The organism is Amycolatopsis sp. NPDC051371, from assembly GCF_040682155.1.
Classification (GTDB): domain Bacteria; phylum Actinomycetota; class Actinomycetes; order Mycobacteriales; family Pseudonocardiaceae; genus Amycolatopsis.
This window is the reverse complement of sequence record NZ_JBFBAG010000056.1, coordinates 1-56966: the sequence shown is the minus strand read 5'-3', so window position 1 is coordinate 56966 and position 56966 is coordinate 1. Positions and strand designations below refer to the sequence as shown.

51 protein-coding genes and 3 pseudogenes (1 of these 54 running past the window's edge) are annotated in these 56966 nt (G+C 70.4%); 18 read left to right on the top strand and 36 right to left on the bottom strand.

Annotation, left to right across the window (positions count from 1 at the left end; genetic code table 11):
- Positions 1–503, top strand: partial view of a cation:proton antiporter gene (locus AB0M59_RS45030; protein WP_364627996.1) — the final stretch only. The gene continues 853 nt to the left of window position 1, outside the view; only the last 503 of its 1356 coding nucleotides appear in the window; its start codon lies off the left edge, out of view; its stop codon occupies positions 501–503.
- On the opposite strand, the pseudogene AB0M59_RS45025 reads toward AB0M59_RS45030, so the two are convergent.
- From AB0M59_RS45025 to AB0M59_RS44995, 7 genes and pseudogenes are all read right to left on the bottom strand, one after another.
- Positions 500–1497, bottom strand: a pseudogene (locus tag AB0M59_RS45025) (IS481 family transposase). The gene AB0M59_RS45030 and the pseudogene AB0M59_RS45025 overlap by 4 nt on opposite strands.
- 187 nt (positions 1498–1684) lie before the next feature.
- Positions 1685–2230, bottom strand: a complete 546-nt coding sequence (locus AB0M59_RS45020) for a peroxidase-related enzyme (protein WP_364627995.1) — start codon at positions 2228–2230, stop codon at positions 1685–1687.
- The gene (locus tag AB0M59_RS45015; RefSeq protein ID WP_364627993.1) at positions 2202–2663 is read right to left on the bottom strand and encodes a DUF6187 family protein; all 462 of its coding nucleotides are present in this window, start codon (positions 2661–2663) and stop codon (positions 2202–2204) included. The genes AB0M59_RS45020 and AB0M59_RS45015 overlap by 29 nt, the downstream gene beginning before the upstream one ends.
- Entirely contained in the window at positions 2656–3993 is a 1338-nt protein-coding gene (locus tag AB0M59_RS45010) for an FAD-dependent oxidoreductase (RefSeq protein WP_364627991.1), read from the bottom strand. The genes AB0M59_RS45015 and AB0M59_RS45010 overlap by 8 nt, the downstream gene beginning before the upstream one ends.
- Positions 3994–4024: 31 nt before the next feature.
- Positions 4025–4510 carry a DUF6423 family protein gene (locus tag AB0M59_RS45005; RefSeq protein WP_364628020.1) on the bottom strand — a complete coding sequence of 162 codons (486 nt, stop codon included), beginning with the start codon at positions 4508–4510 and terminating at the stop codon, positions 4025–4027.
- Between the two features lie 254 nt (positions 4511–4764).
- Positions 4765–5118, bottom strand: a complete 354-nt coding sequence (locus AB0M59_RS45000) for a DUF6235 family protein (protein WP_364627989.1) — start codon at positions 5116–5118, stop codon at positions 4765–4767.
- A 109-nt stretch (positions 5119–5227) separates the two neighbouring features.
- Entirely contained in the window at positions 5228–5395 is a 168-nt protein-coding gene (locus tag AB0M59_RS44995; RefSeq protein WP_364627987.1) for a hypothetical protein, read from the bottom strand.
- Positions 5396–5577: 182 nt separating this feature from the next.
- Here AB0M59_RS44995 and AB0M59_RS44990 point away from each other — a divergent pair, with 182 nt between their 5' ends.
- The gene (locus AB0M59_RS44990; RefSeq protein ID WP_364627985.1) at positions 5578–5853 is read left to right on the top strand and encodes a hypothetical protein; all 276 of its coding nucleotides are present in this window, start codon (positions 5578–5580) and stop codon (positions 5851–5853) included.
- Between the two features lie 41 nt (positions 5854–5894).
- Here AB0M59_RS44990 and AB0M59_RS44985 read toward each other — a convergent pair whose 3' ends face one another.
- The 17 genes from AB0M59_RS44985 to AB0M59_RS44905 form a co-directional block, all read right to left on the bottom strand.
- Positions 5895–6113, bottom strand: a complete 219-nt coding sequence (locus AB0M59_RS44985) for an acyl-CoA carboxylase epsilon subunit (protein WP_364627983.1) — start codon at positions 6111–6113, stop codon at positions 5895–5897.
- Positions 6114–6161: 48 nt separating this feature from the next.
- Positions 6162–7847 (bottom strand): acyl-CoA carboxylase subunit beta, encoded by a 1686-nt coding sequence (locus tag AB0M59_RS44980; protein ID WP_364627981.1) that lies wholly within the window; start codon positions 7845–7847, stop codon positions 6162–6164.
- The gene (locus AB0M59_RS44975; RefSeq protein ID WP_364627980.1) at positions 7844–8047 is read right to left on the bottom strand and encodes a DUF6222 family protein; all 204 of its coding nucleotides are present in this window, start codon (positions 8045–8047) and stop codon (positions 7844–7846) included. Before AB0M59_RS44975 ends, AB0M59_RS44980 begins: the two co-directional genes overlap by 4 nt.
- 52 nt (positions 8048–8099) lie before the next feature.
- Positions 8100–9134, bottom strand: coding sequence for an NAD-dependent epimerase/dehydratase family protein (locus AB0M59_RS44970; RefSeq protein WP_364627979.1), 1035 nt, complete (start codon positions 9132–9134; stop codon positions 8100–8102).
- Between the two features lie 27 nt (positions 9135–9161).
- On the bottom strand, positions 9162–9734 hold the full coding sequence (locus AB0M59_RS44965) for a flavin reductase family protein (RefSeq protein WP_364627977.1): 573 nt from the start codon (positions 9732–9734) through the stop codon (positions 9162–9164).
- 1 nt (position 9735) lies between these two features.
- The gene (locus tag AB0M59_RS44960; protein WP_364627975.1) at positions 9736–10185 is read right to left on the bottom strand and encodes an acyl-CoA thioesterase; all 450 of its coding nucleotides are present in this window, start codon (positions 10183–10185) and stop codon (positions 9736–9738) included.
- Positions 10186–10187: 2 nt separating this feature from the next.
- The gene (locus AB0M59_RS44955) at positions 10188–16013 is read right to left on the bottom strand and encodes an SDR family NAD(P)-dependent oxidoreductase (protein WP_364627973.1); all 5826 of its coding nucleotides are present in this window, start codon (positions 16011–16013) and stop codon (positions 10188–10190) included.
- 252 nt (positions 16014–16265) lie between these two features.
- The gene (locus tag AB0M59_RS44950; RefSeq protein ID WP_364627971.1) at positions 16266–17060 is read right to left on the bottom strand and encodes a TIGR03084 family metal-binding protein; all 795 of its coding nucleotides are present in this window, start codon (positions 17058–17060) and stop codon (positions 16266–16268) included.
- 214 nt (positions 17061–17274) lie between these two features.
- Entirely contained in the window at positions 17275–18345 is a 1071-nt protein-coding gene (locus AB0M59_RS44945) for a carboxymuconolactone decarboxylase family protein (RefSeq protein WP_364627970.1), read from the bottom strand.
- Positions 18346–18416: 71 nt separating this feature from the next.
- Positions 18417–20069 carry a GMC family oxidoreductase gene (locus tag AB0M59_RS44940; RefSeq protein ID WP_364627968.1) on the bottom strand — a complete coding sequence of 551 codons (1653 nt, stop codon included), beginning with the start codon at positions 20067–20069 and terminating at the stop codon, positions 18417–18419.
- Entirely contained in the window at positions 20066–20635 is a 570-nt protein-coding gene (locus AB0M59_RS44935) for a DUF5987 family protein (RefSeq protein WP_364627967.1), read from the bottom strand. The genes AB0M59_RS44940 and AB0M59_RS44935 overlap by 4 nt, the downstream gene beginning before the upstream one ends.
- 35 nt (positions 20636–20670) lie before the next feature.
- A complete protein-coding gene (locus AB0M59_RS44930) occupies positions 20671–22056 on the bottom strand; it encodes a cytochrome P450 (RefSeq protein ID WP_364627965.1) in 1386 nt (461 codons plus the stop codon).
- Complete coding sequence (locus tag AB0M59_RS44925) at positions 22053–23063, bottom strand: enediyne biosynthesis protein (protein ID WP_364627964.1); 1011 nt, start codon at positions 23061–23063, stop codon at positions 22053–22055. The genes AB0M59_RS44930 and AB0M59_RS44925 overlap by 4 nt, the downstream gene beginning before the upstream one ends.
- Before the next feature lie 4 nt (positions 23064–23067).
- Positions 23068–25041: a CRTAC1 family protein gene (locus AB0M59_RS44920; RefSeq protein ID WP_364627962.1), complete on the bottom strand. Its 1974-nt coding sequence runs from the start codon at positions 25039–25041 to the stop codon at positions 23068–23070.
- The gene (locus AB0M59_RS44915) at positions 25038–26018 is read right to left on the bottom strand and encodes a DUF1702 family protein (protein WP_364627961.1); all 981 of its coding nucleotides are present in this window, start codon (positions 26016–26018) and stop codon (positions 25038–25040) included. Before AB0M59_RS44915 ends, AB0M59_RS44920 begins: the two co-directional genes overlap by 4 nt.
- Before the next feature lie 96 nt (positions 26019–26114).
- A complete protein-coding gene (locus AB0M59_RS44910; RefSeq protein ID WP_364627960.1) occupies positions 26115–27110 on the bottom strand; it encodes a DUF1702 family protein in 996 nt (331 codons plus the stop codon).
- A 30-nt stretch (positions 27111–27140) separates the two neighbouring features.
- The gene (locus AB0M59_RS44905; protein ID WP_364627958.1) at positions 27141–28058 is read right to left on the bottom strand and encodes an AraC family transcriptional regulator; all 918 of its coding nucleotides are present in this window, start codon (positions 28056–28058) and stop codon (positions 27141–27143) included.
- A gap of 588 nt (positions 28059–28646) precedes the next feature.
- Between AB0M59_RS44905 and AB0M59_RS44900 the strand changes: the two genes are divergently transcribed.
- Both AB0M59_RS44900 and AB0M59_RS44895 read left to right on the top strand, forming a co-directional pair.
- Complete coding sequence (locus AB0M59_RS44900) at positions 28647–29393, top strand: AfsR/SARP family transcriptional regulator (protein WP_364627957.1); 747 nt, start codon at positions 28647–28649, stop codon at positions 29391–29393.
- Between the two features lie 49 nt (positions 29394–29442).
- Positions 29443–30138: a helix-turn-helix domain-containing protein gene (locus tag AB0M59_RS44895; protein WP_364627955.1), complete on the top strand. Its 696-nt coding sequence runs from the start codon at positions 29443–29445 to the stop codon at positions 30136–30138.
- 48 nt (positions 30139–30186) lie between these two features.
- Here the strand turns inward: AB0M59_RS44895 and AB0M59_RS44890 are convergent.
- Positions 30187–31417: pseudogene (locus tag AB0M59_RS44890) on the bottom strand (DUF6596 domain-containing protein).
- 5 nt (positions 31418–31422) lie between these two features.
- Positions 31423–31812: a YciI family protein gene (locus AB0M59_RS44885; protein ID WP_364627953.1), complete on the bottom strand. Its 390-nt coding sequence runs from the start codon at positions 31810–31812 to the stop codon at positions 31423–31425.
- Positions 31813–31950: 138 nt separating this feature from the next.
- On the opposite strand from AB0M59_RS44885, the gene AB0M59_RS44880 reads away from it, so the two are divergent.
- On the top strand, positions 31951–32652 hold the full coding sequence (locus tag AB0M59_RS44880; protein WP_364627952.1) for a maleylpyruvate isomerase family mycothiol-dependent enzyme: 702 nt from the start codon (positions 31951–31953) through the stop codon (positions 32650–32652).
- A 3-nt stretch (positions 32653–32655) separates the two neighbouring features.
- Here AB0M59_RS44880 and AB0M59_RS44875 read toward each other — a convergent pair whose 3' ends face one another.
- Positions 32656–33276, bottom strand: coding sequence for an L-threonylcarbamoyladenylate synthase (locus tag AB0M59_RS44875; protein WP_364627950.1), 621 nt, complete (start codon positions 33274–33276; stop codon positions 32656–32658).
- A gap of 144 nt (positions 33277–33420) precedes the next feature.
- On the opposite strand from AB0M59_RS44875, the gene AB0M59_RS44870 reads away from it, so the two are divergent.
- The 3 genes and pseudogenes from AB0M59_RS44870 (at position 33421) to AB0M59_RS44860 (ending at position 37795) form a co-directional block, all read left to right on the top strand.
- Positions 33421–33933, top strand: coding sequence for a DUF899 family protein (locus tag AB0M59_RS44870; RefSeq protein WP_364627948.1), 513 nt, complete (start codon positions 33421–33423; stop codon positions 33931–33933).
- Positions 33934–34117: 184 nt separating this feature from the next.
- On the top strand, positions 34118–36484 hold the full coding sequence (locus AB0M59_RS44865) for a histidine kinase (protein ID WP_364627946.1): 2367 nt from the start codon (positions 34118–34120) through the stop codon (positions 36482–36484).
- A 246-nt stretch (positions 36485–36730) separates the two neighbouring features.
- Positions 36731–37795: pseudogene (locus AB0M59_RS44860) on the top strand (transposase).
- An 80-nt stretch (positions 37796–37875) separates the two neighbouring features.
- Here the strand turns inward: AB0M59_RS44860 and AB0M59_RS44855 are convergent.
- Entirely contained in the window at positions 37876–38481 is a 606-nt protein-coding gene (locus AB0M59_RS44855) for a response regulator transcription factor (RefSeq protein ID WP_364627945.1), read from the bottom strand.
- A gap of 326 nt (positions 38482–38807) precedes the next feature.
- Positions 38808–38999 carry a hypothetical protein gene (locus tag AB0M59_RS44850; RefSeq protein WP_364627943.1) on the bottom strand — a complete coding sequence of 64 codons (192 nt, stop codon included), beginning with the start codon at positions 38997–38999 and terminating at the stop codon, positions 38808–38810.
- A 455-nt stretch (positions 39000–39454) separates the two neighbouring features.
- Between AB0M59_RS44850 and AB0M59_RS44845 the strand changes: the two genes are divergently transcribed.
- Entirely contained in the window at positions 39455–40204 is a 750-nt protein-coding gene (locus tag AB0M59_RS44845) for an AraC family transcriptional regulator (protein ID WP_364627941.1), read from the top strand.
- A 232-nt stretch (positions 40205–40436) separates the two neighbouring features.
- Complete coding sequence (locus tag AB0M59_RS44840; RefSeq protein ID WP_364627939.1) at positions 40437–41042, top strand: response regulator transcription factor; 606 nt, start codon at positions 40437–40439, stop codon at positions 41040–41042.
- On the opposite strand, the gene AB0M59_RS44835 is transcribed toward AB0M59_RS44840, so the two are convergent.
- The 3 genes from AB0M59_RS44835 to AB0M59_RS44825 all read right to left on the bottom strand — a co-directional run bounded on the left by AB0M59_RS44835 (position 40984) and on the right by AB0M59_RS44825 (position 46215).
- Complete coding sequence (locus AB0M59_RS44835) at positions 40984–42159, bottom strand: histidine kinase (protein WP_364627937.1); 1176 nt, start codon at positions 42157–42159, stop codon at positions 40984–40986. The two genes, AB0M59_RS44840 and AB0M59_RS44835, sit on opposite strands and share 59 nt — an antisense overlap.
- 246 nt (positions 42160–42405) lie before the next feature.
- Positions 42406–43845 (bottom strand): SagB/ThcOx family dehydrogenase, encoded by a 1440-nt coding sequence (locus tag AB0M59_RS44830; RefSeq protein ID WP_364627935.1) that lies wholly within the window; start codon positions 43843–43845, stop codon positions 42406–42408.
- Between the two features lie 51 nt (positions 43846–43896).
- Positions 43897–46215, bottom strand: coding sequence for a TOMM precursor leader peptide-binding protein (locus tag AB0M59_RS44825; RefSeq protein ID WP_364627933.1), 2319 nt, complete (start codon positions 46213–46215; stop codon positions 43897–43899).
- A gap of 250 nt (positions 46216–46465) precedes the next feature.
- On the opposite strand from AB0M59_RS44825, the gene AB0M59_RS44820 reads away from it, so the two are divergent.
- From AB0M59_RS44820 to AB0M59_RS44810, 3 genes are all read left to right on the top strand, one after another.
- Positions 46466–47155 carry a winged helix-turn-helix transcriptional regulator gene (locus AB0M59_RS44820; RefSeq protein ID WP_364627932.1) on the top strand — a complete coding sequence of 230 codons (690 nt, stop codon included), beginning with the start codon at positions 46466–46468 and terminating at the stop codon, positions 47153–47155.
- Positions 47156–47337: 182 nt separating this feature from the next.
- Entirely contained in the window at positions 47338–47913 is a 576-nt protein-coding gene (locus AB0M59_RS44815; RefSeq protein WP_364627930.1) for a hypothetical protein, read from the top strand.
- Positions 47910–49238: a CopD family protein gene (locus tag AB0M59_RS44810; protein WP_364627928.1), complete on the top strand. Its 1329-nt coding sequence runs from the start codon at positions 47910–47912 to the stop codon at positions 49236–49238. The genes AB0M59_RS44815 and AB0M59_RS44810 overlap by 4 nt, the downstream gene beginning before the upstream one ends.
- Positions 49239–49242: 4 nt before the next feature.
- On the opposite strand, the gene AB0M59_RS44805 is transcribed toward AB0M59_RS44810, so the two are convergent.
- Positions 49243–49908 (bottom strand): maleylpyruvate isomerase family mycothiol-dependent enzyme, encoded by a 666-nt coding sequence (locus AB0M59_RS44805; RefSeq protein ID WP_364627926.1) that lies wholly within the window; start codon positions 49906–49908, stop codon positions 49243–49245.
- A 109-nt stretch (positions 49909–50017) separates the two neighbouring features.
- On the opposite strand from AB0M59_RS44805, the gene AB0M59_RS44800 reads away from it, so the two are divergent.
- From AB0M59_RS44800 to AB0M59_RS44785, 4 genes are all read left to right on the top strand, one after another.
- Entirely contained in the window at positions 50018–50737 is a 720-nt protein-coding gene (locus AB0M59_RS44800; protein WP_364627924.1) for an MgtC/SapB family protein, read from the top strand.
- A 120-nt stretch (positions 50738–50857) separates the two neighbouring features.
- The gene (locus AB0M59_RS44795; RefSeq protein ID WP_364627922.1) at positions 50858–51988 is read left to right on the top strand and encodes a M protein; all 1131 of its coding nucleotides are present in this window, start codon (positions 50858–50860) and stop codon (positions 51986–51988) included.
- A 39-nt stretch (positions 51989–52027) separates the two neighbouring features.
- The gene (locus tag AB0M59_RS44790) at positions 52028–52192 is read left to right on the top strand and encodes a hypothetical protein (RefSeq protein ID WP_364627920.1); all 165 of its coding nucleotides are present in this window, start codon (positions 52028–52030) and stop codon (positions 52190–52192) included.
- Positions 52189–52884 carry a CPBP family intramembrane glutamic endopeptidase gene (locus AB0M59_RS44785; protein WP_364627918.1) on the top strand — a complete coding sequence of 232 codons (696 nt, stop codon included), beginning with the start codon at positions 52189–52191 and terminating at the stop codon, positions 52882–52884. The genes AB0M59_RS44790 and AB0M59_RS44785 overlap by 4 nt, the downstream gene beginning before the upstream one ends.
- A 57-nt stretch (positions 52885–52941) precedes the next feature.
- Here AB0M59_RS44785 and AB0M59_RS44780 read toward each other — a convergent pair whose 3' ends face one another.
- From AB0M59_RS44780 to AB0M59_RS44770, 3 genes are read right to left on the bottom strand one after another with little or no spacing between them, the layout of a single operon-like run.
- Positions 52942–53223: a metal-sensitive transcriptional regulator gene (locus AB0M59_RS44780; protein WP_257920172.1), complete on the bottom strand. Its 282-nt coding sequence runs from the start codon at positions 53221–53223 to the stop codon at positions 52942–52944.
- 56 nt (positions 53224–53279) lie between these two features.
- Entirely contained in the window at positions 53280–55397 is a 2118-nt protein-coding gene (locus AB0M59_RS44775; protein WP_364627916.1) for a heavy metal translocating P-type ATPase, read from the bottom strand.
- Between the two features lie 5 nt (positions 55398–55402).
- Positions 55403–55609, bottom strand: coding sequence for a heavy-metal-associated domain-containing protein (locus tag AB0M59_RS44770; protein WP_364627914.1), 207 nt, complete (start codon positions 55607–55609; stop codon positions 55403–55405).
- Positions 55610–55684: 75 nt separating this feature from the next.
- On the opposite strand from AB0M59_RS44770, the gene cobF reads away from it, so the two are divergent.
- Positions 55685–56446: a precorrin-6A synthase (deacetylating) gene (gene cobF / locus AB0M59_RS44765; RefSeq protein ID WP_364627912.1), complete on the top strand. Its 762-nt coding sequence runs from the start codon at positions 55685–55687 to the stop codon at positions 56444–56446.
- Positions 56447–56966 lie beyond the last annotated feature (520 nt).

Here is a 56966-nt window from a genome sequence, read left to right as displayed (position 1 = left end):
TCATCGCGCGGTCGCGGGTGGCGCAGCCGAAGCTCGCCCCGCTGCGCACAGTGGTGCTTTCCGTGCTGGCACCGCTGTTCCTCGCCACAGCAGGGCTGCGGATGGACCTGACCGCGCTGTGGCACCCGACAACGGCACTGGCCGCGGTGGCGCTGCTGGCGCTGGCGATCATCGGCAAGTTCGCCGGCGCCTACGGCGGTGCGCGGATGAGCGGGCTCAGCCGCTGGGAAGGGCTGGCGCTGGGCGCGGGAATGAACTCCCGCGGCGTGATCGAAGTGATCGTGGCGCTGACCGGACTGCGGCTCGGGGTCCTGAACACCGCCACCTACACGATGGTCATCCTGGTGGCGATCGTGACGTCGGTGATGGCGCCGCCGCTGCTGCGGATCTCGATGCGCCGCGTGGCCCGCACCGAGGACGAACGGCTCCGGTTGCTCGACCACGAGGAGTGGCTGGGTCACCGGCTGCCCGAGCACGACGTCGTACGACGCGACGCGGCCTAGCTGTATTGACCCGTGAGGTTGAGGACGCGGCCGGCGGGCGGATTGCCGGCGAGTGCGGTGTGGCCGCGGTGGTGATTGTAGGTGTGCAGCCAGCCCGGGAAGGCGTCGCGGCGTTCGGTTTCGGTGCGGTAGGGCTGCTCGTAGGCCCATTCGTCGAGCAGGGTGCGGTTGAACCGCTCGACTTTGCCGTTGGTCTGCGGCCGGTAGGGACGGGTGTGTTTGTGGGTGATCTGCGCGTCGCGCAGCGTGTCGCGCCAGAGATAGGACTTGTAGCAGGAGCCGTTGTCGGTCAACACTGCTCGGATGGTGATCCCGCAGTCGGTGAAGAACTGCTGGGCCCGCTTCCAGAACGCGGCCGCGGTTTCCTTGGTCTCATCAGGCAGGATTTCGGTGTAGGCCAGGCGGGAGTGGTCGTCCACGGCGTTGTGCAGGTAGCTGTAGCCAGGTTCGGGCGCCCGTGGACCTTGCGGGGCCGGGCGGGGTCGCGGTGGGCCGAACTGTTGCGCCGACCGGTGGCGCGTCCGTGGACTTTGTGGCCTCCGCCGTCGGGGATGTTGCCCAGCTTCTTGATGTCGACGTGCACCAGGTCGCCGGGTGTGGGGTGTTCGTAGCGGCGGACCGGGCGGCCGGTGGCCCGATCGAGGTGGGTCAGCCGGGCCAGCCGGTAGCGGGTCAGGACCCGATGCACCGTGGAGGGGTTCAACCTGAGCAGGTAGGCGATGCGGGCCGGGCCCCAGCGGCGCAGGACGCGGACTTTGATGATCCGTCGCTCGGTGCGGGTGGGGGTCCGGTTCGGGCTGGTCACCGGCCGGGATGAGTGGTCGGTCATGGCGGCTTCACCGTGGGTGCGGTAGCGGTCGGCCCATCGGGCGGCGGTGGTGACTGAGACCTGGAACCGTTCTGCGGCTCGTCGCAGGGGCCATTGGTCGTCGACGATGCAGCGGGCCAGGCGCAGTCTGCCGGTCGGGGTCAGGGGTGCGTTAGCGTGGGTCACGAGGGCCTCCGTTGCTCGGTGTAGACGTCGCAATCCACACCGAACCCGGAGGCCCTCCCTCACGCCAAGATCATCCGATCACGTGTCGCCCTGTACCCAACCTCCATGGTCAATACACCTAGCCGCCGGGCTTCCGCCCAGGCCACCACCGCGCACCGCGGGGTGGCCGGCGGAACCGGGCAGCCCGTCAACCGGCCAGCAAGCTCGCCAGCCCGGCGTAGCCGCCTTCGGCCAGCCGTTCCCCCGATGTCGTCGCGTACGCCGCGTCGGCCTGGATACCCAGGCCGTCGACCATGCGGTTCATGAAGTTGAACAGCGCGCACACGAGGACGGCGTCATGCAGGGCCCGGTCGTCCCAGCCGGCGGCGAACACGGCGTCGGCGTCGGCCGCGGTCATCCGGGACGGTGTGCGCGTCAGCTTGCCCACGTAGGACAGCACCGGCTTCAGCCGGTCGTCGACCGGCGCCGCGTCCAGATCCGTCAGCGCCGCTTTCAGCACCCCTTCGGGCACACCGAAGGCCTCCGCCGTCACGGTGTGGATGCCATGGCAGTAATCGCAGTCGTTCAGCCCGGACACGTAGGCCGCGATCATCTCTCGCTCACCGGCGGTGAATGGCGAATCGCCGCGCAGCAGCGCTTCGTGGAACGCCAACAGGTGCCGCGCCGGTTCCGGGTAGGCCCGGAACACCTGAAGCAGCGCTGTCTCAGCGGGGAGCGACTTGAGATAGGACATCGGGGGCTTCCTTCCTTTCGGCGAGCCGGTCGATCTCGTCCCGGCGGATCCAGCAAGCCGTCAGATACGCCAGCACCGCCGCCCCAGTGGCCGGCACCGCGCCCGCGACGCGCGCGGCCGAGTTCACCCACTCCTGACGCAACGCCCCCGGGGAAGACCGCGCCGGCATGTCGGCGATCAGCGGCCGCAGTGTCCGCCATTGCGCCAGGCCGGCTTTCGCCAGCCCGGCCAGATCGGCACTGAACACCCCATGCCGCGCGTGGTCGACCGCCTGGGTGACCAGCGCCGGGTCGTCGGCGAGCCGGGCGAACCCGAGCCCGGCGACGAGGCGCTCGGGCTCGAGACCCAGCAGGATCACCCCGACCTCGGTCCCGGATGGCGCGTCGACGTCAGGCAGGGTGAAACGGGAGTCGTACGGCTCCTGATCAGACACCTGCGCCCACCTCGGCCCAAGCCGGCGAAACGACGGATTCTCCTTCACGCACACTCCGCGCGATCGCCTCGGCGACGCGGGCGGTGGCGACGCGGTGACCGTCGATGTTCCGGGCGGCCGGCCCCAGCACCATTCCCGCTGCCGCGCCGACCGCCGAGACCCGGGGCGCGTGGACGTAGGCCAGCGTGCGCTCCTCAAGAGCGGGCCAGCCGTCCCGTTCCCCCACAGCCTCTTCGGGCAGGAGCCCGCGGCCGGTCTCGGGCGTCGTACCCAGAGCGAGCACCGCGCAGTCGCCACCGATCCTGCGGCCGTCCGCCAGCCGGACCACGGCCGTGCCACCGGCGCCGGCTGCCACGGCGGTGACGGCCTCGCCGCGGTGCACGAACAGGCGTTTCTCGGCCTCGGCCCGTTCCAGTACGGGGCGGAACTCGAACATAATCGAAGCCCGCCGGAACTCGGCTGTCAGCCGCAGCCGGTCTCGCCAACCCACGTTGCCGATCCGCGCCCGCCCCTCGGGCCGGAAGAACTTCGAGTTGACGTCGGCGCATTGGTAGCGCTCGCCCGGCTCGCGGAGCACCCAGTGCACCTCGCGACCGGCGTCCAGCGCGTTGGAGATCAGGTGCGCCGCGGTGAGTCCCGCGCCCACGACCACCTGGCGGCCGGCTGCCGGCGGAACCCGCTCGTCCCAGTACGTCACTCCCGGCGGGGCTGCTCCACCACCCCACCACTGTTCAGGTGCCTCGCGCCGCTCCTCGCCCGGGCACAGCACGACGTGGCGGGCGGTGACGGTCCCCCGATCGGTCCGCACGACGACGTCGCCGTCTCCCGGCCGGACTTCGCTCACGGTGGCCCGCCACGTCTTCCCGGTCACCTCGTGGGTGGCGGCGACGTGATCGCAATACGCCTCGAAAACGTCCACAGGCACGACCGAGCGGTGCCCGGCCTGCGACATCCGGACCTCCCGGCGCTCGACCGGCGTCAACCTCGACCAGTGCAGCCGGGCGAAGTCCACCAGTTCGCAGTCGCGATACCCCTCGACGCCGGGGTGGTGCTCGTACGGTGACCGCAGCACGCGCTGCCCGAGCAGGTCGATCCGGCCGAAAAATCGTCGGCACGGCCGACCCTCGCGGTCGAGCACGACCACGTCCGGCACCCCGTGGTGCCAGAGCGCCGATGCCACCGCGAGGCCGGCCGGGCCCGCCCCCACCACGACGACGTCGGCCCGTGTGGGCACGCGGCCGGGCGGTGGAAGCTCCACCACCGGCAGGCGCGGCCAATCCCGGCCCCGGGGCGAGCACAGCAGGTGCGGTCCCGGTATGAACGTGCTCACCGGCTCCCCCGGCGTCCGGTCGCCATCCGGGTCAGCCGATCACGGTGACCGGGACGATCAGCTCCACCATCGGCCGCCGCGCCATCCCGTTCTGCACCAGCTCCTCCAGCGTCTGCTGGGACTGCTCCAGGCTGTCGGTAGCAACCGGGCTGTACCGCGAGTAGGAGTACGCCGGCCTGCGCCCGCCGGTTTCCATCTCGTACACCTTGAGCACGGCCTCGCCGGGCCGGACCTCGCCGCCGTAGAACGTCAGCCGGCGCTGGTCGGGGGTCATGAAGGACTTCGAGAACTGGCGCGACATGACCAGCGACTCGGGGTCGTTGACGAACGTCGACTCGTCGTCCATCACGACCTGCAGGGCGACCCAGGTTCGATCGGTGAGGTTGGTCTCGGACTTGATCACCTGCCAGCGGCCCGGCTCCGGCAGGTTGACGGTGACCGAGACGTCGTGGTCGGTCGTGTCGATGGCTCCGGAGATCATCAGCACGCGCCGGCGGACGTCGGCGACACCCGCCATCTGGATGTCGCGCGCGCGCACCCGGCCGGAAACGTCCAATCCTGCGAATTCCGGTGACGACATTGCGCAGCCTCCTTTATTTGCCCCAGGGAAGCTCGATGAAGTGCGAACAAGCCGAGAATTCCACACGGCCGGAGAGACTGTCAAGGTGACGAATGCACGACTGCGCGCCCAAACCGAGCACACCACCGGAGGCTTCGTGCGGCCGCCGGATACGTCCATTCGGCCCAACCATCGCGGTACGCGCGGGGGATTCAGGCCTCGTCGATGTCGATGTCGATGTCGCCTGCGGCCTCGGGGGCGGCGATCTCGGCCGCGATCTCGGCAGCGTTGGCCGTGGCGTCGTCGTCGAGGGTGCCGACGTAGAGGATCCCGAAGGCAGATTCGGTACGGAAGAGCTTGATCTTCACCAACAAGTCGGCTTTGACCATGACAATGAAATTGGAAATGTCGTCAGGGTCGCCAAAAACGTCGTAGATGAGAAATACCGTTCCGTCGCCGATCGCAAACAGCGCCTCGTAAACGATGTTTCGTTCCGCTTGGGTCGCGAATTCAGCCCATTCGTCGAGCAGCTCGACACCCGCCGCGAGCCGGAGGTGCATAGCCATCCGCTGGCCTCCCAACCGAGCGCGCGACGTTCCGGGGTGCGAAACAACCTCAAGTCTGGCCGTTCCCGGCGTGATCCGGCATCTCGGATCTTGCGGCCCGGGATGGAGATCAGTTGTAGCCCAGCACGATCGTGTCGGTCACGTATTCCCGCTGGGCCGGCACTTCAGCCTCCGCGGCGGGCCGCACGTCGACTGCCCCGGGAGCGACCCGGGGCACGGGAACGCCGAGCCCGTCGAGCCGCAGTTCGCGATCACGCCGGGTGGTGGGAACGGTCATCGCGCTACCTCCGTCTCGCTCCTGCTGGCTGTCCATGGTGCACGCGCGGTCTCGAGGGCCCGTCACGCATCGCTGGTGTCGCGGTCGAGCCCGGTCCGCACCCGGCGAGACGCACGACCAGCCGTGATGCGGTGAACTGGACGAACACGGGTTCCGCCCGCACGCGACCGCCGAGGAGCACGATGACCGGAAGCCCGGCCACCCAGGAGATCTTCGCCGATGACGACGGCGGTTTCGAAGGGCGCGCCCTTGATCCGGCCCGATCGGGTGGGCAACGCAACCCGCCCGGGGGACGCCCGGTGAACACCGTCGCGACGCCCCAGGGCACGAGCCTCGGACCGACCGCGCTCCTGGGGCGGGGTGCCGTGGTGCGGCCGCCGCGCCGCCGGTCCACCCCTTCCTGGGACAGCGACGAGTTCGACGCCTACGACGCGTTCGAGCTCGACGACGCGGCCTGACGACCGTGGACAGGGCCGCTCCCGGTGCCCTGTCCACGGGTTCAGCGTGGCAAACCGGAAATCCGCCACGCATCCGGACCCGAGCGCTGAAAAGCACCCTGGCGGAAGGACTGGTCCGCCCAGGGCGATCGTGCCCTCGCGGGCGGCAGGCCCGGTGCCAACGCGACGGCCAGGGCGACGACCAGCGCCGCCAGCTCGGCGCCGTCCGGCGAGCCGCGGATCACCCGGAGAACGGACCGGGTGGGGTCGGTTGCTGCCATCGCGTACCTCGGGTGTTCGGTGACCACCGGCGATCCCGCGCCGGCGGATCAGACAGGAGGGTTTCCGTGTTTGCGCTGCGGGCCGGGCTTGCGCTTGTCCTGGAGCATGGCCAGTCCGCGGGCGATCGCCGCCCGCGTTGCAGCCGGGTCGATCACGTCGTCGACCAGGCCGCGTTCGGCGGCGTAGTGTGCGTCGAGGTACTCGTCCTCGTACTCGCCGACCAGTCGGCCACGCAACCAACCCGGGTCCGCGGCGCTGCCGAGCTCACGCCGGAAGAGCACGTTCACGGCCCCTTCGGCCCCCATCACGGCGATCTGATTGGTTGGCCACGCCAGGGAAAGGTCGCACCCGATCGAGCGGGAGTCCATGACGATGTAGGCACCGCCAAAGGCCTTGCGGATGATCACCTGGATCCGCGGTACCGTCGCCTCGCAGTAGGCGTGCAGCAGCTGCGCGCCCTGCCGGATGATGCCGGTGCGCTCCTCGTCGACGCCGGGTAGGAACCCCGGGACGTCGACGAGGGTGACCAGCGGGATGCCGAAGGCGTCGCAGAACCGGACGAACCGCGCGGCCTTCTGCGACGCGGGCCCGTCCAGCACACCGGCCAGCACACAGGGCTGGTTGCCGACCAGCCCCACGACCCGGCCGTCGATGCGGGCCAGCGCGCACAGGACGTTCGGGGCCCAGCCCTCGTGCACCCCGAAGAACTCGCCGTCGTCGGCGATTTCGGCGAACACCTCGCGCATGTCGTAGGGCCGGTTCGGCTCCGCGGGCACCAGCTCTGCCAGCCGCGGCCGCCAATCGGCCGTCGCCCCGGTCTCGCGCGAGGCCGGGGCCGGCTCGAGGTAGTTGCGGGGCAGCAGCGAGACGAGGTACCGGACGTCGGCCAGGCAGCTCTCCTCGTCGTCGTGCACGACGGTGGCCACCCCGGAGTGGCGTCCGTGGGTGTCCGCGCCCCCGAGCTCGTCGTGGGTGACTCGCCGCCCCGTCACCGCTTCGACCACGTCCGGCCCGGTCAGGAACATCCAACCGGTGTCGCGCACCATGAACGTGAAGTCGGCCAGCGCCGGCGAGTAGGCAGCACCGCCGGCGCACGGCCCGAGGATGACGCTGATCTGCGGGATCACACCGGACGCATCGACCTGCCGGCGGAAGATTTCGCCGTAGCCGTTGAGCGCCATCACGCCTTCCTGGATGCGCGCGCCGCCGCTGTCGTTGAGCGCGATCACCGGGGAGCCCGTGGCCACCGCGAGGTCCAGCACCTTCTGGATCTTCGCCGCGTGCGCTTCGCCGAGAGACCCGCCGAACACGGTGAAGTCCTGTGCGTAGACGAACACCCGGCGTCCGTCGATCGTGCCCGAGCCGGCCACCACGCCGTCGGTGTACGGGCGGTTCTCGTCGAGCCCGAGTCCGCGGGCCCGGTGACGCCGGTAGGGCTCGAGCTCGGTGAAGGAGTCTTCGTCCAGCAGGAGCGCGAGCCGCTCGCGCGCGGTGTACTTGCCGAGGGAATGCTGCCGCCGCACCGCCTCCATCCGGCCGTCAGTCACGTGCGCGGCGAGCTCGTCACGCCGCTTGCGCAGGAGCGGCATGCCGGGCTCCGGCTCGGTGGGCGGGTGGAGCGAGATGACCCGGGCCTCACCGGCCGGCACGGCCCGGTGCCCGCGGCGTCCGGCCGCGGACACCGGGCCGGCGTCGTCGAGGGGCTGGGCCCGGGCGTCGGACGGACCGCTCACGCGGCATCCCGAAGCCGGCCGAGACGCTCCAGGCCGTCCTGCTCGATCTCGGCCACGATAAGACTCCACACGATTCCCCGGCCCAGCCGCGGCATCGGGCGCGTGAGCGGCGCCGCGTCCGGGGGAGCCGGCTCGGCGGGAGCGGCAGCGGCCCGGTCCGGACGCGTGGTGTCCTCGGTCTCCTCGTGCGGTGCGGTCATGGCAGTGCCTTTCCGATCGCGCCGGACCCGGCGGGGCCGGCTGGTGTGGCTGTCAGGAAACGTCCGCAGGAGTGGCCGCCCGGCCGGCTCGGTGGGCCGCGAGCCGCCCGCTCGTGACGAGCCAGCGCACCGTGTCCCCCACCGTGTCCGCCAGCGGTCGTGCGCGCACCCCCGCTGTGGGAGCGCCGGCCTCGACCGGCACCGCTATCCCGCACACGTGGATCGCGCCGTACTGGACCGGGAGGGGCGCCGGCCACCACCGCTGCAGAACGTCGGCGGCGCGCCCCGCCCCAGCCAGTGCGCGAGGAGGGAGGAACACCGCCGGGAGCCGCCGGCCGGTGATCGCGCGCACCGTCTCCAGGTATTCGCGGGTGGTCACGAACGTGCCGGGGCCGAAGTGGTCCGTGCCCGGAGGGGCTGGGCTGTCGAACAACCTCGCGTGCAGCTCCGCGCTGTCGCGGACGTCGCCGAACGGCAGCCCGCCTGACGGCCAGATGGGCGTCAGGCCGCGCAGCAGGTCGCGCAGCCTCGCGTTCTGGTCTCCCAGGTGCGGATCGTGTGGCCCGAGCAGCGCCGGGGGCCGGGTGATCACCACACCGGACCCCCCGGCGCGGTGCCGCCGGGCGATCCGCTCGGCCGCGGCCTTCGAGGCTAGGTAGGTCTCACGCGACCGGCCGACCGGTGAACCCGGCCCGATCGCGCCGGCCGCGGCGGGGTACAGCGCCCCTACCGTGGACACGTACACCATCCGGCCGGTGCCGGCCTGGCGGCCCGCCTCGAGCACGACCTCGGTGCCGTGCTCGTTCACCCGCCGGACTTCGGCACGCCGCCGCGGGTCGAAGGTGTAGACGCCCGCGGCGTGCAGCAGCCCGTCTGCACCGGACACCAGCCGGGCGGCGGCCGCGGGGTCGGCGACGTCGCCCGCGACGGCTTCGACCGCGTCCGGCGCGATTCCGAGCGGGGTGAGCGCGGCCAGCAGCCGGGCCGGGTCCCGGATGAGCAGCCGCACCCGGTGGCCCCGCCGAAGCAGGGCACCCACGGTGTGGGCGCCAAGGAAGCCGGTTCCCCCGGTCACCGCGACGAGCATCGAATTTCCCCTTGCCGGGTCGGGTTCTCAGGCCGCTCGGGCACGACCGTCGACTTCGTGGTAGCCGCCGCTGTAGAACACCAGCGAGTTGTCGCCCGAGCCGCGGCTCGAGGTGAGCACACGGCCGAGGAAGATCGAGTGGTCACCGCCCTCGTATACCTCCGCGAGCTCGCACTCGAGCCACGCCAGCGCACCGGTCAGCAGCGGGGACCCGGTCTTCGCCCCCGGCGTCCAGCCGACCGAGTCGAACTGGGCCATCCCGGCGGGACGACGCCAGTCGGCGAAGTACTTGGACAGGTCCTGCTGGTCGGCCGCCAGGATGTTCACGGCGTACGAACCGGCGCTGGTGATGGCGGCGTGCATCCGGGCAGCCCGGGACACGCAGCACAGGACCATCGGCGGCTCCAGGGAGACCGAGGAGAAAGCGTTGGCGGTCATGCCGTGCCCCGCTTCGCCCCCCGCTGTCAGCACCGTGACCCCGGTGGCGAACTGCGCCATCACCTCGCGCAGCCCGGTCTGGGTGCTAAGGTGCCGGCGTCCTGGTGGCGTCGGCAGCCGCTTCAGCACCGCACGGTCGATGGATTCCCGGGCGTCGGCCACGTCACGCTCCCCTACCGTTCACCGTGGACGTGGCGTAAGGAACCAGCGCCTCGCGCAGTTGCTCCGGCACCCGCGAAGGCACGGTGGCCGTGTTCGGGCCGCGCATGCAGGCGATGCGCTGCCGGCCTCGCGCCACCAGTCGTTCGTCGTCCGGGCACAGGTGCACGTAGTCGAAGGTGAACTGGATCTGCGTCTGCGTCAGCTCTTCCAGCCGCAGCCGGATGGACAGATCGTCGAACGCAGTGATCTCGGAGAAGAACTCGCACTCCACCTTGAGGGTGAACAGCTTGAGGTCCTGCCGAACCTCCTCGAGCACCGCCGGAGCCTTCTCCTTGAGGAACATCTCACGGCACCGGCCCTGCCAGCGCACGTAGTTCACGTAGTAGACGTTGCCCACCAGGTTGGTCTCTTCGAAGCCGACCGTGTGGCGGATCTCGTAGTAGTCGGACATGCTCAGTTCTCCTCTGCCTGCAGCACCGCGAAGACCACCGGCTCGGTCCGGTCGGTGATGGTGGTGGCCCAGGTGGCGATCCGCGCCGGCCCGCAGGCCAGCAGGGCCCAGCCGTCAGGCTCGACCCGGCGCACGGTCAGGGACTCAGTCATCGCGCCCGTCTTCCGGACGCATTCGAGGGCGCTCCAGACCCGGGTGTTCGCCACCGCGATCGGCTCGCCGGCGTCGACGGCCAGTAGCCGGCCGACCGCAAGCAGCTCCTCGCCGAGCAACCCGGCCCAGTCCTCCTCGGTGCGCTCGAGAACGGTCTCGACGTCACAGGTCACCTGGCCGGTGCCTGCAGCCACCAGCGTCAACCGGGAACTGTGCGACGCCGTGAGCTGGCCGCCGTCGATCTCCGGCTTGCCGTCCGGGCGGTAGCGGACCTCGACCGGCCGGTCGAACGCCCGGCTCGCGGCGAGCGCGGTCTGCGCACGGCGCTCGGCGATTCCGCCTACCTCCGCCCCGGCCGGGTCCGGTTCCACCACGATCGCGCGGCTGCCGCCGAGCATCCGCTCACACGCCCGCTCCAGGTAGGAGCTGAGCATCGAGGGCACCCAGGGCCCGGCGCCGCCCGTCTTCCGGACGGCGCGCAGCATCAGGCCTTCCCACCGTTCCACCAGCTCGCCGTCCGGGTTGCGGACGTCGAGGTCATAGACGTAGCTGTCGCCGTCCTGCAGCCGCTCCTTCGCGTCCAGCAGCACGAATTCCGGGTGCTGTGCGCCGGGCTCGGCGAGGTAGAGCTTTTCGACGCCCTGCGGGAGCAACGTCGCGTCTGGAACGCAGCACTGGATGGCGTGCATCATCGCGTCGCGTGTGCCCGGGTCGGCGAGCAACCGCTCCTGCGGCAGGAACGGCGCGAACCATGTGTCGTCCGTGGCGGTTGCGATCTCCGCCACCGCGTGCCGCGCGCTAGCCCGGCGGTAGCCCATGACCCGACGGAACCGCTTGCCCTGGAACAGGACCGAACCGTACAGCTCGGAAAGCGGTTCCACCGGCACGGACGGCACAGCGACGTCGCGCCGGACCGCCGGGCCGATCTCCGCGGGCCGCGCGAAGCTCAGCTGGGCCTTGAAGTGATCGGCGCTGAAGCCGGTCTCGTCGCTGCGCAGCACGACGTCCACGGTTTCCGCGTCGCGGGCGACCGCGGCCAGCCGGATCGTGGTGGTGCCGCCCGGCGAGACAATGATCGGACGAAGGAACTCCACGTCGGACAGCACCGGCGCGCCGGCCCGGCCGAGAGTGGCGGCCGCGACCTGGGTCATCGCTTCCATCCCGAGCACAGCCGGGAACAGCAGCTGCCCGTCGAGCAGGTGGTCGGCCAGGTACGGGTCAGACCCTGCGGACAGATCGGCTTCGGTGATCAGCTCGACGCCGGGGTAGTGCACGACCGCGCGGTCGACGAAACGGGTCAGCGGCAGTTCCCTACGCTGGATCGGCAGCGTGGCCAGCCCGCCTGTCCGGCCGCAGACCACGAGCACCGGCGGCACCGCCGGGTCGGCGAGTGCCTGCTTGAGGATGGCGATGCCGTCTTCGGTCGGGATTGGCGTGATGCCATCCCGCTTGAGGGCGCTGACCACGCCGAGCTTCTCGCCCATACCGGTTCCGGACCACACCGACCATTCGAGCGCGACCGCCCGTGCCTGCGGGAACTCGCGGCCGAAGCGCAGGGTCAGCTCCGTCATCCAGTCGTTGGCCGTCGCGTAGTGCGCCTCGCCGCGCAGGCCGGCCCGGCCGATGATGCTGCCGAAGGTGACGAGCAGCTTGATCCGGCTTCGGTCCACCGCGTTCAAGACGGCGTTGAGACCGTCGATCTTCGGTGCCAGCGTCCTGCGGAAGACGTCCTCGGTGAGGCTGAACAGCGCGGCGGGCTCGTTGCGCCCTGCGCCGTGCAGCACCGCAGTGACCGGGCCGAGCTCAGCCTGCATCCGGGCGATCGCGCCGGACACCTCGGGTGCGGAGGTGACGTCGGCACGCTCGTAGCGATAGTCGATGCCCGCTGCATTCATGCGGCCGAGGTTCTCCGCCAGCTCGCCGTCCTCGGCCGGGTCACTGCGGCCGAGCAACGCGAGCTTCGCGCCGGAGTCCTTGGCCAGCGCCAGCGCGCTCTCCGCGGTGATGCCCTTGCCCCCACCGGTGACGAGCAGTACGTCGCCCGTCTCCAGCGATTCGGGGATCGGGCCGGTGGGCGCCGGGGCCACCGACATCAGGCGCGGCACGGTCCGGCCGCCGTCGGCACCGTAGCGGACCTCAGCGAAGTCCGTCGTCGCCGCGACCTCTGCGACGACGACCCGAACCGCTTCCTTCACCGCGGCCGGGTCGGCCGGGGCCGGGTCGGCCAGGTCGACGATCGTCGTGCGAGCCGAGGGGTCTTCGAGCCTCAGGGTCTTCGCGAGCCCGGAGGCGCCCAAGCCGTGCTGCACGACGACGAAGCGCGTGCCGCTGGGCGCGGCCATGACGCTGCGGCCGGCGTCGAGGAACAAGCCTGCGTGGCTCGAGTCGCAGTCGGCGGGGAGGCAGAGCAGGACTCCGTCCCCCATGCCCGCCCGGGACAGCGCAGCCCGCAGCGGTTCGGCCAGCGGGTGCCCGGGCGTCGCGAAGACCTCCCAGGTAGCCTGCCCCAGACCCGGCGTCAGGTCGGCTGCGGGCCGCGGAGCCGGGACGTACTCGACCGCGAACGGCCGGACCCACGGACCGGCGCCCGGGACCTCGCCGCTGCCCGTGTCGGCGGGCTTCGCCGTCTGAGCCAGCTCGTCGATCATCTCGGCGAGCTCGCCGAGGCAGACCGTCGCGAAGTTCGGCATACCCTCCAGCGCCGGACGGCCGAGTGCTCGGGTGACGTCGTTGACCAGCTGACCGACGGTGATCGACGACAGGTGCAGGTCATCGAGCGGGTGGGTGTCGGCGGTGACGGTCTCCAGCGGCAGCTCGACGCGCTCGGCGGCGACCTTGCGCAGCAGGTCGAGGGTCGCGTTCGCCCCGCCACCGACGACCTCGGCCGCGACCGTCACCTGTTCCTTCTCGGCCGCGAGTTCCGCGGCCAGCTCACTGTCGATCTCGGGCGCGGCCTCGCAGGGACTCGCGAGGAAGTTGAAGACGCCGTCCTCGGGGAGCCGACGGACCACGCGGCCCTCGAACAGCGGGGCCGGCGACAGCGGGGCGCCCGCGGCGAACGCCGCACCGGCCACGCGCAGCACCGCGCTGAGGGTGGCGCTGTCGGTGTCGACCGCCAGCACCGGCGTGCCGGGCGAAATCTCCTCGAACAAGCCCGACAGCACCCGGCCCGGCCCGACCTCGATCACCAGATCGCTGCGCTCGGCCACCTTGGCGGCCGCTTCGCGGAAGCGCACCGGCAGGACGATCTGGTCGCGCAGCAGGGCCGGAAGATTCTCCGCCGCGTGCAGGACGTCGCCCGACACCGTCGAAACGACGGCGTGGTCCAGGCGGGAGAACGAGATCTCCCGCAGCCGCGCGGTCATCGCCGTCGCGGCCGGCTCGACCGCGGGCGAATGGAACGCGTGCGACACCTTGAGCCTCGTCGCGGTGACGCCTTCGGCGTGTGCCCGCGCGATCACCCGGTCGACCGCCGCGGCCGGTCCGGAGATCACCGTCTGCTCGGGGGCGTTGTAGCCGGCGATGACGACGTCGGCGCCCAGCCCGAGCTCTTCGGTGCGGCTGGGCGATGCGGCCACTCCCGCCATTGCGCCCGTGCCTTCGCCCGCGGTGGTCTCGGCCATCACCTTGCCGCGGATCTTCGCCAGCTGCAGCACAGCGCGCTCGTCAAGTGCGCCGCCCCAGTGCAGGGCGGTCAGCTCGCCGAGGCTGTGCCCGACGGCCGTGTGGCCTTCGATGCCGAGCAGGCGCAGTACCCGGAGCGCGGCCAGCGAGCCGGCGACGATCCGCGGCTGGGCAACCTCCGTCGCGACATGATCGCCCCCCACCGGCAGACCCGCGGCACGGAAGACGTCGTCGGCGGTGGGGAACCGCCGTCGCAGCACGCCGTCGGCCGCACGGCCGGATCCCTGGCCGGGGAACAGGAAACCGACGCGTGGCTGCGCCACGCCGCAACCGGCGAAGATGCCGTCGGTGGCGGCGAACACGGACCCGTCGCCGCCCAGCAACTCGAGCAGCCGGGTCAGCTTGCGCTCGGCCTCCTCCGGGCCGGTGGCCACGACCGCGGCGCGGGCAGGACGCCCGGCCAGCTCTCCCGCCAGCTGCCCGGCGAAGTCGGTGAGCTCGGCCATGGACAGCTTCGGCACGACTTCCAGCAGGCGGCCGATCCGGGCCCGCAGCGCCTCGACGTCGTCGGCGTCGAACAGCAGCAGTTCGGCGTCCTGACGGCCGGAGACCAGAGCTCTGGTGCGCTCGTCGAGCTCGGTCCGGCGGCCGGCGTGCGGCGCCTCTGTGACCGTGACGTGGGAGTTGATCCCGCCGAAGCCCATCGCCGAGACGCCGGCGCGGACCGGGAAGTCGGACGGCCACAGCTGCGCGTCGCGCGGCACGTACATCCGCGCGGAGTCGCCCTTGAGCTTCTCGTGCGGGTCGAAGTGCCCGGTGGCCGGCGGGATCACCTGGTGGTACACGGCGAGGGTGGCCTTGATCAACCCGGCCACCCCCGCCGCAGCCTTGGTGTGACCGATGTTTCCCTTGATGGTCGACAGCGCGGCCGGTGCGGCCAGCGGGTCGGCGTCGTGGCGCGCCGTCGACAACGCCTCGATCTCGGTGGCGTCGCCGAGCGCGGTGCCGGTACCGTGGCCTTCGAAGTAGGACACGCTCTCGACGCCGTAGCCCGCGCGGTCATACGCGCGCTTGAGGGCCAGCCGGTGCCCCGCGGCCTCTGGCCGGGTGATGCCGCCCTTGCCATCCGACGACACGCCCCAACCCCCGATCGAGGCGTAGATACGCTTGCCCTGCTCGATCGCGTCGCTCTCGCGCATCAGCACGAGCATGCCCGAGCCTTCGCCCGGCCAGAAGCCGTTCGAGTCGGCGTCGTAGACCTTCATCTCGCGCTTGGCGAGCGCCCCGGTCTTGGCGAACCCGATCACCTCGAAGGGGTCGATCGACAGGTCGACGCCACCGGCGATGACCACGTCGAGGTCGCCGTTCGCCAGCGAGTTCGCGGCACTCACGACGGAAAGCAGCGAGGACGAGCACGCCCCGTCGACCGTGTAGCCGCCGCCGGCGAAGTCGAAGTGGTTGCACACACGACCGGCGATGGTGTTCGCCAACCCGCCCGCGAGGGTGTCCTCGTTGATCTCGGGGAAGGGCTCCTTGTACTGGACCTCGAGGTCCCGCAGGAAGGATGCGGTCTCGTCGTCTTCCCAGCCGCGCTCTGCTAGGGCGGCTGCCACGGTCCGGCGCACATACGGCCAGCGCAGGCGCATGATGTTCGCTCGCGAGAACTCGCCGGTCAGGCTGTTGCCGATGACGACCCCGGTCGCTTCCCTCGGCAGGCCGTCCCCCTCGGGGAATCCGGCGTCGGCCAGCGCCTGCGCGGCGACGTCCAGCGCCAGCCAGTGCGTCGTGTCGGTGGCCCGGAACGTACTGCCCGCGACCTTGTACGCGACCCGGTCGAACTCGAAGTCGCGGAGCACCGCGGCCTTCTGAGCGTAGAACCGGTCCGGCGCCGCCGGGTCCGGGGAGTAGTAGTCAGCTTGGTTCATCCGTTCGTCGGGCAACCGGCGGAACGCACGGCGGCCCGCCAGCACGTTCTCCCAGAGCTCGTCCAGCGAACGGGCGTCCGGATACCGCAGGCCGATCCCGACGATCGCTATCCGCTCACCGCTCATGCCACCGCACTCCCAAATAGCTCTCGAGCCCGTCCGTCGCGAAGGCGACGGTTCCCGGTACTGCCCGGCGTGGGTCCAGCCCGCCGCCGGGTTCCTTCGTGCCGCACCGCCGGGGTCTCCCGGCGCTTGCCGCAGCCCGTTCCAGCATGGGCTTCCGGGCCTTCGGCTTCTTCTTTCTCCCTGCCCCGGCCACCGAGTGCGCAACGGCGGACAAATCCGCCGACTCCCGGATGTCCGTCCACAATAGACTCGTCAGGCCCGGAACTGCCCTGGGCGGCGCCCTTCGCCCGCCGGCCCCCGGTAGGCTTGGGCGATGTCGAGCCACTGGTCGGCCAGCGTGCCCTTCGCGCGCACGTCCAGGTCGTAGCGGTGCCGCCTCCGGGTGACGAGCAGGCAGAAGTGTTCGGCGCTGCCGGTGATCCGCTCCGGGGAGTCCTCGGGCCCGAAGGTCCACAGCGCGCCCGAGGGCGCGGTGATCTCGAACCGGAACTCCTGCGCCGGCGGGGTCAGGTTCCGCGCTTGGTAACCGAAGTCGCGGACGCGGACGGCGAACCCGACCAGGTGCCCCAGGCGGTCGGTGCGCACCGGCCGCACGCCCAGAGCGTCGGCGACGTCCTGCCCGTGCGCGAAGGCCTCCATCATCCCGGCGCACGCCAGCACGTACGGCGGCAGCGGGTTCACCAGCCACGGCACCAGCTGGTCGCCGGGCACCGCCGCGAGAGCCTTGATCCCCTGGTCACGTTCGGCGCGCCAGCGGCTCAGCAGCACCTCGGCGGGGTCGTTCACGTACTCGCGCAGAGCGCCGTTCACCGCGGCTTCGAGGTCGCCACCCACGGCCTTCGTCATCGCGACGAACGCGTCCGGCTGCGCGGCCGCGAGACCGGCGATGCGGAAAATGAATGCGAGGTGGCCGATCTGGTGGCGTACGGTCCAGCCAGGCGCCGGGGTCGGGGTGTCCCACTCCGCTTCGGGAAGACCGGCGACGAGCGCGTCAACGCCCTCGGCCTCGGTCGTCAGGTCGGCGATCACGGCCGTCGTGTCAGTCACCGGTTGTCCTTTCATCCTGGGTGCTTGCTGGGCGCTTGGGGACGGGTACCGGCGGTCGCCGGGCGCGTGGCGCGAACGAGTGGGCCACGGTTCGGCGACCGCCGGGAGGAGATCGAACGGATCCGGCCAGGACGACGGCGGCACCCCGGGCGCGGTTTCGGTCGTGTCCCGGTGCTGCGCTCGTCCCGCCGGTCGATCTTCTCCTCCCGAATCATCACCCGGGTCCACGGAACGCGTCTTCTCCTGATGGGCGCAGGGAAACGCGGCGCCCGAGTTCCTCGGCGGCTGCGTGAGCGGCCCACGAGACGAGCTCGACCAGTCCTCGGCCGTCGGCGCGATCCCGGCGGACGGCCGCGACCGCGGCGTCGTCGACCCGGTAGGCCGCTTTCGCCACCAGCAAGGCCAGCTTCGCCGCCGGGCGCTCAGACAGGGGGAGCTCCGCGACCGGCTCGTCGATCCACGACCGCCCCAGCCCGGGCGGCCTGCCGTCCCACGCCTTCAGCTCCCGCCGGACGAGGTCACGCACCCGCGGCGGCAGAACCCCGGCTCCCGCGTCCTCGACGGCTTCGGCCGCCCGGGCGAACGCCTCGGCGAGTGTGCTGCCTGGTGGTGCCCAACCTGGGCCGTCGGTGGCAACTGGCGGCAGCAGCTTCAGAGCGGTTCCGGCCGGCGGCGCCGCGCCGGGCCGGATCAAGCGGCCGAGTACCGCCTTCGCCGTCCCCCGCGCGGCTGCGGGTACCCGGTCAGGCAACGGCGAGCCGCCGAGGAATACCTCGACCACCCGGTTGAGGTAGTGGAAGGCGGTGGCTACCGCGGTGAACTCCGCCGCGGCGACCGCGGACACACCCGCCGGCAGCGCACCGGCACCCCGCGCCCACGCGGCCAGCTCGCGGGTGCGGACGTCGGCGATCTCGCCGGGGGCGTTCGCCTCGAGCGCCGCCGCCGTGTCCGGTGCGCCCAGCGCCGAGATGGCCATCGCGTGTACCTCCACGCAGTACGGGCACGCGTTCGCCGCCGACACCGCGGCAGCTACGACCTCCCGGTCCGCGCGAGTCGAGTTCCCCGCCGCGACCAGCGACTCCCGCAGCATCAGCCACGCCGCAGCGAGCACGTCCGGCGCTGGCGAGTGCAGCGCGATCGGCGGGGCGAGCATCCCGAAGTCCCGCTCCACCTGCCGGTAGACGTCCCGCACGAGTCCCCGCGCCCGCCGCGGCCGCACGGCCTCGACGTACTTCACGTCCCGCAGCGTCCGCCGCAGCGCGACCCGCACCAATCCGGGCGCCATCGTTCCTCCTCGAGAACCGGCGGACTCGCGCTCCCAGGAACCCAGGAGCGCGAGTTCGATGTACCCGTGCATCAGCTGCCGGCGACCAAGTCTAGTTTGGACACCGCGCGCCGGCCCGTGATCGAGCCGTCCGGGGCCGGGGCGCCGTACTTGACGTCGACCCCGCGGGCCTGCAGCTGCCGGACGATGCCCGGGATCGACCGCTCGGCGAGCGCGGCGATGGTCATCGCCGGGTTCACCGTGAGGGCGCCCGGCACCGACGCGCTGTCGGTGACGAAGATGCCCGGGTGGTTGCGCAGCTCGTGGTTCGGGTGCAGCGCGGAAGTCGCCGCGTCGTCCCCGATCCGGCACGACGCCAGCGGGTGCACGGTGTACGCCCCGACGACGTCGTTGGTCCACGGCGCGACCTTCGCCAAGCCGTCCTTCTCGATGATCGCCTTGCAGTCGGCGTCCGCGAGGGCCCAGCCGCGACGCGTGTTCGGCGTCGGGTCGTAGCGCAGCGAGCCGCGGCCCAGCATCTGCTGGGAGATGCGGTAGGCGTTGCCGGTGGGCGGCGGGGCGCCGAAGACACCCTCGTTGTCGTCCTCGGTCATCAGGAAGATCGTCAGCCAGTTGGCCCACTGGTTGAGGATCTCCTTCTTCTGCGCGCCGTACCAGCGCGGCTCCTCGCCGCCCGGCACCTGGGCGAGGATGGTGCCCAGACCCGGCGGGAAGTACAGCTGCTCCAGCGAATACCGCTCGTACTCCGGCAGCGACCCGTCGAGCTTGTCCCAGTTCGCGACGGTCGGGCCCTTGCCGATGTGGTTGGCCGAGTACACCGGACCGTCCTCACGGGACAGTCCGAGCACCTCGCGGACGCGGTCCTCGTCGATGATCGCGGTGTTGAGCCGCTCGCCGTTGCCGGAGAAGTACCGGCCGACGCCGTGCGGCATGGTGCCGAGCGTGGCCTCCGAGCGCTGCAGGATCACCGGCGTCGCGCCGGCGCCGGCGGCGATGATGACGACCTTCGCCTCGATGACGCCACTGCCCGTGTGAACCCGGTAGTCCTCTTCGTCGATCAGGTCGAAGTGGACGCGGTAGCCGCCGTCCTCGGTCCGCTCGAGGCGCTGAACCTCGTGCAGCGGCCGGATCTGCGCGCCGTGCGCCAGGGCCGCGGGCAGGTAGTTCGTCAGCATCGAGCGCTTGGCGTCGAACTTGCAGCCGGCCATCATGAAGTTGCAGTTGACGCAGTGGTCGTTGTCCACAGCGACCGGCGCCGGGTTCGCGGTGCGCCCCGAGTGGTGGCAGGCCGCGGCCCACAGGCCACCGGCGTAGGAGACGTCGTTCCAGTCCTGTTTGGACACGGGGATCGACTCGTCGATGCGGTCGTACCACGGCTCGAGGGAGTCGCGGGTGATGACCGACGGCCACATCCGGCGCCCGATGCTGCCGTGGCGCTCGAACACGAAGCGGGGCGCCCGCGGCATCGCGGCGAAGTACACCACGCTCCCGCCGCCGACGCAGTTGCCGCCCAGCACGCTCATCCCGTCGCCGACGACGAAGTCGAACGCCCGCGTGTAGGACGAGCCGAGCAGGTAGTCGTGCTCGAAGTCGTCCGCGGCCAGCCACGGCCCGCGCTCCAGCACGGTCACCTTGGCCCCGCCCGCGGCGAGGTGGTAGGCGGGGATGGACCCGCCGAATCCGCTGCCGACGATGACGACGTCGGTCTGGTCGATGGCACTCATGCAGGGCTCCCCGAGGGCGTCGTGTCCGGGTGGAGTTCGGCCAGCTTGCGGCCGTAGCCGTACTTCGGGAACCGCCAGAACCCGTCGGCGTCCGGCGCCTTGTACCCCAAGGCCAGCAGGCCGGGGTGCCCGTCGCGGATCGCCTCGGCGGTGTGCCGGTGCGGGGCGCTGTCGTAGGCCATGTTGCAGAACAGCGCGAGGCTGACCCAGCCGTCCTTCTCCGGGTGGCCGGGCGTGGTCAGCCGCCGCACCAGCTCGCGGCGGTGCTCGTAGGGCAGCGCGACGAACGGCGGGACGTCGTGGTCGAGCTCCAGCGCCACCTCACCCGCGTAGACCTTCGCGTGGTCGTTGAGCGACTGCGCGAGGTAGGGCAGGCCGGCCGTGACGCCGGTCGCGTCGAAGTTCAGCAGCTCGAGCGCGCCCGCCTCCACCGAACCCGGGCCGGGCGCGGCCCCGGCGATCGCCCGGTCCTCGGGGAACCGCTTCTCCCCCGGCACGATCGTGTCCGCATAGGCCTCGAGGGTCATGTTCTTGACGCGTTCTTCTTCGCTGGCCTCGGGTTGCACCGGCCTGCCTCCTCGTCGAATGTCCACAGTAGACGTCAAGCTGCGTCGGCACTCCGTTGCCGCTCCCGGCGGTGCACGGTCATCGGCAGCCCGCCGCGCACCCGCAGCGAGAGCATCGCCTCGGGGTCGACGACCTTGCCCGGCACCTTGCGCAGTTCCAGGTCCCGCGCGGCCATCGCCAGCACGAACACCGCCTCCATCACGCCGAGGCTGTTGCCGATGCAGAACCTCGGCCCGGCCCCGAACGGGATGTAGGCGTACCGCGGCGGCCGCCCGGCCGGGTTGGCCGCGTCGAACCGGCCCGGGTCGAAGCGCTCCGGGTCGGCCCAGAACTCCGGGTGCCGGTGCAGCGTGTAGGGCACGACGACGACGTCGGACCCGGCCGGCACGTGGTACCCGCCGATCTCGTCGTCGGCCTGGGCGATCCGCGGCAGCAGCCACACCGGCGGGTACAGCCGCATGACCTCTTCGACCACCGAAACGGTGTAGGTCAGCCGCCGCAGGTCCTCGTGCTCGGGCAGCCGGTCACCCAGCACCTCGACGGCCTCGGCGTGCAGCCGCTCGGCGACCTCGGGGTGCTCGTCGATCAGGTGGAACGCCCAGCCGAGCGTGCTCGCCGTGGTCTCGTGCCCGGCCAGCAGCAGGGTGATCAGCTCGTCGCGCATCCGCTCGCGCGACGCGCCCTCCCCGGACCCGGACGCGATCAGCCGGGACAGCACGTCCTCGCCGTTCTCGACCGGGTTCGCCAGCCGCTGCTCGACGAGCTCGTCGGCGATCCGGCGCAGGTCCTCGCGCGCGGTCCGGAACTCCAGCTGCTTCTTCAACGGCACCCACTGCGGAACCATGCTCAGCGTGACCGCCTCGAACATGGCCTGGTCCTGCACGGCCTCGAACGAGTGGCCCAGCGTCTCGTAGCCGCCCAGCTCGGTGTCCAGCAGCGTCTTGCCGAGCACGCCGAGCGTCAGGCCGGTCATCTCGTGCAGGATCTCGACCGGCCCGTCGTGCTCGGCCAGCCGCTTGATCAGACCGTCCACTTCGGACGCCACGACCGCGGCCTGCCGCGAGATCCGCTTGGGCTGGAACACCGGCTGGATGGTCCGCCGCTGCTTGCGCCACGTCTCGCCGTCGCTGGTGAGCAGGCCGTCGCCGAGGGCCCGGCGGGCCTCCTGCAGGCCGATGCCCTTGTGGTAGTTCGCGGCGTTGTCCGCGAGGACGTGCTTGGCCAGGTCGGGGTGGTTCACCAGGTACATCGCCTTGGGGCCGATGGCGATGCGGACGACGTCGCCGTAGGTGTCGGCGCTGTCGCCCATGAGCGCGAGCCGGTCGGTGAAGAGCTGCTTCAGCAACCGGAACGTAGCTCGGCGCGGCGGCCCGGGCGGCGCGGTGCGCGCCGCCCGGGCATCGTCCGTGGGAACCGTCATGCCGCGATGGCTCCCGGCTTTTCGCCGTCACCGGCGGATTCGGCCGCCGGCGCGAGCTCGAGCTTCGCCTTCTGCGCGGCCTGGTCGGCCTCGAACTTGATCCGCGCCTTGTTCGAGAAGTGCAGGCCCCACAGGAAGGCCCCGCGGATCAGGCACACGGTCGCGGTGGCCAGGAACAGCCCGTACGAGACGTGCACGGCGGTGAAGAAGCCGTACGCGAGCGCCACGCCCGCCCCGAAGGCGAACTGCGAACCCTTCTTCGACGGCGACGTGCCCGGGTCGGTGACCATGTAGTTCGTGTAGAGCACGAACGCGATCCCGGTGCCCATCGCCAGCGCGCCGGGGATCGACGTGCCGAAGAGCCAGCCGCGGACGAAGGCCTGGATCACGAAGAAACTCAGCCAGCCCGCGATCAGGAACATCCGGTTGGTCAGCAGCGCGTTGAGCACGGTGCCCGAGATCAGGATGATCGCGACGATCAGCCAGCCGCCCCAGGTCGCGATCTGCTCGCTGAAGTGGTACGGCGGGGCGATGCTGGCCCACGGGAAGAACAGCAGGATGATCGTGATGCCGAAGTTGGACGGGTTCATGTAGTGCCGCATGCGGCCGTACACCGGCGCCTGCAGGATCCACTTCGCGCCGACCGCGACGACGACGCCGAAGATCATCACGAGGATCCGGTCGTTGACGTAGGTCAGCATGTTCAGCGCGAGCCCGGTGATGTGCGCCGGCAGCAGGAACTCCATGAGTCCCTTGAACCCGTTGCCCTTGAACCGGACGCCGCGCCGGGTCACCTTGGCGTTGATGATCTCGAGCAGGATCTCGGTGGTGTACGCGGTCGCCAGCGCGACGAACGGGTACAGCCAAGGCTGCTCGAAGCCGAGGATCGTGTAGCCGAGGATGTTGAAGATCGTGATCGACATCGCGAACCGCTTCAACGCGGTCACGACCTTGTTCGTCCGTTTCGGTGGCGCCGTGTCCACCGTGGTCAGAGTCGGGGTGGTCATGCCGTCACATCTCTTCCATCGCCGTGGTGCCGAGCTGGTACATGTGGCAGCCGGGTTCGAGCTTCAGGTCCTGCGTCCGCAGCTGCCCGGTCCGGTCCCGCCACTGCAGGTGCACGTCGAGCGGGCCGCTGACGTCGTGCCCGAGGCCGATCTGGACGTCGAAGCTGCGCCGGCCGGCCTCCCCGCTGCTGCCGTCGACCCGGCCGAGGTACTTCTTGCCGTCCGAGGTCGTCACGGTGACCTGGGCGCCGATCGCGGGCACGCCGGCCGCGGGCAGCGGGCCGGGCGCCACCGGGGCGTCGGTGGTCAGCTTCAGCTGCAGGTACTTGCCGGGGTTCGGGCTGTCGTTGTGGTAGAAGATCGGCTGCTCCCACTGGCGCGCCACCGCGAACTCGGGCAGGCCGTCCCCGTCGGTGTCGCCGACGGCGATACCGCGGGTCGGGGTCGGCACGGCCAGGCCCAGCTGCGGGCCGAGGTCGGTGTAGCGGCCGTCCGGGCTCTTCACGAAGAAGTGGAACGTCTGGTCGCCACCGATGTCGTCACCGGCGCGGGCGTTCGGCCACCAGAACGGGTTGGACAGCAGGCCGTCGTTGGCCGTGGCCAGCTCCTGCAGGTTCGGCCAGCGGTTGACCTGGCCCTTGACGAACCCGGTCGCCTGCGCGATCTGGTTTTCCCCGCTGTTGTTGAAGTCCTGGATCTTGACGTCCCAGCCCCAGCCGGACCAGGCCGTGCCGTCCGAGCCGCTCTCGTCCTCGAACGGCGCGACGCCGTCGTTCAGCTGCTTGCGCAGGTCTTGGGCGTTCTTAGCGGTGTTCATGAACTGGAAGTTCGACTCTTCGATGCCCCACGACGTCGTGATGTTGCTGACGAACAGGTCGTAGAGGCCGTCGTGGTTCAGATCGCCGAAGTCGACGCCCATGCCCTTGAACGAGTCGTGGCCCAGCACCTTCGACTTCGGGTCCGTGATGCCGCGGACCCCGGTGACCTCGCCGAACTCGATGTGCCCCGGCGTGGATTTGTTGTACAGGAAGTGGTCGTGCCCGAAGTCGTTGGCGATGTAGAGCTCCGGCAGGCTGTCCCCGTCGACGTCGGTCGCGCTGGAGGCCAGCGTCCAGCCGAGGCGCGCGCTCTCCGGGATGCCCTGGGAGGCGTCGACGAACCGCGCCGTCGGGTTCGCGCCGGCCGTGGCGCCGGTCCAGCGGTAGATGTACTTGGCGCCGGAGTTCGTCGCGTGCGACATCGACTGGTTCAGCGTGATGCCGCCGTCGGCGTTCGGGTCGAGGACCTTGCTGTCCGGGAAGTAGTTGCCGACGAAGATGTCGATGTGCCCGTCGCCGTCGAAGTCGCCGATGGTGACGGAGTCGGTGTTCCACAGCGGGCCGTTGTACTTGCCGTCCGCGCCGCGGTGGTTGCCCGGCACCAGCTCGGTCGGCTGGAAGGCCGAGGCGTCGAACTTGGTGGCGGTCGCCTTCTGCAGGAACAGGACCGGGGTCCGGCCCCAGTAGTAGGCGAGGATGTCGGTCCGGCCGTCTTCGTTGTAGTCACCGGGGACACAGCCCATCGGCGCCATGTAGTCCCAGGTCGGCAGCGCCGTCGCCGGGTCGAGCGCGAAGGGCGCGTAACGCGGGCCCGAGTCCGGCGCCGGCGTGATGACGACCTGGTCGCTGCGCGGGTCGACCAGGCAGAGGTCGTTGGCCTTGCCGCTGCCGCTGATGTCGTTGAGCGCGATCGCGGCGCCGACCGAGGAGATCCAGGCCGAGATGTGCTCGTACTCCTTGTTCACCGTCCGGATCGACTGCGACTTCGTGGCCGCGGGCAGCGCGATCGTCATCGGGGTGAAGTGGAACTGGCTCGCCATCGAGTCCTGTTCGGCGGCCGAGACGCGGGGCAGCTGCGCGACCGTGAAGAGGCCGAGGATCAGCACCAGCGCCACGATGCCCGCCAGCTGCTTGCGCAGCCAGCCGAAGGTCGCGGTCATTTCTTCCCTCCGTGGGTGAGCACTTCTTCGGCGATCCGCTGCCGCCAGGTTTCGAACGCCGGGACGTCGTCGCCGTCGACGACGACGGCCGGGCGGACCTCCTGGGTGATGGCCGCCACGCGCTCGGCCGGGAGCCCGCAGATCGCCTGGGCCGCCATCTCGGTCTCCGGGATCAGCAGGCCCGAGCGCACCCGGCACTCGGCGGCGAAGGCGCTCCCCTGCGCCAGCTGGCCGTGGTGGATCCCGGCCCGGTCGACCAGTTCCGCGAGTTCGTCGGCCGTGACGCCGCACGCGTAGGTCGAGGCGAGCCCGACCCCGGCGTACAGGTCACCGTGCCGGGACTCCGGGAACTCCTCGATCGTCTTGGTCACCAGGGAGACGTCCGTGCCGCAGATGAACCACAGCGCCCGGCCGATGCCCTGGTCGATGGCCCGCAGCGCGTAGCCGTCGTAGCGCCGGTCCGGCCAGGAGAACTTCGGGTCCTGGTACTGCTCGCCGATGTACTTGGCCGTCTTGAAGTACGCCTGGTGGAAGCCGTAGCCGTCGAGCACCAGCCAGCGCAGCAGCGGGTCGAAGGCTTCGGCCTTCGGCCAGGCGAACCGCGGGATCCGCGCCATCGCCCAGCCGACCCCGACGTAGATGATGTAGTCGTGCTTCTCGCCGGGGCCCGCCAGGAACTCGGCGATGTTCGAGCTCTTGCCGAAGGGGAGCCCGTCGAGCACCCCGTAGCCCATTCCCGCGCCTTCGTAGGCGAATCCGCGGAACCTCGGCTCGATCTCCTCGAGCCATTCTTCGGCTTGCTCGACCGAACGCGCTTCGACGGCGTGCGCGTAGCCGAGGAGGAACTTTTCACCCACCGTCTCGAGTAATTCTTGAGCGGCCGGGCTCTTGCGGTGAAAACCCCGCTTGACCAGCGACGTCTCCGAGACGTCCGGAGTCAGGATACGACGCCTGAGCGTACGCCAACCATTGCCCAACGCACTCTCCCCCTCAAGGGTAGAAAATGATCGATTGTCGTACAAAGTTCACATAATGCGAGGTCATGGGTCTACTCCACGGTTGCGAGCGCCGCGTCAGCCGGCGCGCCGCAGCGGTTGGGCATCGAACTCGGCGCGGATCCGCGCACGCCAGAGTTCATACGGCGGCACCGGACCTTCGTCGTCGAAAGGCACTTCCGTGCGGTCGGCGAGCGCCTCCGCGGCGTCGGGGGTGAGATCCGCGAGAACCCCCGCGGCGAGCCTGCTGTGGTCCGGCACATATCCCGAGTACGTCCGGGCCTTGATCGCGAAGACCACGCCGAGAGCGAGTTCGGCGTGGTACGCACCGGCCAAGCGGACCAGGATCTCCAGCCCGGCGCGATCGGTACCACCGGCAAAAGTGGCTGCCAGCCCCACACCGCTCCAGAGATCGGGGCGACGGCTCTCGGCGAAAGCGCCCACCGCGGCGGCGACGGCCTCGGGGACACCGCCGTGGATGAACCACAGCGCCCGGCCGACTCCTTGGTCGAAGGCACGCGGGAAGTAGTCCGGCCGGTCGGCCCAGGGGTAGGGTGCTGGCTCGGCCTGCTCGTCGACCCACCGGCGGGTGTCGAAGTAGGCCCGGTCGAAGCCGTAGCCGTCCACCGCCAGCCAGCTCATGATGGGGTGGTGGTGGACACCGTCCAGTTCCGGCAGGATGTTCTTCCACAGTGGACGCGGCAGCCGCGCCATCGCGAACCCGATCCCGATGTAGGTGAGGAAGATGTGCGGCTCCCCTGGTCCTTCGAGCAGCGCCCTCGTGCGGTCACGACCACCGCCCGGCATCGCGTCGAGGATCGTGTACCCCATGGTGGCGCCTTCGTAGGCGAACCCGCGCTGCTCGGGCTCGACGAGCGCGAGGCGCCGTTCGAGCTCCCAAAGGGATGCGCCCTCGATCGCCCACTCGAACCCGCATACGACGGCTTGCGGAACCGCCTCCAGTCGCGCCGTCGCGGCGGTGGGGGTGACGGGGAAACCCCGCTCTCCGAATCCCACGGATGCCAGGGAGGGTGCCAGCATCCGTTTGCGCAACAGGCCGAAGAAAGTCGGCATCGTTCACTCCTCGTCGTCGTAGGTGCCGGCTCAGGCCACTGCGCGTAGGTGCGTCCGCCGCGCGGCGGCCACCTGCTGATTGCCGGGTGTCCGGCGGGAGGCCAGGGTGACCGCGATCGGCGGGTCGGTCAGCGCGGGCGGGCGCATGCGGAGCGCGACCACGGACGGCTCGAACGGCGTGACGCTCACCGGCGCCGAGCCGATGGTGAAAGCCGGTCCGTCCGGTACCTGCGGGCCCACACCGTGGTCGGCCACCGCGAGCACCGTCCAGGTTCCTTCGGGTACCCCGTTGATCGTCAGCAGCGTGGATCCGGCGCCGGCCAGGCCCCCGAAGGCCACCGGACCGCTCTGGGGGAGCGAGTCGGCGAACAAGCCGACGAGCACATTGGCCGGTGCCGCCGTGCTCGGAAGCCCGAGCCGCACGGTGACCCGCTCGTTGCCGCCCTGCAGGGACGCGCAGGTCCTGCCCGCATCCCGCAATGAGCTCAGCGTCGGCATCCGCTGGTAGTACGTCGAATGCGCCACGAGGAGCTCGCCCACCTCCGGGTCGCGGTACTCGGTCGGGGTCATCCCGACCGAGCGGGCGAACCGGCTGGTGAACGTGCCGACGCTGCTGTAGCCAACGCTGCAGACGATGTCCGACACAGTCAGCGAAGTGGTCAGCAGCAACCGCTTGGCCTCGAAGAGCCGCACCGCGGTGAGGAACCGCCCCGGGGTGACGCCCGTCGCCTTGGCGAAAATCCGTGAGAAGTGGAACGGGCTCACGAACACTTCGGACGCCAGAGCCGAGAGGGTGATCGGTTCGAAGTAGCGCTCCAGCATCATTTCGATGGCGCGCAGGACAGAGGGCGGGGTGGGTTGTTCCGGCACCTGAACCTGCTTGTACAGCTCCTCACCAGCCGACGGGTCCTCGTCGGCGCCCCCGGACGCTACCGATCGCAAGATCATCAGACCAACCTCGAATTCCCTACCGGCGTCAAGTTCCCGTTCGCCAGGTAAGACGGCGTTCCTTGCGGGCCGGTGGACCTCCGATCGAAGGCCGGACGAGCACAGCGCAGGATCGGAACGGCCCCGGTGCGGACGTCCCGTCCCCGGTGTGCCGAACACATACCCGTGACGTGCGTGGTGCACCGGCACCGGTTGGCAGAAACGCCGATCCGATAAGCGACTGCGCCGCCGTTCCCCCGTTTACCGCACGCGAAGGCCCCGGGGACCTGGGTTTTGCCCGGCCCGGCCACAGCGCGATGGGTGGACAGCGCCCGCTGCGAACGTGCCGGATGCACGGTCCGCCGGGGAAAACACATCTTGACTCTGGTGGACGCCTCACTGGCTGGGGTGTCGCGGCTCTGTCACATTCGACTGTGGACAGCCCGCGGCCGGTCAGCCCGGCCCGGCGAGGCTTCACTGGGGAGCTCGAGACATCGCAGCAGGACACTGGAGGCGCGCGGCATGTACTCCGACAAGAGGCTATCGGACGGACCGGTCGACGTTTCTCAGCACTCCGCCGATTCGCCCGAAAGTGCGGTCCGGTTCACAGTGCTCGGCACACTCGGCGTACTGCGAGGAGAAGTCGACTGCACCCCCACCGCACCGAAGCTCCTGCAGCTGCTCGCCTTGCTGGTGATGCGACCCGCCAAGCTGGTCCAGGTCGACTCGATCACCCACGAGCTGTGGCCGAGCGAGCCGCCGCGCACCGTGAAGACCACGCTGCACACGTATGTGTACCACCTGCGCCGCTGCTTCGAGCAGAACAGCCTCACCGACGGCGACGACTCGCTGCTGATCACCAAGGCACCCGGGTACATCCTTCGTATCGAGCCCAGCCAGGTCGACGTCCACCGGTTCCACCGGCTCCAGCAGGAAGCGCATGACCTGCTGCGCCAGGACCAGCACGAAGCGGCGGCCGCGCGGCTCCGCGCGGCACTGAACCTGTGGAGCGGATCGCCGCTCGCCAATGTCCACTGTGGACCGATTTTGGCTGCTTACGCGATGGAGCTGCAGGAACAGCGACGCAACGCGCTGCACATGCTGATGGAGGCCGAGATCACCAGCGGGAACCACCGCGAGCTGATCGGGGAGCTGCGCTCGCTGACCACCGACAATCCGCTTGACGAAACGCTGCACGGGCAGCTGATGCGGGCACTGGGCCGCAGCGGCCGCCGGTCCGACGCGATGGCCGTCTACCGCAATCTCCGGAGGCGGCTCAGCAACGAGCTCGGCGTCGAGCCTTGCGATGAGCTGCAGCTGTTGCACCACGACCTCATCTCCGAAGGCGACCACTGACGCACCACACCACCACCGCCCCACCCGCACGAAACGAAGCGAGGATCGGATGACCGCACGCACCCGCACCTACGGACAGTACTGCGGACTGGCCCGGGCCATGGAGCTCGTCGGTGAACGCTGGGCCCTGCTCATCGTGCGCGACCTGGTCCTCGGCCCGAAGCGCTACGACGAGCTCCAAGCCGGCCTTCCCAAGATTCCGCCGAGCATCCTTTCGGCGCGGCTCAACGAAATGGAAGAGTCCGGGGTGATCCGTCGCCGCGTCCGCGCGGACCTCGACGCGGGCCTCGTCTACGAGCTCACCCAGTACGGCAGCGAGCTCGACCAGATCCTCCTGAACCTCGGCCTCTGGGGTGCGCGTTCGCTCAGCCGTCCCGGTCCGGACGACGTCTTCACCCTGGACGCGGCGATCCTGTCCCTGTTCACGACGTTCCAGAGCGACGCCGCGGCCGGTGTCCAGATCACCTTCGAGATTCAGTACCACAACACGATGACCCTGCACGCGATGGTCGACGACGGATCGCTCAAGGTCTCGGAAGGCCGGTACCACGAAGCCGACCTGGTCATCCGCGCGGCGCACGGCGCGGCTTTACTCGACGTCATCGGGGGCCAGTTCACCCCGGCGGAGGCGCTGGCCTCCGGCTCGCTCTCCGTCGAAGGCGACCTGGCCGACTTGGACGTCTTCACCCGCCTCTTCCGGCTGACCGCGGCACCGGAACCCCAGGGGGGCGTCGTCCTCCGCTGACGACGGCCGCACCGCGAAGCCGGAGGGACCCGATCCCTCCGGCTTCGCTCATGCCAAGCGGTCGGCGCGTTCCCGGAGGTAACGCTGTTCGGGTTCGCTCGCCGTCCGCCGCGCCGCCCTGCGGTAGTGTTCGCGGGCCGCCTGCCGGTCGCCGACCTGCTCGAGCAGGTGCGCGCGCGCCGCGTCGAGCCGGTGGTTTTCCTTCATCCGGCTGTCGTCCGCGATGGACTCCAGCAGTTCCAGGCCCCGGGCCGGGCCGTCGACCATCGCCACCGCGATCGCCTGATTCAACGTGACGACCGGGCTAGGGGTGAGCTCCTGCAGCACCTCGTACAGCTGCGCGATCTGCACCCAGTCCGTGGTTTCGGCGCTCGACGCTTCGTCATGCAAGGCCGCGATCGCCGCCTGGACCTGATACGCGCCGACCGGTCCACGCCCCAGCGTCCGGCCGATCAGATCGGTGCCCTCCGCGATCATCGTGCGATCCCAGCGATCGCGGTCCTGTTCGGCCAGCGGCACCAGCGTCCCGCCGGCACCGGTGCGGGCGGAGCGGCGAGCGTCGGTGAGCAGCATGAGCGCGAGCAGGCCGGCCACTTCGCCGTCGTCCGGCAGCCCGGCGCGCACTGCCCTGGTCAACCGGACCGCCTCGTGCGCCAGTTCGGGTACCTGCAGATCGGTACCCGACGTCGCGGTGTAGCCCTCGTTGAAGATCAGGTACAGCACCTGGAGCACGACCCGCAACCGCTCGCCGTACTCCGCCGCGGCGAGCTCGTCGAACGTCGAACCCGCCGCGGCGATGCTCTCCTTCGCGCGGGTGATGCGGGGTCATCGTCGCTTCCGGCACGAGGAACGCCTTCGCGATCTGGGCGGTCGTGAGGCCCCCCACCGCGCGCAGCGTCAGCGCCACCTGCGACGGCGGGGAAACCGCGGGGTGACAGCACAGGAACAAAAGCGTCAGCGTGTCGTCACGACCGGACGTCGGGATCTCGCCCAGGGGGGCCACCACCGACGCGTCGGACGGCCCTCGCACGGCGACCGACTCTTCCCGGCGGCGGCGCGCGCTCTCACTGCGCCAGTGGTCGGTGAGCCGGCGGGCCGCGACCGCGACGAGCCAACTGAGCGGATGGTCCGGGACGCCGTCCGCGCGCCACTGCTGCGTCGCGGCGATCAGCGCCTCTTGCACCGCGTCTTCGCAGGCGTCGAACTGCCCGTACCGGCGCACCAGGACGCCGAGCACCCGCGGCACGAGCGGCCGGAGCAGCTCGCCGATATCCGCCAGTCCGGTCACCCGCCGCTGTACTCGGACTCGGACTCCGCGTCGGCGAAGAACACCACCGGCCGGACCTCGATGCCGAGCCCTTCGATCTTGGCGTCGGGGATCATCGCGGCCACCTCGCGTGCACGCTCCGGGCCGGCGCACTCGACGAGGTAGTAGCCGGCGAGGAACTCCTTCGACTCGACGAAGGGTCCGTCGGTGATCGCAGGCACGCCGTCCTTGACCCGCACCACCGCGCTGTCGGCGGGCGCACCGAGGGCCTGCGTGCTGATCATCTCGCCGGACTCGCGGATGCGGCGGATGAACTCGCCGTGGCCGGTCATCACGTCGTCCTTCTCCTGGTCCGACAACCCGTCCCACACGTCCGGGTTCATGTACATCGCCAGCAGGTACTTCATTCCGGCCTCCCTGCGTCAGGCACCGCTAGTGCCGAACATAGCCGATCCGGCACCGCACGCCACGAGTGGCCACGGACCGTGTCACCGGAGCAGCATCGACGCCTCAGCCCCGATCACGGTCCGGAAGGACGCTCCCCCATGCAAGACGTGCACACCGATCTGGTGTCCGAAGCGGACATCCTCGCGGACCTGATCCGCGACCACGAAGCAACGGTGATGCTGCCCGTCGGCCGCACGGTCACCGGGTACCTGGCCGAACTGACCGTCGTCGCGCGGCGGGTCGTGCTGAGCGTCGAGGGGGAGGAAAGCGCGGCCGCACCCAGCATCACGAACTCCGGGACGCTGGGCGACGCCGTGCTCGGGTGGTTGTCGGAGCACCGGAAGGCCACCGAACTGCTGGCCGCCGCGTCCGGGGAGATCCCGTGGCCCGGCGGACCGGCGCGGCCGTCGGTGGTCGCGGCCGCGCTGCTGACGGCGCTGTTCGCTCGGAGCCAGGACATCGCCGACGCGCTGGGCGTCCGGCTCGCCCGCAACGACAGCGTGGGGCACGTGGCCTACTACGGCGTCCGCACACGCGACGATGTGTACGCAGGGCACGGCGAGCCGCCTGCCGAGCCGTTCCGGTTCGAGTTCACCGCACCGTCTGGCGACCAGTGGACCTTCGGCCCGGAAGACACCACTGACCGGATCACCGGCCCAGCCGAGGACTTCTGCCTGCTCTTCACCGGCCACCGTCCGCTCGCGAGCCTCGCGATCACCACCGATGGGCAGGCGGCCGCCCGCTGGGCGTCCCTGGCCCAGACCCGACGGGATCCACTCTGGACGTCCGAAGTGGACTGAGAGTCAGGCGAACCGGTCCGGATCCCCGGCTCCGCGCCGGAGGACTTCGGCCTCGCCCGAGGAGAAGTCGACCACCGTGGTCGGCTCGACTCCGCAGTCACCCGAGTCGACGACCGCGTCGAGGGCGTGGTCCAGCTCCTCCTTGATCTCCCAGCCCTGGGTGAGCGGCTCGGTCACGTCCGGCAGCAGCAGCGTGCTCGATACCAGTGGCTCGCCCAGCTCCGCCAGCAGCGCCTGGGTGACCACGTGGTCGGGGATGCGCACGCCCACGGTCTTCTTCTTTTCGTGCATCAACCGCCGAGGCACCTCTTTGGTGGCCGGCAGGATGAACGTGTAGCTGCCGGGCGTGGCCGCCTTTATGGCGCGGAACGCGGCGTTGTCCACGTGCACGAACTGTCCGAGCTGCGCGAAGTCCTGGCAGACCAGCGTGAAGTGATGCCGGCGGTCGAGCCGCCGGATCACCCGGATGCGGTCGAGACCCTCCGGGTTGTCCAGCCGGCAGCCCAGCGCGTAGCACGAGTCGGTCGGGTACGCGATCAGGCCGTCCTGCCGCACGAGGTCGGCGATCTGGCCGACGGCGCGCCGCTGGGGGTTCTCCGGATGGACGTCGAAGTATCTCGCCATGTCCGGAGCCTAGGCTCCGGACCTCCGGCGTGCGCGACCGCGCCTCCCACCTTGCTGTCCTCGCCGTCGAACGGGTGACCTCACGGGTCGCAGGCCGCAAGATACCCGGTGGACAGTGAACGGCGCTGTCACCCGGAGGCGATCATGACCGAATTGGTCTTGCCCGAGCTCACCGAACCCAGGCTGCTGCGGCCGCGGCCCGTGCCGCCGGCGGTGTACCGGTTCGCCGGGCCTGCCGGACCGGTGACGCTGACCGGGTTGTTCGACGGACATCGGCGGCTCGCGGTGCACCACACGATGCCCAACCGCAGCCGGCCCGGTGCCGTCCAGTCCACCGAGGATGTGGCCGCCGCCTTGCACGCTGCAGACACCAGGCTGGTGATCGTTTCCCAGGCCCCGTACCCGAAACTCGAGCAGTACGGCCGCCACTTCGGGTGGGGCCTGCCCGCCTACTCGGCCCAGGGCACGGGATTCGGCGCGGACTTCCCGGCGACCTGGTACCTCGAGGACGCCGGGCACCAGGAGCGCGACGAAGCGCCCGGGCTCAGTTTCTTCGCGTTGGACCGCAGCATTGTGCGGCACTTGGGATCGATCGTCGTGTCGCACCTGGACTTCCTCGACCTGGCCGGCGTCGCCGGCGACCGGCCCCTCGCCTGAGACCGGCTCCGCTCCGGGGAGAGCCCGATCCATCCGGCCGGATGGCGCTGCGGCACGGCCACTCTTCGGCATAACGACCAGCCGTCGACATGAGATAAGATTGGCCCGAAGCATGCAGACCGAGCTCAGCCCGGACCACTCGGCCGGACTTGTGCGTCGCCGACCTGCCGGAGGATCGCTGCCCATGTCCCCGGTGGCCGCGCTCGACCCTTCCGCCGGACGCTCCGCCGTGGCCGAGGCGCGCGGTACCAGCGGGGTGGACCGGCGTCCGAAGCTGGCGGCGTATCTGGCCGCGGTGATGATCACGGTGGTGGTCGCGAGCTTCGGGTTCCTCCTGCTCGCCAACCTGCTGCCCCTGCCGATCACGCCGGCGGAAGCCGGCTACGCGATCGTCGCGGTCGTCCTGCTGCTGGGGATCCAGCTGCTCCACTACAGCCGGCCCTCGGTGCCGCTCGACTCCACGGCCAGCAAGCTGCTGCTGATTCCCCTGGTCGTGCTGGGCTACGTCCCGGTTCTGACGTTCCACGCCCTCTGGGCAGCGATGCCGGTGTTCTTCGGCGGCGCTGTGCTCCTGGTGCTGCGTCCCCGGTTCGCCTGGCCGCTGTTCGTCCTCAACATCGGGGGCCTCCTTTGGGTCGAGCTGCACTACGACCCGTTCCTCCTGGCGGTCTACACGGTCGTCGGCGCGATCTTCTACAGCTTCGCGTTCGCGCTGCTCACCCGGCTCGCACGATCGATCAGAGAGCTGCACCGCGCCCGCACCGAGCTGGCCCAGCGGGCGGTCGCCGAGCAGCGACTCGCCTTCGCCAGGGACCTCCACGACCTGCTCGGCATCAGCCTCTCGGCCATCGCCCTCAAGGGCGAGCTGGTGCACCGCCTGCTGCGGAAGTCGCGCGAGCAGGCCCAGGCCGAGCTCGCCGAGATGACCGCCATCGCGCAGCGCACCCTGTCCGACGTCAGGGCCGTCTCGCACGGTTACCGCGAGCTGTCGCTGGAGAAGGAGTTCCGCACCGCGCAGTCGTTGCTCACCGCGTCTGACATCGCGGTGCAGATCCACCTCGACCAGGACGAGCTGCCGGTCCAGGCCCGCACGCTGCTGGCGAAGGTGCTGCGCGAGGGCGTCACCAACGTCCTTCGCCACAGCAAGGTGGAGCATTGCGAGATCGAGGTCCGCCGGAACCGCGGGCAGGTCAGCCTCGCCATCGTCAACGACGGTGTCGACCCCGACGACCTACCCGACGATTCCGACCTGCTCGCCCGGCTCCCGGCCGAGGTCGCGGCTTTGGGCGGCATGGTGACGACCGGGCTCGGGGACGACGGGCGGTTCCGCTTGCGCGTCGAGCTGCCGCTGCCGGAGCAGGTGGAACCGGTGGTCACGGCCGACGAGGAAGACGAGCGGACCTCCGCCGATTCCCGGCGGATCCGCGTGCTGCTGCCGATCAGCTTCGGGCTGATCGGGCTGGCGGCCGTGCTGCACGAGCTGCTCCTGACCACGAACCCCTGGCACATCGCGCTGGTCATCGGGTCGGTGGCCGCCCTGCTGACCCTTCAGTTCGCCTACTTCAACCGGCCGGGCACCCGGCTGCGCTCCGGGCAGAGCATCGCGATGCTGTTCGTCCAGGCTTGCTTGATCTACCTCCCCTTGCTGCCCCTGCAGCACGACTGGGTGAGCCTGCCGTCCCTGCTCATGGGCTGCGGCCTCCTGGTGCTGCCCCCCATCGCGGGATGGTTGCTGTTCGCCGCGAACACCGGCGTCTACCTGTGGCTGCAGTACATCGCCGGCCAGGCGGGTCAGGGCACCCTCTACGCGATCAAGTTCTCGACCGGAGCGGTGGTGAGCGGCCTGATCGTGTTCGGCATGCTGTGGCTGGTCCGGCTTGCGGCCGAGCTGGATCACAGCAGGCGGCGGCTCGCCGAAATGGCGGTCGCCGAAGAGCGGCTGCGGTTCGCCCGCGACCTGCATGACCTGCTGGGCATGAGCCTTTCGGCGATCGCGCTGAAGAGCGAGCTCACCTCGCGGGTCCTGCCCCTCGACCGCGATCGGGCGACCGAGGAGCTCATCGAGATACTCGGCCTGACCAGACAAGCCCTGTCCGACGTCCGGTCGGTGGCCAGCGGATACCGGGAGCTGTCCCTCGACAGCGAGTCGCGTTCGGCCCAGTCGGTGCTGACCGCGGCTGATGTCCGGGTCCGGATGGAGATGATCCAGGACGAGCTGCCCGCCACGGTGCGCACCGTGCTGGCCGTAGTGCTGCGCGAAGGTGTCACGAACGTGCTCCGGCACAGCAGGGTCGAGACCTGCGAGATCGCGATCCGCCGCGCGGACGACGGTGTCACACTGGAGATCGTCAATGACGGCGTCGAGCGTGACGGCGATTCGGCGGGGCGGCCCGCGAACCCCGCGGGCAACGGTTCCGGAAGGTCCGGCGGAGGTCCGTCCGGCAGCGGCATCGGCAACCTCTCGGACCGGGTTTCGGACCTCGGCGGCGAGCTCACCGCGGGCGTGGAGTCCGACGGCCGGTTCCGCCTGCGCGCTGTCGTCCCGGTGTGACAGGATCCTCTCCCAGGGCTTGCCCCCGGTTATTTTCGTAGTTCCCGATCAAGGAGCTGTGGTCACCAGGCCCGGCATGACTAACGCCCCCAGCGCTTCCATGATCCGGGGGTGGTGTCACCGGGTCTGATGGCATCGAGGGCCACTGATAGAGACACGGCCACCAACCGGTAGGTCTCGTCGTAACGGGGACCGGCCATCGATGCCCAGCCCGTGGCCACCCGCGGCGAACAGAGGGCATGGTAGATGAGCAGCACTTTCAGTGTGTTCCTCGGCCTGGATCCCGACTGCAAACGGTTGCATGATGACCGCTACCCAACACCGAACCCAAGCTGCGGGCCTGTTCGGCAAGCTCGCCCGCCACGGTCCGCGGCTGGTCGTGGTGGACCAGCCGGCCACGACCGGGGCGTAGCCGGTCGCGGTCGCCCGCGCGGCTGGGCACCAGGTCGCTTATCTACCTCGGCTGGCGATGCGCCGTCATCGGCGACGACGCCTAGGCCGAGTTGAAGGTGCTGGTCGGGTTCGACGACGACCCTAGCCGCGAAGCCACCCGGATCAGCAACCGGATCCGTGGGCCTGCTGGCCGGCATCCACCCAGCGCTGGAGTGGACGATCGGATCGCGGATCAGTCACCCGGCGGTGCTGGAGATCCTGTCGCGTTGCGGCGGTCCGGCTGGCATCGCCCAGGCCGGCCGCCGCAAACTCACCGCGATCCCCAAGGCCCACGCGCCCCGCATCGGCGAGAAACTGGTCGGGGCGATCATGACCGCATTGGGCGAGCAAACCGTCACGTACCAGGCACCGCCGCCGCAGACACTGTTTCGCCGCGGCTGGCCGACAGTCTCAAAACGGTCCGTCAGCAACGGAAATAGGTTGCTGAGCAGGTGGAGGGGATACTTGATGCGCACCCTCTTGCCGGGTCCTGACCTCGATGACCGGCATCGGTGTCAGGACCGCCGCTCGCATCCTGCTCGATGTCGGCGACGCCTCGAATTTCAAGTCCTCGGCGCATCTGGGTGCCCACGCGGGCATTGCCCCGCTCACCGCAGCTCCGGATCGTCGATCAAGGGCGAGCACCCGGCCCGGACCGGCAACCGCCAATTCAAACGCGCGTTCTTCCTCGCCGCGTCCGCCGCCCTGTCCGACCCGACCAGCAGGGCCTACGACGACCGCGAGAGGGCCGAGGGTAAGAAGCACAACGCCGCCCTCATCGGCCTGGCCCGCCGCCGATGCGACGTCCTCTACGCCATGCTCCGCAACCGCACCCACTACCGACACCCCGAAACCCACCCCAGCCCCGCCGCGACTTGACAACCACCTAGGGACCCCCGGACCGGGCTCCTGGTGAACGGACCGGCTTCGCGACCTCGGCCCCGCCGACCAGGGCCGGTCTATAACCAGCCGGACTCCCGGGCCACCCGGATCGCGTCGACGCGATTGCGCGCTCCCAGCTTGGCCACCACGGTCGTGAGGTAGTTGCGGACCGTGCCGGCGGACAGGTAGAGCCGGGCCGCCACTTCGACCGTCCCGTATCCTTCCGAGGTCATGCGCAGGACGTCCAGCTCGCGAGCGGTCAGTGGGCAGTCGACGGTGTCCCAGGCCGCCAGGGCGAGGTCTCCGTCGACCATTCGGCGCCCGGCGACCACTCCCCGCACAGCGTTCGCGAGGTTGTCCGGCGGCGCGTCCTTCAGGAGGAAGCCACTCACCTTGGCTTCCAGCGCGCGTCTGAGCGTCCCGGGCCGTCCGAGGCTGGTCAGGATCAGGGTGCGACAGCCGGGTAGCTGGTCGTGCATCTCACCGGCCACGGTGAGGCCGTCCTTGCCCGGAAGGTCGATGTCGATGATTGCGACGTCCGCGGCCGTGGACCGGGCGGCTGGCAGGATCTCCGGACCGGAGGCCACCTCGGCTACGACTTCGATGTCCGGCTCCAAGCGCAGCAGTGCGACCAGCGCCCCACGGACGATGTGCATGTCTTCGGCTACGAGCACTTTGATCACGAAGCGCCTCCGCCTCCACGAACTCCCCAGTTCTCCCCAGAAATCCAGTTAAACATTTCGACCTGAGTTCCCGGTTCGGCCGTTCGGGGATATCCGCACGAGATGGCCGAAAGAAAGTCACGAAATACGCTGAGGTCCCGCGCTGCGCACCCGCGCAGCTACGGCTGGTAAGGCAAACTGCAGTTTACCGACCGCAGGGAAGGTTTTTCGAAGACGTGCGCCGGCGCGACCTCTACGGACGCACGTGAGCCGGTCACCGGGACGTCCCAACGTCCCCATGACCGGCTCGCACGCGCCGGACCAGTGACAATACTGGTCCAGGCCAGTTAGGCCGCCAACTCGATCCCATACGGCGAGTCGGCGAAGGTCAGACCGATCGAGTCGCGGACCGGGGCCGCGGCGGCCGGCCGGTCGAACCTGTCGATCACCAGGTCGGATTTGATGGCGACCACCTTTTCGGTCTCGATACCCAGATCGGCAAAAAGAGCGCGGACGTCGACGGAAAACTGCGTAGGCATTGAGGTCTCCCAGTGGCGAAAAGTGCTGCTTCACGTGCCACAAATAGTCCGCCGCCGAGTACTCGGGAGCCAGTGTTCACATCATCGGAGAATCGTGTTTTATGACTACTCCGGGTAGCTGCGTCCCTGCATCCGATTGGGGGCTCAAGCGGCACGATCCGGGACCATATGGCGCAATTTGAGCGCTCATGGTAGGCGATCGAACACTCTTCGTGACAAGCCGAGGTCCGTCATCACGGGAACACATGTCCGTTCGCGGCCGCTTTCACACCTCTGGAGCGGGCATGTGCAAAACGCATATCCGCGCCCTGTGAAATCCATTCGTAACGGTGCACTGAGCACTTAAGAAGTAGACGTGTCCCGACCTACAGTTCAGCCATACCGAATTGCCGTCGCCGATCACGTTCGCAGGGGACGTGGATCGGCAGGCATTGTCGACCGGAAGGACGGTCACCATGGACGAGATCGTGCGGCAGGCCGTGGCGCGAGCCGTCAGGACCATGCGGGACAACCTGGGCGAACGCCTCACCATCGACGACCTCGCCCGGGCCGCCATGTTCAGCAAGTTCCACTTCACCCGCGTCTTCCTCCGGGCGACCGGACTGTCCCCCGGGCGGTTCCTGTCGGCACTGAGACTGGCCGAGGCGAAACGACTGCTGGCGACCACCGAGATCTCGGTGGCGGACGTCAGCCACCAGGTCGGGTACAACAGCGTCGGCACGTTCAGCGCCCGGTTCAGCGGCAGCGTCGGGCTGTCCCCCACCGGTTACCGGCAGCTGCGCGGATTGGCCCCGCAGGTTGCCGAGCGCACCGACCAGCCGGTGTCGGACACCACGGTGCGCGGCCACATCTGGCTCCGCCCGCAGGACACGACGGGGCCGGTGTTCGTCGGGCTGTTCCCGGCCAAGATCACCGAAGGCGCGCCCGCTCGGTGCGCGGTTTTCTCCGATGCCGGCCCGTACACGCTGACCGGCCTGCCCCTGGGCTCGTGGTACGTCATCGCGCACTCTTACGGGTCGTGCCCGCACGACGATCGCGGGCCCCGGGCGCTGACTGGGCTGGCCGGGCCCGTGACGGTGCACCGGGGGGTCAGGGCGACGCTGGCCGACATCCACCTGCGACCGCGGACCGGCTTCGACCCGCCGGTCCTCCTGGCACTGCCCGACCTGCGGAGCGCACCGGCCCTTCGTCCGGTCGCGGTCTGAACCACCGGTGGGACCGAGCCCGGGTGCCCGCCCATGGATGTCCCGGGAAAGGGGATTCCCGAACTTCGGCACCGCCTTCGGCGCCACACTTCCGCCGTCGCGACGAAAATCGAGGAAGCCCGTTCACCGGTCTCCGCACAGCTCGCGGCGGCCGGTGAATTCTTCGGTGTGATCGCCCAATGGCGTACAATTCGCGCGGGGAACGCTCGACTGGGGGAAGCGAGGACACAACGTGATCAAGGTTCTGCTGGCCGAGGACATGGACATGGTCCGCGGTGCCCTCGTCGCCCTCTTGAGCCTGGAGTCGGACATCGAAGTCGTCGCCGAAGTGGACTCGGGCGACGAGATCCTCCCCGCTGCGAAGGCCTCCCAGCCCGATGTCGCGGTCATCGACATCGACCTGCCTGGCAAGGACGGGCTGACGGCGGCCTCCGAGATCCACGAACACCTGCCGAGCTGTCACACTTTGATCCTCACGAGCCTGGGCCGCCCGGGCACGGTCCGTCGCGCGCTGGATGCGAAGGTCAACGGCTTCCTGCTGAAAGACGCGCCGTCGGACAAACTCGCCAACGCCGTGCGCTCGGTGGCCGTGGGCCGACGGGTCATCGACAGCGAGCTCGCGTTGTCCGCCTGGGAGGCCGACGACTGCCCACTCACGCCACGGGAGCTGGAGATCCTCGCGCTCGCCGCGCGGGGGCGCAACGTCGCCGACATCGCCGCCGATCTCTTCCTGTCTCCGGGCACCGTCCGCAACTACCTCGCCGCGTCCGTCACGAAGCTCAACGCCCGCAACCGGGTGCACGCGATCCGGATCGCCACCGACGCCGAATGGCTTTGAGACACGCCGAAATTCCGGCGACCGGCCGGCGGTGACTCGCGAACCGCTCCAGTGGAACGGTCACCCGGACCAGGTGGGTCCCGTCGGGGCGGGCCCCGGCCGTGAGTTCGCCATCGAGCAAGTGGACGCGGTGTTCGAGGTTCCGCAACCCCCGGCCGTGTGCCTCCTCGCAGTCCTCGGATTCCGACGGCAGGACGCCGTCGTTGGCCACCTGCAGCCACGCTTTGCCGCGCGTCGCGCCGACAGCGATCTCACACCACGACGCCTTGCTGTGCCGCACGACATTGGTAGCGCTTTCCCGCAGGACTGTGGCGAACGTCGTGGCCACCGGGTCCGGCAGCTGGTCGGGCAGCTTCCGCTCGAAGTGCACGATCATCCCGGCCGACCGCAGCACCCCGGCCGCGGACCGGCATTCATCCTCGAAGGAGAGCTCGCGCTGCCCGGCTGCCACCGAACGGACGTCGGCGAGTGCCTTGCGAGACATGGTGACCAACTCGGCGAGCTCCTGCTGGGCCTGCGCCGGCCGGGACTCCACCAGCCGCCGGGTCAGCTCGACCTTGAGGGTGATGGCCGACAAGCTCAGCCCCAGCAGGTCGTGTGTGTCGCGGGAGAACCGCGCACGCTCCTCGGCGACCACCCGGGCGGCCAGCTCGCGCCGGGTGTCCTCTCGTTCGACGGCCAGCCGGACGAACCAGGCCATGCCGAACACCGCGACCGCGGCAACAGCCGTGAGCGTCGCATCGTGCATGCCGTCCGCGATCGAAACCATCGAGGTGCCGGCACGAGCCGACACCAGGCCGACGCCACCCGAAACGAGTACGAGGACCGACCCGGCCACCAGCGGTTTGGCCACCAGCAACAGGCTGCCCACGAAGTAGCCGCTCATGACGCTCCAAGCGGCACCCAGCTGTGCCACCGGCAGCAGGCCCAGGGCTGCCTGCAGCGCCAGCGCGAGACCGCGGAACCGGATGCGCCCGTACCCGAACCCGATCAGGTGCACGGCGATCAGAGCTACGGCGTACCCGCACGCGCCGAAGGCGACAGGCCACGAACCGATGTCCCGCAACGGCCCCAGCAGGACGAGAAGGCCGATGCCCAGGCAGACCCCCGCGTGCACGGCGTAGACGAGGTGGGCCGGAAAGGCCTCACCCGGCAGCCGCTCGGCGGCTTCCGAAGAGGACTTCGGCCACGTTGCTCCCCTTGCCCGGCCGGAACTGGCCGATCGGGCACTTGCGTCCGGTCTTTTCGCAGTCGCAACCACCGCAGCGCCTCCCCGGAACGCCCCCCAGTCCCCGGTTGCAAGCGAACGGCCGTCCTCAGGGGGTTCTGGCCGTCGTGGCGGGGGATTTTACCAGTTTCGAGGCTATGTCGGAAAATCGAGGACGCACTCGCCGACACTGACTTCGGCGGGCCACTCGAGCTTGAGCGCCCGGTCGACGCGGTCGCCTGCGTCGACCGGAACCGCGTGCGCGGCCAGCCCCATCGCCTTCGCGGCGAGGTAGAACACCTGCTGCAACGCTCCCACGTGGAGCAGCGTCGTCGCATACGCCGCCCCGCCGAGCGCCCAGGAGATCCGGGACATCCGCGCCGTCAGGGTCAGCAGGGCCGATGGGTGACGGTGCCCGCCCGCTGCGATCATCGCCATGTCGAGCAGGCCGTCCAGCACCGCCGTGTCGTCGTTGATGAGCGTAAGCGTGTGCCACAGGGGGTCGTAGTGGTAGACGCCGCGCGCGAGATCGGCGCAGCGGTTGACGGCGACGTAGATTTCCAGCTCGTAGAGGCAGGCGACGCTGAAGTAGGGTCGCTGCGACGCCTCGTGCGAAGGGCCGCCGGGCAGGTGCGCCGGACCCACCGATCTGACGCGCGCGGCGCGGAACAGGAGCTCACCGAGCTGGCTCGCCGACAGCTCGCGCTCACCGAAATCCGGGCAGAGGTGGTCGTGCTCGAGCAGCGCGGTCAGGGTCGGATCCCTTACTTCGAGGGCTGCTGGATCCGGCCGCTCCAGCGGGAACGTCGGCCCCGCGGTCACCGGCTTGACCACCGGGGGCTCCCCGCCGATCCGCACGGAGCCGGGCTCGGGTGGTGAGCCCTTCTGCCAGGTCCGGCTGCGCGCGTGGAACATCAAGTCGTCGTGCGACCAGATCGCCAGTTCCGGATCGCCGTGCTCGGTGAAGCGGCCATCGGCGTCCCCGAGCAGGACGACGCCGGCGGCGACCAGGAACTCCACCACGTCGGTGACCACCGTCGCGGCCGCCCCGCTGGCCGCGGCCAGTTGCTCGACCGTAGTGGGCACCGCCAAGGACGAAGCGATCAGCATCGCGGGCGGCCGGAGCAACGCGACCTTGTACCGCGCTCCCGGTGACTCGGCCAGCAACGCACCTTGGTCGGCGCGCAACGCCGTGAACCGGGACAGCCGCACCTGCCGCCCCGCAGGCAGCGGACTGTCGGAGAAGACCGGGAATTGCGTCACGGGGATCGCCGAGAGCATCGGTCCCCGGCCGTCGTTGAGCGCGAGGGAGTGCACGACGGAGCCGGACAGTCGCGTGAGCACCTTGCGCAGCGACCGCCGCCACGCGTCGCCGCCCGCGCTGCCCGAGACCTCGAGATTCGCCATCGACACCGGGCCGAGCAGGAGCCGGCTCAGCGACTCACGTACGCCATCGACTGTGGCGAAGAATTCGTATTCACCCCACCACGTGACCGCGATGAGCGATCCGTCGTCACCGGCCTCGACCAGCGTGTCTTCGGTCAGCGACCACAGCCGGACCGTTTCGACGGGCCCTCCCGGGCTCTCGGCAGCCACCGCAATCTCCTATCCCCACGATGAGGAAAGTCGTTCTGCACACTCAGTGTGCTAAAGGAACATCGGGAACGGGTTGAGCCGCTCGTAGGGAGTCGCTTCGGCGAGCCGGCCGAGACGCACCGGGACGTCGAACAGCCGGCCGGGCGCGTACCGGGCCCAAAACGGACGCAGACCGGGTGCCAGTACCTTCACAACGGGGAGTCCGACGTCGGGCCGGGTCTGGTCGAGCACGAGCAGCTCACTGCCCGCTGCCGCCAGAGTCCGGCCGAGCGCCGTGACGTCGTCGCGTACGTCCGGGCGGTGGACGAAATCGAAGTCCCCCAGCACCCGGGTCCGCTGCCCGGCAGCGGGACGCACGTACGGCTGGTTGGCAACAGTCGCGTACTCCAGCCAGTGGGCCGCGTCGGGATCGTCGACGTCGTGACCGTGCGTGAGCAGATCCGGGATCATCTGGTTCAGTTCCGTGACCGCCCGCCGCAACGCGATCCGCGGGTCGAGGTGGGCGCCGAAACCAAACATGATGTGCTCGTGCCGCCCGTCGGTCCGGCGGGTCACCGCGACGAACACCGGGACCCCCAGGTCGGATGTCACGTCGAGGGCCCACACCTCCCGGCCCAGGCCGGCGTAGTGACCGGCCACCTCGTTCAGCCAGACGTCGCCGAAGGAGCCGATGTCCAGCCCAGGAACCGGGGTGCGGTTATACCACCACAGTGCGACGGCGTCCCGTTCGATGAGTTCGAGCGTGCCCTGCAGGATCGCGTCTTCGACGCTGCTGCCGGCCGCCGCGCCGTTGGAGTCCGCACGCACGCCCCGAATGCCGCACCGGGCGGGCACTCCGTAGTACAGGTACGCGGTGGGCAGCAGCCGCCGCGTACCGGACAGTGACCAGACGGGGGTCCAGTCGATGCGTTCAGTTGTGTCGAACCGGCTCCCGACGTGCTGGAACACCCCGTGCGCGGCGTTCCAGGCCGCCCGCTCGCGGTACTGGCGCTCGGCGAACAGCATGCAGTCGTTGGGGTGCACCGCTGCCGCGCCGAGCTCCTCGAAGGACGCCCGGACCCGCAGTTCGTCACCCTGGAAGTTGCCGGAGAAGCGCTCCGCGGCCTCGCAGAGCGCGCCGACTTCGGCGTCGATCGGGCTGACGCCCTTGCCGCCGTTCTCACCACGCAACCCGGCCTCCATGCCGGCCATCCCGGTCATCCCGCGAGCCACGTTGAACCCGGACCGGTAGGCGTTGACGAACGGCGGCGCCGCCGGATCGCGCCGGATCTCTTTGATGATCCCCGTGACCGGGCTGACCAAGTGCCGGTAGCGCTCGAGCGTCTGCGCCGGTGTGGCGGTGCGGTGCCCTCCGCCGGTCGAGGTCGCCTTCGGGGCCGGCTCGAGCCGAACCGGTCGCGCAGCCTGCGCGGCCACCAGGGAGGTGTCCCCGCAGCCGTGGCACTGCGGCCTGCGACGCAGCTCGTGCAGCTCGCCCTGGAGATCGAGGGTGTCGAGCACCCACACGCTGTCCTGGCCGCCGTGCCGGTGACCGGCGAGCCACTTGCTGGCCTCGAGCGCGATCAGGTGCGCCGCCGCGGCGGTCAGCGACGGCAGTGCCGCGGCGGGCCGGCGCGCGGGTCCCTCGTGGCCGAGCAGTTCCTGGGCGCACGCCTCCGCGTGCCGGTGCCCCCAGAGGCGGTTCGTCAGGCAGTGCCAGCACGCCGATTCCCCCGGACGCAGGATCGGCCCGATCCACACCTGCGCGGCGAACGGGCGGGCCAGCAGCCACGGCCGTCCGGACCTCCGGTGCTCGGCGTCGAACTCGGCCAGCCGGGGGTCGAGGTAGTCGGTGCACAGCACAATGCTCAGGTCCACCGCCTCGCTTGCCGTCCCGGGCGGCGCGACCTCGAGGGCAGCATCGGCCAGCGCGCGCTCGACCGGCCGGGTGTCGACGTCCTCCCCGACGGCGAACAGCCGGACCGCACGGCGGTTGTCCAGCGAGGCGATCGAGGCCGCGTCGACACCGCACGCATCCCAGTAGGCCAGCGCCCGCTCGTCGGCGGCGGGTTCCGGAGCCGGGCGCACCGACACCAGTCCCGCGTCCACCAACTGGGCCACGATCGCGGCGACCTCCTCGGGAGCCATGCCGTCCGGTCGGGCCCGCAGCACCTCGGCGAGTTCCCGGGTGCCATCCAGCAGGGGCGCGAGCCACTCGATGCGCGCTCCCCGCATCGCTATGACACCTTGCTCGGAGAACAGATACGCGCCCTTGCCGGCGCGGACCTCCGCGCGCAGGTGCCGCTTGAACGCGAGCACCGGCGTGCCGGCGGCCGGGGACGAGGCGGACGACGCCGGATTGGGTGTGGGTTGCAGGGTCGAACCGGTCATCTGCGCTCCTTTTCCCGTGCGCGCGATCCGAGAACTCAGATTCTCGTCCGGCCCCCCGACCAGCGGCCAGTGCGCCGCGCACCGAACCGGATATGCAAAACGCACACGGGTTCACGCGAAACGCATGGAGGAGGGATGTGTCCTGCACTGGTCTGCGCCGCCTGCGGTTCGTCAACCTGGAACCCGAGGCAATGCACCCGCGGACTCCGCCCCCGGCTCGTCCGACGAAGACCACAAGTGAGGACCGAGTATGACGACCACTCGCACCTACGGACAGTTCTGCGGCCTTGCGCGTGCTCTCGAGATCGTCGGGGAACGCTGGTCCATGCTGGTCATCCGGGACCTGGTGCTCGGCCCCAAGCGGTTCACCGAGCTGCAGCAGGGGCTGCCGCGGATCCCGGCCAGCATCCTGTCCGCCCGGCTCAACGAGCTCGAGCAGGCCGGGGTGATCCGGCGGCGCGTGCTCCCCCAGCTGGACGCGAGCCTGGTCTACGAGCTGACCGAGTACGGAAGCGAACTCGACCACATCCTGCTCGACCTCGGTCTCTGGGGCGCCCGGTCGCTGGGGCACCCCAAGGACGGCGACGTCTTCACCAACGACGCGGCGATCCTCTCGCTCTACACGACTTTCCAGCAGGACGCGGCGGTGGGCGTGCACGTCACCTACCTCCTGCGCCACAGTGACTCCCTGGTCGTCCACGCGATGATCGACAACGGCACGCTGAAGGTCGGCGCCGGCGAGCACCCCGCCGTCGACCTCGTCATCGAGCCCCAGGGGCCTGAGCTGATCGATCTGGTCAACGGCCAGCTCACCGCGTCCGAGGCGCTGGCGTCAGGGAAGGTGCGGATCGAAGGCGACTTCGCGCACCTCGAACTGTTCACGAAGCTGTTCCGCATCCCGCCGAAGCCAGACCTGGCCGACGGCATCGCGTTCCACTGACCCCCACCGGCGCGGGGCACGGGCCGGCACCAGCTGTCACAGGCAGGTGCCGGGCCCGACCGCCATCCACCGGCCGGCCGAACCGGCCACGCGGAATGGGGCAATCCGGAGTAACGGAATTCGCGGTTCGTGCCTCTATCGTCGGGAAAGCCGATTTCCGGTCCTTCAAGAAGGGGCACTACATGTCGACCTCCGAGTTCGTTCGGCCGGCCGGCTTCCTGGGGACGCTCAACGGGAAGTACCACCACCGCGCGCTCACCGTGTTCATGGTGATCGTGATCGGGCACTGGGCCGAACACATCGTGCAGGCGTTCCAGATCTACGTGCTCGGCTGGCCGACGCCGAAAGCGCGCGGCGTGCTCGGGATGCCGTTCCCGGCCCTGATCAGCTCCGAGTGGCTGCACTACGGCTACGCGCTCGTGATGCTGGTGTTCCTGTGGATCCTGCGCCACGGGTTCGCCGGCCGGTCGCGGCAGTGGTGGAACCTGGCCCTGGCCATCCAGTTCTGGCACCACATCGAGCACCTGCTGCTGTTCATCCAGGCGCAGAGCGGCTGGCGGCTGGCCGGGCAGAAGGTGCCCACCAGCATCATCCAGCTGCTCGTGCCCCGCGTGGAGCTCCACCTGTTCTACAACACGATCGTCACCATCCCGATGATCATCGCGGTCGTCCTGCACCGGCGCGCTTCGGCCGCCGAACGCGAGCAGACCGGCTGCTACTGCGGCGTGCCGAGGCAGCCCCAGCTCGCCGCGTCGTGAAGCGTGCGCTGGCCCTGCTGGCCTTCCTCCTCGGCTGGCTGGTGCTCGGCGCCACTCCGGCTTCCGCGCACGTCGAGATCGTCTCGTCGACCCCGGGGGACGGCGCCCGCCTGAGCGCGGCGCCGTCCCTGGTGTCGGTCACCCTGTCGGAGAACATCGGGATCCAGCCCGGGTCGATCAAGGTCGTCGACCTCGCGGGCACGCAGGTCGACTCCGGGCCAGTGTTCCAGCCCGGCGACGTCGCTGAGCAGCTCGCAGTGCGGGTGAAGCCGAACCTGCCGGATGCCAGCTACCTCGTCGAATACGCCTTCGTCTCGGCCGACTCGCACCCGGTGCGCGGCACGTTCGCCTTCGTGGTCGGCACCGGCCCGCTGGTGACGTCGGCCGGCGCCGTGTCCGCGGCGACCGGCACCGACGCGGCCGTCAACGTCGTGTCGACGGCGGTGCGCTGGCTCGCCTACCTCGGGGTCGTGCTGCTCGGCGGGCTGGCCTTCGTGGTGCTGTGCCGGCCGGCGGCCGGCACCGACCGCCGCGCCCGGCGGCTGCTGCGCTGGGGCGCGGGCCTCGTCGCGGTGACCACCGCCGCCGCGTTCGTGCTGCAGGGCCCGTACGCGGCCGGACGGAACCTCGAGGCGGTGTTCGACACCGGGCTGCTGGCGGACACGCTGCGCGTCGCCTACGGGAAGCTGCTCCTCCTCCGGCTGGCCGCGGTGGCCGCGCTGGCGTTCGTGCTGCCCCGGCTGCTGCGGCCCGGGCTGCCGGACCGGCTGCGGTCCCGCTACGAGAACGCGGCCATGGTGACCGGCTTCCTGGTGCTGCTGACGTTCTCGGCCACCGGCCACCCGGTCACCGACCCGATCATGTTCGTCTCGGTCTCGGCCGATCTCGTGCACTTCGGCGCAATCGCCGTCTGGGCGGGCGGGCTGGCCCAGCTCGCGCTGTGCCTGTACCGCCCCGCGCCCGACGAGGATCTCGCTCCCGTCGCGGCGCGCTTCTCCCGCGTCGCGGCGGGCTCGGTGACGGCGATCGCGATCAGCGGCGCCGTGCTGGCGCTGCGCATCATGCCGTCGCTGTCCACCCTCTGGACGACGGAGTTCGGCCTGCTCGTGCTGCTGAAGATCGCCGGCTTCGTGCTGCTGCTGGGGGTGGCGAGCCGGTCGCGCCGCGCGGTGCGCCGGGGCATCACCCCGCGGCCGGAGGGCACGACCAAGACGATCACGGCGGACTTGCGCCGCCTCCGGCAGGCGGTGGCGGTGGAGGTGCTGCTCAGCGTCGTGGTGCTGGCGCTGGCGGCGCTGCTGACGGTGACGCCGCCGGGCGGCTGAGCGGTCAGACGCCCGCCGACGGCGGCGGGCTGAACGGACCCCAGGTGAACGCGGGCAGCCACGGCCCCGGCGCGGCACTCCACGCCAGCTCCGTGAGCTGGGCCGGCGACCGTCGCCCGGCCAACGCCCGGTACAGCTCGTGCGCCGGAGCCGTCACGGTCGCCGCGGGCCGGCCCGCCCCGGCCGTCCACTCCGAGCCGCCCGTCGTGCGCAGGCGCAACGACGGCAGCCCACGTCCGGCGACCGAGCCCGAAAAACCCCGGACCAGCACCTCGAAGCTCGGCGCCCAGGCCGCGTGCTCGACCGGCGGCGACACGCCCAGCGCCGCGCGCAGGTCCAGCTCGTGGGTGTAGGCGTCCATCACCATGACCTCGCCGCTGCGGCCGCCCGCGGCCGCGAGCCGCCGGTCCAGCTCGTCGCCGACGTCGTCCCAGTGGTCGAGCAGCTCCGGCACCGTCACCGGCCGCGCCGCCGGCGGGGTGCCGCCGTGGCGTTCGAGCACCCGGTCCGCGATCGTCACCAGGTGGTCGACCAGGTCGGCGACGGTCCACTCCGGACACGCCGGCACCGGCCGCCGGTCCGCGCCGGTCCGGCCGGCCAGCAGCGCGCGGACGCCGGACCGCACTTCCGGGTAGGCCACGAAGTCCGGGGTCGGCCGGCTGGCTCTCACGCGTCCCCCTCACGTGGCACGATCGGTGCCTTCGGCCCAGTATGCCCAGGTGACGGCCCCGGCGAGTCTCTTCGCGTGCCGGCACCGGAGACGCCAGGAGGTAGTGATCTTGCCCACTCTGTGGTCGACCTCGGCGCAGTGGGAGCTGCTGCCGCCCGTCCTGCTCGCGCTGGTGCTCAGCGTCGCGATCGGGCTCGAGCGCGAAGCCGGTATGAAGGCCGCCGGGCTGCGGACGCACAGCCTGGTCGGCGTCGGCTCGGCCGCGTTCATGCTCGTGTCGAAGTACGGCTTCGCCGACCTGCTGAGCAGCGACCACGTCTCGCTCGACCCGTCGCGGATCGCCGCGCAGATCGTGTCCGGCATCGGCTTCCTCGGCGCCGGGCTGATCTTCGTCCGCCGCGACGCCGTGCGCGGCCTGACGACGGCGGCGACGATCTGGCTCACCGCCGCGGTCGGCACGGCGTGCGGCGCCGGGCTGCCGGTGCTCGCCGCCGGCACGACGATCGCGCACTTCGTGGTGACCCGCGGCTTCCCGCCGCTGCAGCGGTTCGTCGCGCGGCACCGCCGCGAGCCACCGGTCGTGCAGCTGAGCTACCTCGACGGCCACGGCGTGCTGCGCGCGGCGCTCGCCGTCTGCACCGGGCGGGGCTGGAGCGTGCAGCACGTCGACGTCGACCACGAGTCGACTTCCGAGGAGGGGCAACGGATCGCGGTCGTAACGCTGCGCCTCGACGGTCGCGGTGATCTCTACGACCTCGCCGCCGAACTCGCCGAACTGCCGGGCGTCCGGAGCACGTCCACCGGTCCCGGGGAACCGCTCGACGAATGATCGCCCGCCCGGGCAGCGCGCGGGGGCGGGTTTGCGGCACACTGGGGAGCAGACGGAATTCCCCGGTACCGCAAGGAAAACGTGCGGCCGAGGAGAAACCATCCAATTCGGAGGTGAGGCATGGCCCCCGGCGGTGGCGAGGACGCGGCGCTCGCGTTGCCCGGATTCGACCTGGCGTGGCGCGGTTTTCACCGCGCACAGGTCGAGGAGTACGTCGCGTGGGCCGAGGCCGAGATGCGCAGACTCACCGCCGAACGCGACTCCGCGCGGCAGCGCATCGGCGCACTCGTCGAGGACAACCGTGAACTCCGGGTGAAGATCGATCGGATCAGCCGCACTCCGATCGAACCGGACGCGCTGCAGGAACGCTCGCGCCGGATGATCGAGCTGACCCGCGAGGAAGCGACCGAAATCACCACGCTGGCAACGGAAACGGCCCAGCGCATCCGGCGCGAAGCCGAGCAGGAGGCGGTCCGCCTCACCGAGAAGGAACGCCGGCTGGTCGCCGAAGCGGAAGCCGAGGCCGAACGTCGCCGCGTCGAGCACGAGGAGTTCCTGCGCGCGGCCGAGCAGCGCCGCCGCGAGCTCGACGAGACCGCCGCGCACCGCCGGGCCCAGCAGGAAGAGGATCACACGCGTGCGATGACGCTCCGCCGCGCCACCGCGATGCGCGAGCTGGCCGAGCAGGAAGCGGCCGCCCGGGCCACGGCGGCTCAGCTGGTCACGAACGCCCGGACCAAGGCCGAAGCCCAGGTCGCGGCCGCCGATGCCAAGGCGAAAAAGCTCGTCGCCACCGCGGAAGCCAAGGCGAAGAAGCTCCTGACCGAGGCCGAAACGCAAGTCACCACCGCCGAGGCCAAAGCCGAGCAGCTCGTCACCACCGCCAAGACCAAGGCCGAGAAGCTGGTCAGCACCGCCGAGAGCAAAGCCGAACGGCAGGTCGCGGCCGCCGACGCCCAGGCGAAAAAGCTCGTCGCCACCGCCGAAGCCGAGTCCGAACGCCTCGTCACCGAAGCGACCCGCCACGGCGAATCCCTGGTCGAAGCCGCCCAACGCGAGGTCACCGCCCTCACCGAGGTCCGCGACAAGCTCCACGCGAGCCTCACCGGCTGCCGCTCCCTCCTGACCGAAGCGGCCGTCGCCCTCGACGACCGGCCCGCGCCCTTCGATCCCGAGGCCACCCTGCCGATGTCGAAGAGAGTGCCCGTGCAACGGCGTTCCCCGGCGGACCTGACCGACGCCGTCGGCTGACCCCTTGCCCGCCGGCCGGTCAGCGCCCATGATCGGAACGTGAGGCGAACGAAGATCAACCTGTACGTCTCGCCGGAGAACAACCTGTCGACGGGGATCTCGAAAGTGCTGTCCCCGCCGTCCGCGATCGATCCGGCGGCCACCGCGGCCGAGCTGCGCGAACGGCTGACCGACGCCCTGGACTCGCGGGACATCATCCCTTGACCTGGACCGTCCGGCGGGTGCTCGTGCTGGTCGCGGCGGTCGTCACGCTCGCCGCGTCGACCACGCTGGCCAACCGCGTGCTGCCCGGCTGGGCGTACCCGGTGTGCGGGCTGGTCGCCGCGCTCGTCCTGGTGGCCCTCGGCCGCGCCGCCGGGTGCACCTGGACCGGCCTCGGGCTGAGCACGCTTCGCCGTCCCGCACTGGTCGGCCTGGCCGGAGCCGGGCTGATCGCCGTGGTGTTCGGGATCGCGCTGGCCGTGCCGGCGCTGCGCACGGTGTACCAGGACGGCCGCGTCGGCGACCCGGACCTCGGGCAGCTGCTGTGGCTGACGTGCGGCCGGATCCTGTTCGGCACGGTGCTCATCGAGGAGGTGGCGTTCCGCGGAGTGCTGCCGGCCCTGCTCGGTGCCCGGGACGACCGCTGGCGCTGGCCCCCGATCCTGGGCGCGGCGGCGCTGTTCGGTCTGTGGCACTTCTTACCGGCGCTCGCGATCGGCCGCAACGCCGCCGTGCATGCCGTGTTCGGCTCGACGCCGGTGGTGGTGCTGCAGGTGCTGGCGATGGCCGCGGCGGCCGTCGCCGGGATCTTCCTGCACTGGTGGCGCCACCTCGGCCGCGGCGTGCTCGCGTCGGTGATCGTGCACTTCGTGACGAACGCCAGCGGCCTCACGCTGGCCGTGCTGGTGCGGTGAGGTCGGGACGCAACCGGCCGAGCGGCGGCGTCCCCCCGCGCTTGGGCCGCCGCGCTGCTATGAGCGCACGAGCCGCGCGATCGCGTCCGACGCTTCCCGCACCTTCAGGTCGGCTTCCTCGCCGCCGTTCGCGGCCGCCTGGACCACGCACGTCGCCAAGTGCTCGTCGAGCAACTCCAGCGAGAACGACTGCAACGCCTTCGTCGCCGCGGAGACCTGCGTCAGGATGTCGATGCAGTACTTGTCCTGCTCGACCATGCGCTGCAGCCCGCGGATCTGCCCCTCGATCCGGCGCAGGCGCTTGAGATAGGCCTCCCGCTCCGTGCCGTAACCCGTCATCGCGCACCTGTCCCCGTCGTCGGCATCCCTCACCACCGACTATACCCTCCGGGGGTTCAGCGGAATCGGCGCAGCCGGAGGCTGTTGCTCACCACGAAGGCCGACGAGCACGCCATCGCCGCGCCCGCGATCATCGGGTTGAGCAGGCCGAGCGCGGCCAGCGGCAACGCCGCGACGTTGTAGGCGAACGCCCAGAACAGGTTGCCCTTGATGGTGGCGAGGGTGCGGCGGGCCAGCCGGATCGCGTCGGCGGCCACGCGCAGGTCGCCTCGCACCAGCGTCAGGTCGCTCGCCTCGATGGCCGCGTCGGTGCCGGTGCCCATGGCCAGACCCAGGTCGGCCTGGGCGAGCGCGGCCGCGTCGTTGACGCCGTCGCCGACCATGGCGACCACGCGGCCCTCGGCCTGCAGCCGCTTGACGACGTCGACCTTGCCCTCGGGCAGCACTTCGGCGACGACCTCGTCGATCCCGGCCTCGGCGGCGATCGCCCGGGCCGCGCCCGCGTTGTCGCCGGTCAGCAGCACCGGCTTCAGGCCGAGTTCCCGCAGCTCGGCGACGGCCCGGGCGGACGTCGGCTTGATCGTGTCGGCGACGGTCAGCGTGCCGCGGACCTCGCCGTCCCAGGTCACGGCGACCGTGGTCAGCTCGGCGTCCTTCGCGCGGCCGATGGTCACGGTGCGCCCCTCGACGACGCCGGTCACGCCGATGCCCGGGGTACTGCGGAAGTCCGTGACGGCGGGAAGCGCGCCGAAGCGCTGTTTCGCCGCGTCCGTGATCGCGCGGCCGATCGGGTGCTCGGACGCGGCTTCGACGGCGCCCGCGAGCCGGAGCACCTCGCCGTCACCCTCGACGAGCGTCATCCGGCCGGTGGTGACCGTGCCGGTCTTGTCCAGGACCACGGTGTCGACGCGGCGGGTGGACTCGAGCACCTCGGGGCCCTTGATGAGGATGCCCAGCTGCGCGCCGCGGCCGGTGCCGACCAGCAGCGCCGTCGGCGTCGCGAGCCCGAGCGCGCACGGGCAGGCGATGATCAGCACGGCGACGGCCGCGGTGAACGCCTGCTCGGGGCTCCCGTCGGTCGCCAGCCAGACGACGAGCGTGGCCAGCGCCGCGAAGACGACGGCCGGGACGAACACGGCCGAGACCCGGTCCGCGAGCCGCTGGACCTCGGCCTTGCCGGTCTGCGCCGCCTCGACCAGCCGCGCCATCTGCGCCAGCCGGGTGTCCGCGCCGACGCGGGTCGCGCGCACGAGCAGCCGCCCGCCGACGTTGACGGTGGCGCCGGTGACCGCGTCGCCGGGGCCGGCCTCGACCGGGACTGACTCGCCGGTGAGCATGCTCGTGTCGACCGCGGAACGGCCATCGGTGACGACGCCGTCGGTGGCGATCTTCTCGCCGGGCCGGGCGACGAAGACGTCGTCCACCTGCAGGCTTCCGACCGGGATCAGGCGCTCTTCGCCGTCGCGAAGCACCGTGACGTCCTTCGCGCCGAGGTCCATGAGCGCGCGCAGGGCGGCGCCGGCGCGGCGCTTGGAACGGGCTTCGAAGTAGCGTCCGGCCAGGATGAACGTGGTGACCGCGGCCGCGACCTCGAAGTACAGGCTGTCGCCGGCCATGCCCGAGCTGATCAGCTCGAAGCCGTGGCGCATGCCGATCTCGCCGGCCATGCCGAAGAAGAGGGCGTACAGCGACCAGGCCACGGCGGCGAGGACGCCGAGCGAGATCAGCGTGTCCATCGTGGCGGTGACGTGGCGCAGGTTGACCGCGGCGGCGCGGTGGAACGGCCACGCGCCCCACGTCACGACCGGGGCGGCGAGGACGAGCGAGACCCACTGCCAGTAGTCGAACTGCCAGGCCGGGACCATCGCGAGCGCGACCAGGGGAACGGTGAGCACCGCCGAAAGAAGCAAACGCTTGCGCAGCGTAGGCGTCTCATCGGGCTCTTCGGGCTCGGGGAGCCGCGCGGAGTACCCGGCGGCTTCGACGACGGCTCTGAGGTCGTCGACGGAGAGCTCGCGCGGGTAGCTGACCTGGGCTTTTTCGGTGGCGTAGTTGACCGTCGCGGTCACGCCGCCGACCTTGTTGAGCTTGCGCTCGACACGGGCGGCGCAGGACGCGCACGTCATGCCGCCGATGGCGAGCTCGACGCTCTCTGCGGACTGCGCGGTGGTCATGGGGCTCAGGCGACCAGGCGGTAGCCGGCCTCGGTGACGGCCGCGGCGACGGCGTCGGCGGCCAGCGGGGTGGCGCTGGTCACGGTGACGCGTCCGCTCTCGACGTCGACGTCCACGCTTTGGACGCCCTCGAGCTCGGAGACCTCTTCGCGGACCGACGTGGCGCAGTGTCCGCAGGTCATGCCCTCGACGGTGTAGCTCGCTTGAGTCATCAGCAGCCTCTCGTTCCCTTCCTTTATACCCATCGGGGGTAGGGGTTCACTCGTGGCCCCCGTCAGACTCGCGCCATGCGCAAGCTCTACGCGATCGGGATCGGCGCCGGTGACCCGGAGCACCTCACGGTGCAGGCGATCGACCGGCTCAACCGCGTCGACGTCTTCTTCGTGCTCGACAAGGGTGCGGAGAAGGCCGACCTGGTCCGGTTGCGCCAGGAGATCCTCGACCGGTTCGTGACGCGGCCGGGGTACCGGGTGGTGCTGGTGGCGGACCCGCCCCGCGACCGTACTCCCGACGACTACCGCGCGGCGGTCGCGGACTGGCACGCGGCACGGGCGGCGGTCTACGAGCAGGTCCTGCTGTCGGAACTCGGCCCGTCGTCGACGGGTGCGTTCCTGGTGTGGGGCGACCCGTCGCTGTACGACAGCACGATCGCGCTGATCGAGGCGGTGCTGGCGCGGGGGAACGTGGAGTTCGAGTACGAGGTGATCCCGGGGATCAGCAGCATTTCGGCGCTGGTGGCCCGCCACCGGACGACGATGAACCAGATCGGCCGGGCGGTACAGCTGACGACGGGCCGCCGGCTGGCATCAGGCTGGCCTTCCGCCGTGGACGACGTGTTCGTCCTCCTGGACGCCCACACGACGTTCGACCGCTTCGCGTCCGAGGGTCTGCACATCTACTGGGGCGCGTACGTAGGAACGCCCGACGAAATCCTGCTCTCAGGTCCGCTAACCCCGGCCCTGGCGGCCGAGATCCGCCGCGTTCGCGCGGAGGCCCGCGAACGTCACGGCTGGATCATGGACACGTACCTCCTCCGCCGCCCGGCCTGAGCCGTCTCGACCCGCCAACCACGAGTGATGCCCCTCCAATCACACGTGATGCCCCCTCAATCACGAGTGATGCCCGTTCGGGCACACGAGTCGGCCGGCGATGGCGGCGAGTTACGTCTTCAATCACGCGAGTTCCGGTATCAGTCACGCGAGTTCCGGCTCTGATCACACCAGTTCCGTCCCGGGTCGGGCCAGCACCGGGTGGCGAAGGTCCACTGGGTGACCCGGGCCGTCAGTCGCGTGATCAGGGACGTGACTGGCGTGATTGAAGGCGGAACTCGCGTGATTGGGCGCGCATCTCGCGTGATTGGGAGGGCATCTCGCGTGATTGGCGGGGCATCACGTGTGATTGGGAGGGTCGGGTCGCGGGCCTGAGGGTCGGGGAGAGTGGTGCGGGCATGAGAAAGGCCCCGGGAGAACCATGGGTTCTCAACCGGGGCCTATCCCAACGTAAGTTCGGCGGTGTCCTACTCTCCCACAACCCTTCGGTTGCAGTACCATCGGCGCTATCAGGCTTAGC

Bases quoted from the DNA above. Each gene is read 5' to 3' on its own strand.
- AB0M59_RS44820 (WP_364627932.1), top strand. From the start codon at position 46,466: ATGACGACCACTCGCACCTACGGACAGTTCTGCGGCCTTGCGCGTGCT.
- AB0M59_RS44825 (WP_364627933.1), bottom strand. From the start codon at position 46,215: ATGACCGGTTCGACCCTGCAACCCACACCCAATCCGGCGTCGTCCGCC.
- AB0M59_RS44795 (WP_364627922.1), top strand. From the start codon at position 50,858: ATGGCCCCCGGCGGTGGCGAGGACGCGGCGCTCGCGTTGCCCGGATTC.
- AB0M59_RS44895 (WP_364627955.1), top strand. From the start codon at position 29,443: ATGACCGCACGCACCCGCACCTACGGACAGTACTGCGGACTGGCCCGG.
- AB0M59_RS44815 (WP_364627930.1), top strand. From the start codon at position 47,338: ATGTCGACCTCCGAGTTCGTTCGGCCGGCCGGCTTCCTGGGGACGCTC.
- AB0M59_RS44990 (WP_364627985.1), top strand. From the start codon at position 5,578: ATGACCGGAAGCCCGGCCACCCAGGAGATCTTCGCCGATGACGACGGC.
- AB0M59_RS44910 (WP_364627960.1), bottom strand. From the start codon at position 27,110: ATGCCGACTTTCTTCGGCCTGTTGCGCAAACGGATGCTGGCACCCTCC.
- AB0M59_RS44780 (WP_257920172.1), bottom strand. From the start codon at position 53,223: ATGACGGGTTACGGCACGGAGCGGGAGGCCTATCTCAAGCGCCTGCGC.
- AB0M59_RS44940 (WP_364627968.1), bottom strand. From the start codon at position 20,069: ATGAGTGCCATCGACCAGACCGACGTCGTCATCGTCGGCAGCGGATTC.
- AB0M59_RS44865 (WP_364627946.1), top strand. From the start codon at position 34,118: ATGTCCCCGGTGGCCGCGCTCGACCCTTCCGCCGGACGCTCCGCCGTG.
- AB0M59_RS44885 (WP_364627953.1), bottom strand. From the start codon at position 31,812: ATGAAGTACCTGCTGGCGATGTACATGAACCCGGACGTGTGGGACGGG.
- AB0M59_RS44985 (WP_364627983.1), bottom strand. From the start codon at position 6,113: ATGGCAGCAACCGACCCCACCCGGTCCGTTCTCCGGGTGATCCGCGGC.
- AB0M59_RS44920 (WP_364627962.1), bottom strand. From the start codon at position 25,041: ATGACCGCGACCTTCGGCTGGCTGCGCAAGCAGCTGGCGGGCATCGTG.
- AB0M59_RS45005 (WP_364628020.1), bottom strand. From the start codon at position 4,510: ATGGCGGGTGTCGCCGACGTCCGCCGGCGCGTGCTGATGATCTCCGGA.
- AB0M59_RS45020 (WP_364627995.1), bottom strand. From the start codon at position 2,230: ATGTCCTATCTCAAGTCGCTCCCCGCTGAGACAGCGCTGCTTCAGGTG.
- AB0M59_RS45000 (WP_364627989.1), bottom strand. From the start codon at position 5,118: ATGGCTATGCACCTCCGGCTCGCGGCGGGTGTCGAGCTGCTCGACGAA.
- AB0M59_RS44925 (WP_364627964.1), bottom strand. From the start codon at position 23,063: ATGACCACCCCGACTCTGACCACGGTGGACACGGCGCCACCGAAACGG.
- AB0M59_RS44955 (WP_364627973.1), bottom strand. From the start codon at position 16,013: ATGAGCGGTGAGCGGATAGCGATCGTCGGGATCGGCCTGCGGTATCCG.
- AB0M59_RS44930 (WP_364627965.1), bottom strand. From the start codon at position 22,056: ATGACGGTTCCCACGGACGATGCCCGGGCGGCGCGCACCGCGCCGCCC.
- AB0M59_RS44975 (WP_364627980.1), bottom strand. From the start codon at position 8,047: ATGACCGCACCGCACGAGGAGACCGAGGACACCACGCGTCCGGACCGG.
- AB0M59_RS44880 (WP_364627952.1), top strand. From the start codon at position 31,951: ATGCAAGACGTGCACACCGATCTGGTGTCCGAAGCGGACATCCTCGCG.
- AB0M59_RS44775 (WP_364627916.1), bottom strand. From the start codon at position 55,397: ATGACCACCGCGCAGTCCGCAGAGAGCGTCGAGCTCGCCATCGGCGGC.
- AB0M59_RS44905 (WP_364627958.1), bottom strand. From the start codon at position 28,058: ATGATCTTGCGATCGGTAGCGTCCGGGGGCGCCGACGAGGACCCGTCG.
- AB0M59_RS44870 (WP_364627948.1), top strand. From the start codon at position 33,421: ATGACCGAATTGGTCTTGCCCGAGCTCACCGAACCCAGGCTGCTGCGG.
- AB0M59_RS44770 (WP_364627914.1), bottom strand. From the start codon at position 55,609: ATGACTCAAGCGAGCTACACCGTCGAGGGCATGACCTGCGGACACTGC.
- AB0M59_RS44850 (WP_364627943.1), bottom strand. From the start codon at position 38,999: ATGCCTACGCAGTTTTCCGTCGACGTCCGCGCTCTTTTTGCCGATCTG.
- AB0M59_RS44970 (WP_364627979.1), bottom strand. From the start codon at position 9,134: ATGCTCGTCGCGGTGACCGGGGGAACCGGCTTCCTTGGCGCCCACACC.
- AB0M59_RS44875 (WP_364627950.1), bottom strand. From the start codon at position 33,276: ATGGCGAGATACTTCGACGTCCATCCGGAGAACCCCCAGCGGCGCGCC.
- AB0M59_RS44945 (WP_364627970.1), bottom strand. From the start codon at position 18,345: ATGGCGCCCGGATTGGTGCGGGTCGCGCTGCGGCGGACGCTGCGGGAC.
- AB0M59_RS44960 (WP_364627975.1), bottom strand. From the start codon at position 10,185: ATGTCCGACTACTACGAGATCCGCCACACGGTCGGCTTCGAAGAGACC.
- AB0M59_RS44845 (WP_364627941.1), top strand. From the start codon at position 39,455: ATGGACGAGATCGTGCGGCAGGCCGTGGCGCGAGCCGTCAGGACCATG.
- AB0M59_RS44995 (WP_364627987.1), bottom strand. From the start codon at position 5,395: ATGACCGTTCCCACCACCCGGCGTGATCGCGAACTGCGGCTCGACGGG.
- cobF (WP_364627912.1), top strand. From the start codon at position 55,685: ATGCGCAAGCTCTACGCGATCGGGATCGGCGCCGGTGACCCGGAGCAC.